Genomic DNA, 57,671 nt, shown 5'->3' with positions numbered 1-57,671 from the left:
TATAATCAGCGCTTAACAGGAAAAGGGATCAAAGTAGGCGTCATCGATACGGGTGTTGATTATTCTCATCCCGATTTAAAACAAACCTACAGGGGAGGGTATGATGTAATAGATAAAGACTATGAACCGATGGAAACCACTCGCGAGCAAGGAGAGCCTACTCTGCATGGCACTCATGTAGCTGGTATTATTGCAGCAAATGGAAATATTAAAGGTGTAGCACCTCAATCGGAGATCTACGCATACCGAGCTCTTGGACCAGGAGGAGCTGGAACGTCTGAAAGTGTTATTCTAGCTATCGAAAAAGCAATTCAAGATGATGTAGATATTATTAATTTATCATTAGGAAATGATGTGAATGGCCCGGATTTACCAACAAGCTTAGCGTTAGATCGAGCTGTTGAAAAAGGAATTGTAACGGTTACATCCAGCGGCAATTCAGGTCCAGGTTTATGGACGGTGGGCTCTCCGGGTACAGCGGGAAAAGCTATTTCCGTTGGCGCTTCTGTTTCCCCGACAACAGTTCAATTTCTAACAATTGGATTTAACAAAGAAAAAATTATGATGGCGCCAGTAGAAGGGTCTCATCCATGGAAGTTTAATCAAACGCTGCGTGTAATAAATGAACAATACTCCAAAGAGCAAAAGCATGCGTTGGGCAACGTCATTTTGCTAAAAGCAGAAGGAAATGCGGTTGAAAAAAAGATTAAACAAGCTGAACAGGCAGGAGCAAAAGCCGTTATTTTATATAGTCCGACTGAAAAAAGCATAATCGGTAAACTAAAAGAGTCAGTAAATATTCCAGTGATATGGGTAAGTAAAAAAAGCGGTGATACCATTAATCAACACATTCAGTCTCAACAGCCATACTTACGCACTGGCAAGCAAGTGGTTCAAGACTTGCTTACATCTTTCAGTTCAAGAGGGCCTGTAACGACTACTTGGGGAATCAAGCCGGACGTCGTCGCACCTGGTTACTTCATTAATAGTACAGTTCCCGGCGGATATGAACGCATGCATGGCACAAGTATGGCTGCGCCCCATGTAGCTGGAGCGTGCGCTCTTATTTTACAAGCTCACCCGAACTGGTCTCCTGAACAAGTCAAAGCTTCATTGATGAACACAAGTAAAGTAATGCACCAGCTAAACGGTCAAACGTATCGCGTATATGAACAAGGAGCCGGGAGAATTCAACTAGCAAAAGCTGTCACAGCAGACTCTTTATTTTATCCATCTTCTTTATCTTTCGGTATTTTTACGCGCCCATCAAAAAAAGTCTTATCATTTAAAATTGATAACCAGTCTGATAAAGCAAAAACGTATCGCTTAAACGTTCCGAAAAGGGATGAAGGAGTGAACTGGGATATTCCATTACCCGTCACGGTGCAGCCCCATCAGACAAAAGAAATAGCTGTCACTTTATCGGTGCAGCCCCGTTTTAAAAATAAAGGTATATATGACGGATATTTGGAAATAAATGATTCACGTGAAACATTTTCGCTTCCTTATATGTACATGGTTAGCATTCCAGATTATCCTCGTGTCATGGGATTGCAAGTAGCAGCGGAAAAAGAGAAAAATACGTATAGCTATGAACTGTTTTTGCCTGAAGGAGCAGATGAGTTAGGCGTTGCTCTTTTTGATAAGCAGTCTTTACAGTTTATATCGTATTTAGATGTTGACGTTGATGTAGAAAGAGGCATGAGAAAACGAGAAATAACGATTGATGAATCGCTTGTACCGGGGGCGTACCAAATATTTGCATTTGTGAAAAAGCATAGACAAGAGCAGGTTGTACACAGTACAATAACGATTGAATGAACCTCTTTAAATGTTTTCATTTGAAGAGGTTTTATGTGTGGCAGAAATGTGAACAATAAGAAGAGATTGTGAAGTTTTTAGCTTAAACACATTGACATTAAATATACGCTATTGTATGCTTACAGGGAATATAAATGATAAGGTTTTCAACCTGTGAAAACCGTTGATATTTCTGCGTATTTTATTAGCTGTTTTTACCTTTTTTAGCAATTTTTTTTGCCTTTCTATCATATATTGAGCTATAACAACGATAGAGAATTCGGAAAAAAGAAAATTTTGCAAAAGGGGTATGAGCTTATGAAAGATCGCAACCGTCATCCTTTGCAAGCGATGGCATTAGTGTCAATCATTCTATCACAGTTAGCAGGTTCAGTCTTAATTGGCTTATTCTCTGGGAGATGGGCTGATCAATGGCTTGATACCGAACCACTATTTTTGATTTTAGGCCTTCTTTCAGGGCTAGCAGCAGGTGTTTTTATGATGCTGCGGACAGTCCACCATTTTTTTTCAGGAGATTAATAATTCATGCAGGATTTGCAGCACGTTTTTCCAAGACTTCGTTCATACATATTGTATTTGTTAGCATTATACGTTCTCGGCTGGGGATTTACAAGTTATAAGGCTGTTTTTGCAGGTTTAATTTTAGGAACCGCCCTGAGTTTGTATAATTTGTGGAACTTGGTAAGAAAGTTTGAGCAGTTTGGACAGGCGTTGGATGAGGGGAAAAAGCCCCGTTCAATTGGGACTGTTGTAAGATTTGCAACAGCTGCTCTCGCAGTTGTGATTACCATCTCTTATCCAAAAACCTTTCATATTATTAGTGTAGTTGTGGGATTAATGACGTATTATGTTGTCATTATCATAGATTTAGTTGTTCAAAATATGCGTAGAAGATAGAAAGAGAGGTGAACACAGTTGGGTCATGAATCACCAACTATAGAGTTTCTAGGCCTTACTTTTAGTCAAAGTAACTTGCTTATGGTTACCGTAGCTTCTGTTATTGTATTCTTAATTGCAGTTTTATGTACTCGTACTCTTGCTATGAAGCCAAGCGGTGCACAAAACTTTATTGAATGGGTCTTAGATTTTGTTAAAGGACTCGTTAATAGCAATATGGATTGGAAAACAGGTGGCCGCTTTTTGACGCTAGGTGTAACTTTACTTATGTACATTTTTGTGTCAAATATGTTGGGTCTTCCATTTGCCATCGTGATTGACCATAACTTATGGTGGAAATCGCCAACCGCTGATCCAGCAATTACGCTGACGTTAGCCGTTATGGTAGTTGTACTATCACATTATTATGGTATTAAAATGCGAGGTTTCTCTGCATACACGAAAGATTACTTCAAGCCAATGGCATTTTTATTCCCGCTTAAGATTATCGAGGAGTTTGCCAATACGTTAACGCTTGGCCTTCGTCTTTACGGTAATATTTATGCTGGGGAAATTTTGTTAAGCTTGCTAGCTGGTTTAGCAACAACAGGCTTCTTAGGTACAATTGGAGCTGCTATTCCAATGCTTTTATGGCAAGGATTTAGTATTTTTGTAGGCGCAATTCAGGCCTTCATTTTCACAATGTTAACGATGGTTTATTTATCTCACAAAGTGAGTAGCGACCATTAATTTATAAAGCTTTGTTCAAGTAATACCCAATTTGGACAAAACAAAACTTAGTTAAACAAAATCATATATATTAAGGGAGGACTTTATAAAATGGGTTTAATAGCATCTGCAATTGCGATTGGTTTAGCGGCACTAGGTGCTGGTATTGGTAACGGTCTTATCGTTTCTAAGACGATTGAAGGCACAGCTCGCCAACCAGAAGCACGTGGTACATTAACTTCAATGATGTTCGTTGGGGTTGCCTTAGTTGAGGCGCTTCCAATTATCGCCGTAGTTATTGCATTCATGGTACAAGGTAAATAATAATGTGTTACATGTGGCGAAGATCATTCAAAAGAACCTTCGCCATTACTTTATGTCTTTAATAAGTAAATTATATATGTGGAGTCTCTGAAGGGAGTGAACATGGCCGTGTCGAACATGTTTGTGTTAGGAGCAGCAGGCATTAATGGTGGAGATATTCTTTTCCAATTAGTGATGTTCCTTATCCTACTTGCGTTACTTCAAAAATTCGCGTTTGGTCCTGTAATGGGAATCATGAAAAAACGTGAAGAGCATATTGCCGGTGAGATTGATGAAGCAGAAAAGCAAAATGAGGAAGCGAAGAAGCTTGTTGAAGAGCAGCGTGAAATCTTAAAGCAATCTCGTCAAGAAGTGCAAGTAATGATGGAAAACGCTAGAAAGTCTGCAGAAGATAAAAAAGAAGAAATCATTGCGGCAGCACGCGAAGAGTCTGAGCGTCTAAAAGCTGCAGCAAAACAAGAAATCGAACAGCAAAAAGATCAAGCAGTTGCTGCGTTACGTGAGCAAGTTGCTTCATTATCTGTTTTAATTGCGTCGAAAGTTATTGAAAAAGAACTTTCTGAACAAGATCAAGAGAAGTTAATTCATGAATATATCCAAGAAGTAGGGGATGTACGATGAGTCAACCAGCTGTAGCCAAACGCTATGCACTAGCTCTTTTTCAATTAGCAACAGAAAAACAGATGATCGATGAAATGCAAGACCAGCTACAAATCGTTGAAGAGGTGTTTGCTAAAACACCTGAATTAATGGATGTATTAACTCATCCAAAAATTACAATTGAGCGAAAAAAACAGTTTGTAAGTGAGGCATTTGCTGAACTTTCATCAACTGTTCAACATACGGTTCTTCTATTATTAGAGCGTCACCGCATTCAAATTGTTAGCGAAATGGTACAAGAGTATCGTTTCCTAGCGAACGAAGTACGTGGCGTGGCAGATGCAACTGTTTATTCTGTCAAACCTTTAAGTGCAGATGAGAAAAGAGCAATCTCGCAATCATTTGCTTCTAAAGTTGGAAAACATACGTTAAATATTTCAAATATAGTAGATAAAAGCCTAATCGGCGGCGTGAAGCTTCGCATTGGTAATCGTATCTATGATGGCAGCATTAGCAGCAAATTAGAAACGATCCAACGAGGACTTCTTGCACACAGATCGTAGATAGGGGTGAAATTCATGAGCATCAAAGCTGAAGAAATTAGTGCGCTGATCAAGCAGCAAATTGAAAACTATCAGTCTGAGATTAAAGTGAGTGATGTAGGTACTGTTATCCAAGTTGGGGACGGTATCGCACGTGCTCATGGCCTCGACAATGTCATGGCTGGAGAACTGGTTGAATTTTCAAATGGTGTCATGGGAATGGCACAAAACTTAGAAGAAAACAATGTAGGTATCATTATTTTAGGACCATATACGGAAATTCGTGAAGGTGACGAAGTTCGCCGTACAGGACGCATCATGGAAGTTCCAGTAGGGGAGCAGTTAATCGGTCGTGTTGTTAACTCATTAGGTCAGCCAGTAGACGGATTAGGCCCAGTAGAAACAACAAAAACACGTCCAATTGAAGGTGCTGCACCTGGCGTTATGGATCGTAAATCAGTACATGAGCCGCTTCAAACAGGTATCAAGGCGATTGACGCACTTGTGCCGATCGGTCGTGGACAGCGTGAGTTAATTATCGGTGACCGTCAAACGGGTAAAACATCGGTAGCAATCGATACAATCTTAAACCAAAAAGATCAAGATATGGTATGTATCTATGTAGCGATTGGCCAAAAAGAATCAACAGTTCGTAACGTAGTAGAGACATTACGTAAACACGGTGCTCTAGATTACACAATCGTTGTAACAGCATCAGCTTCACAACCAGCTCCACTATTATTCTTAGCGCCATACGCTGGGGTAACAATGGGTGAAGAGTTTATGTATAACGGTAAGCACGTACTTGTTATTTACGATGACTTAACAAAACAAGCATCAGCTTATCGTGAACTTTCATTACTATTACGCCGTCCTCCAGGTCGTGAAGCGTATCCAGGGGATGTATTCTACCTGCACTCTCGTTTATTAGAGCGTGCGGCAAAGTTATCGGACGCAAAAGGTGGAGGTTCATTAACAGCTCTTCCATTTATTGAAACGCAAGCAGGAGACGTATCTGCTTATATCCCAACGAACGTAATTTCGATTACAGACGGACAAATTTTCTTACAGTCAGATCTATTCTTCTCAGGCGTACGTCCTGCGATTAATGCTGGTCTTTCTGTATCACGTGTAGGGGGATCTGCACAAATTAAAGCGATGAAAAAGGTAGCAGGTACACTGCGTCTAGACCTTGCATCTTATCGTGAGCTTGAATCGTTTGCTCAGTTCGGTTCTGATCTTGACCAAGCAACTCAAGCAAAATTAAATCGAGGAGCGCGTACAGTTGAAATCTTAAAACAAGGTTTACACAAACCGCTTCGCGTAGAAAAGCAAGTAGCTGTGCTTTACGCATTAACAAAAGGTTTCTTAGATGATGTTCCAGTATCAGATATTACACGCTTTGAAGACGAGTACTTAACATGGTTAGAATCAAACCGTAAAGAAGTACTTGAATCAATCCGTACAACTGGTGGCCTTCCTGAAGCTGGCGTATTCGAATCAGCACTTGAAGAATTCAAGAAAACATTTATTGCATCTGAATAATATATTGTCAGCATGGTATGTTAAGACAATCTTTCAATAAGGTGAAGGTGAACATTTGTTCACCTTTCATACCACGTGATCTTCTAAAACAAGGTGGTGAAACCTTTGGCATCATTACGTGATATACAAACTCGAATCACATCGACGAAAAAAACGAGCCAGATTACGAAAGCAATGGAAATGGTTTCAGCTGCAAAGCTGAATAGAGCGGAACAAAATGCAAAATCGTTTGTTCCATACATGGAAAAAATTCAAGAGGTAGTCTCAAGCGTAGCCCTAGGCAGCAGAGGCGCTTCACATCCAATGTTAACTGCGCGCAGCGTGAAGAAGACTGGTTATATCGTAATCACTTCAGATCGCGGTCTAGCAGGAGCATATAACAGTAATATTTTGCGAAAAGTATCTCAAGCTATTGAAGAACGCCATCAATCACCTGATGAATACGGTGTGATTGCAATTGGACGAGTAGGGAGAGATTTCTTCGTAAAACGCGGTATTCCGGTTTTGCTTGAAATCACAGGCCTAGCAGATCAGCCAGCTTTTGCTGACATTCAAGGAATCGCTTCACAAACAGTTCAAATGTTTGCGGACGGTACGTTTGATGAACTTTACTTATACTACAATCACTTTATCAATACGATTTCACAAGAAGTGACGGAGAAGAAGCTATTGCCTCTAACAGATCTTCAACCTTCTGGTAAACTTGTTGGTTATGAATTTGAACCATCACAAGAAGAGATTTTAGAAGTATTACTTCCTCAGTATGCAGAGAGTTTAATTTACGGCGGCCTGCTTGATGGAAAAGCAAGTGAGCATGCTGCTCGTATGACAGCGATGAAAAGTGCAACAGACAACGCAAAAGATCTTATCAACAATCTTACATTGTCATATAACCGTGCACGTCAAGCGGCAATTACCCAGGAAATTACGGAAATTGTTGGCGGAGCGGCAGCGTTAGAATAGAAAGTTTAATGGAAAAGCAAGTTAGGAGGGAACACGATGACAAAAGGACGCGTTACTCAAATCATGGGTCCGGTTGTAGACGTAAAGTTTGACAACGGACACCTTCCGGCAATTTATAACGCCCTTAAAATTTCACATAAACCGAGCAGTGCAAGTGAAGTTGCAATCGAATTAACATTAGAAGTTGCGATTCACTTAGGTGATAACACAGTTCGTACAGTAGCAATGTCATCCACTGACGGCTTAGTTCGTGGATTAGAAGTAGAAGATACAGGTGCAGCAATCTCAGTACCAGTTGGTGACGTTACGTTAGGTCGTGTATTTAACGTATTAGGTGAAAAAATCGACTTAGACGCCCCAATCGATGCAGGTGCACGTCGTGATCCAATCCACCGTCAAGCACCAAAGTTCGAAAATCTATCTACACAAGCTGAAATTCTTGAAACAGGTATTAAAGTAGTAGACTTATTAGCTCCTTACATTAAAGGTGGAAAAATCGGTCTATTCGGTGGTGCCGGTGTAGGTAAAACAGTATTAATTCAAGAATTAATCAATAACATTGCTCAAGAGCACGGCGGTATTTCAGTATTCGCTGGTGTAGGTGAGCGTACGCGTGAAGGTAATGACTTATACCATGAAATGACAGATTCTGGTGTTATTAAGAAGACGGCTATGGTATTTGGACAAATGAATGAGCCACCTGGTGCACGTCAACGTGTTGCATTAACAGGATTAACAATGGCAGAATACTTCCGTGACGAACAAGGTCAAGACGTATTATTCTTTATTGATAATATCTTCCGTTTCACACAAGCGGGTTCAGAAGTATCAGCATTACTTGGCCGTATGCCATCAGCAGTAGGTTATCAGCCAACATTAGCGACAGAAATGGGTCAGCTTCAAGAGCGTATCACGTCAACAAGCGTAGGTTCTGTAACATCGATTCAAGCGATTTACGTACCAGCCGATGACTATACGGATCCAGCTCCAGCGACAACATTTGCTCACTTAGATGCAACAACAAACTTAGAGCGTAAATTATCAGAGATGGGTATTTACCCTGCGGTAGATCCATTAGCATCTACATCTCGCGCTTTATCTCCTGAAATTGTTGGAGAAGAGCACTATGCAATTGCGCGTCAAGTTCAACAAACGTTACAGCGTTATAAAGAGTTACAAGATATCATTGCAATCCTAGGTATGGATGAGTTATCTGATGAAGATAAACTTGTTGTACAACGTGCTCGTCGCGTTCAATTCTTCTTGTCTCAAAACTTCCACGTAGCAGAACAATTTACAGGTCAAAAAGGTTCTTATGTTCCTGTAAAAGAAACTGTTAAAGGATTTAAAGAGATCTTGGAAGGTAAATACGATCATTTACCTGAAGATGCTTTCCGTTTAGTTGGTCGCATTGAAGAAGTTATTGAAAATGCGAAACGTATGGGAGTAGAAGTTTAATTTAAGGGACATAGGAGGTTTTTTAAATGAAGACAATCCATGTCAGTGTAGTGACTCCTGATGGCCCAGTTTACGAATCAGAAGTGGAAATGGTAAGTACCCGAGCACAGAGCGGTGAGCTTGGTATTTTACATGGCCATATTCCGATGGTTGCTCCTTTACAAATTGGAGCCGTCCGCTTGAAGAAAGCAAGCAGTACAGAACTTGTGGCTGTTAGCGGAGGATTTCTTGAAGTAAGACCTGACAAAGTAACAATTCTTGCACAGGCTGCTGAAACAGCTGAAGCGATTGACGTAGCTCGTGCAGAAGAAGCGAAAAAGCGCGCTGAAATGCGCCTTGATAGCAAACAAGACGACGTTGATGTTAAGCGTGCTGAAATTGCCTTAAAACGGGCAGTCAATCGTTTAGATATTAGTCAACGTAAGTTCTAAAAAAAGCCCTCTCAAACGAATGAGAGGGCTTTTTTGCTCTATTATACAAAAGAGGAAGAGCAAATAGCAGTCATCTATGATTATATATTCCATTCAACTAAGCGCATCCATCTTCTTTATTTTGCTCAATAGTGGAAAAGGATCTTAAAATAGGGAATAAAATAAATGTTTTTCATGTTACCGTTTACGAATTTGCATAAGTGTGCTTTAATATGAAAAGAAGAGACGATGATCGTCTCTTCTTTTCATATGGTGTTTAAAAGGAGTGCTTTTATTGTTTGGAGGAATTGAACAGCAAACGTTACTAACCATGATTTCACATTTGATTTTTATTGTGATTACTTGGTATGCTTTGCAAGGCTTTCAAATTGAAAAGCTGATGAAACCTAATCATGTGTTTCAAGCAAAATTAATGCTTATTTTATTGACCATTACGATTTCATCAACAGTAAGTAATTTCTTTTTGGATTATTTATTTTGGTCACAGCGCATTCCCTCATTTTTTCAATGATTGGCCAGCTATGAGTCTATGATAAAATAGACGTTCATTCATTGAAGATATACGAATTTATACGCTAATGTATGTCGCTATGTCTAAATATGACGACCCTTTTCATGTATGTATCATCGCCTTCTGGAAAGACTGGTGAGTACGGAGAGGGAGTGGCGAAATGTTTAAAAAAATTAGTGTCTTTTTGGCTATTTTCATTACTGGCTTATTCGTATATCATGGAAGTTATGTGAGCAATGCCCAAAACAATGAAACTACTATTGAGAAGATTGTTCACACCTTAAATAAGCAGCATGTTTCGTTAACTGAAGTATCGTTGTATGCAAGAGAAGAAGTAAAAGCTGTCACTGACCAAAAAACCTTTGATTCGCAAGCTAAAATTATTAAAAGTAATTTTAGAGGTTTTAAATGGGAAGTGAAGAGGGAAAGAGACCTATGGAAAGCAATAGGTACACGCAAAAGTGAAGATGTGAACGAAGTCATTCTGTTAACTTATGCGATCGATGAACACAGCAATGCGTACATATCGTATCATGTAACGGGACAAGGTTTAAAAGAAAAAAATATGACCCATTTTCAAAATGTATTTCAGACAAATTATGAAAAAATTTTCCTATCAGAACCCATAATTTTCTCTTGTGCAACAGGGGAAATCAATGATAAGATGGAAAGTGTTTTGTCTGTTGAAATTCAAGACCTATTACGAGCTTTCAATGCTAAACCAGTGGAATCTCTAGTGGAAGAGTCATTTACCTCTGTTTCAGCATATACTGGACTGTGGAAAGAAGCTCTTCAAACGAAAAAGCAGGAAATGAACTTACAAATTGCATTACGCAAGACAAGAATGGGCGGTCAAACAACCATAGTTGTTGGCACACCTATCATTACGTCTGAATATTAATATAGAGAAAATGGACGCGGAGGGGAATACCTTGGAAAAAATCATCGTCCGCGGTGGAAATAGATTAAGCGGTACAGTTAAAGTTGAAGGAGCAAAAAACGCCGTTTTACCTATTATCACTGCAACCTTATTAGCTAGTGAAGGAAAAACAATTCTAAATGATGTACCAGCTCTCTCCGATGTATTTACGATTGGCGAAGTTTTAAGACATCTGAATGCAGAAGTAGATTTTGAAACAAATCGTGTAGTTGTAGATGCATCAAGAGAGTTAAAAACAGATGCACCTTTTGAATATGTAAGAAAAATGCGCGCTTCAGTACTTGTAATGGGTCCTTTATTAGCGCGTATGGGTGAGGCTCGTGTAGCTTTACCTGGTGGATGTGCGATTGGATCAAGACCGATTGATCAGCATCTTAAAGGCTTTGAAGCAATGGGTGCTAAAGTTCAAGTAGGAAATGGTTTTATTGATGCAAAAGTTGAAGGACGACTAAAAGGTGCTAAAATTTATTTAGACTTCCCAAGTGTAGGTGCCACAGAAAATATTATGATGGCAGCAGCATTAGCGGAAGGCACTACAATTATGGAAAACGTAGCAAAAGAACCTGAGATTGTCGACTTAGCAAACTTCTTAAACGCAATGGGCGCTAAAGTTCGCGGTGCAGGAACTGGTACGATCCGTATTGAAGGTGTTAATAAATTATATGGTGCAGAACATGCAATTATTCCAGATCGTATCGAAGCTGGAACATTCATGGTAGCAGCAGCTATTACAGGTGGAAACGTACTTGTACGCGGTGCAGTAGCAGAGCACATCAGTTCACTTGTTGCTAAAATGGAAGAAATGGGTGTTGAAATTACTGAAGAAGGCGACGGCTTACGCGTTGTAGGACCTGAAAAGCTAAAATCAGTAGATATTAAAACAATGCCTCATCCAGGTTTCCCTACGGATATGCAATCTCAAATGATGGCATTATTATTAGCAGCAGAAGGCACAAGTATGATTACAGAAACAGTTTTTGAAAACCGCTTTATGCACGTAGAAGAGTTTCGCCGCATGAACGCTGATATTAAAATTGAAGGGCGCTCTGTTATCATTAACGGACCTTCTCAACTACAAGGCGCTGAAGTAGCAGCAACAGATCTTCGTGCAGCAGCAGCGTTAACATTAGCAGGACTTGTAGCAGACGGCTATACGCGTGTAACGGAATTAAAACACCTTGATCGTGGTTATGTAAATTTCCACAATAAATTAGCCGCTTTAGGCGCTGATATTGAACGTGTAAATGACGAAACAAAGCAAGTAGAACAAACTCAACAGGCTTCAGACGTGAAGTAAATATGTCATAAAAAAGCATCTCATAGCGAGATGCTTTTTTTGTCGTTGGACGACCCTTATGGCCGGTTTGCTGTCATAAAAGGTTGTCCACCTCCATACATATGGAATATAGGGATATAGGTGTTCCTTGTCAAAATAATAGATATGGAGGCTAGGCGTTCATGAAACAAGCAAAGCCAATCGTCGTACTAGGAGTCATCTTTTTTTTCGTTGTGTTACTCATCCCAACACTTCTCGTTGTTCCTTTTACTGAAAAGACAGATGGAAAGCTACATGAAAATGTCAAACAGACCCCACAAACCGAAAAACTACAAAAAGTGACAGCGTCTCCTCTTGACGTCAGTGTTTATCGTACGGAAACGAAAAAAGTAGAAAAACTGCCGCTCGAAGACTATCTTATAGGGGTAGTAGCAGCTGAAATGCCTGCTACTTTTGAGCTTGAAGCACTTAAGGCTCAAAGTTTGGCAGCCAGAACCTATATTGTGCAAACTATGATGAATGGAAATAGTCATCTTCCCCAAGGAGCGGATGTAACTGATACTGTAGAGTACCAAGTATATTTAAATAAAGATGAGCTAAGAAGCAGATGGAACAAAGACTATGATTGGAAAATCAAAAAAATTCAAGAAGCAGTGAAGGACACCCAAGGTCAAATTCTTACGTACAAAAATAAGCCAATTAATGCTACGTTCTTTTCTACCAGCAATGGTTACACTGAAAATTCAGAAGCGTATTGGAAGAATTCCATTCCTTATCTAAAAAGTGTAGCTAGTCCATGGGATAAAAAGTCCCCTGAATTTACAAATCAGAAAGTAATGTCTGTTGCTAGCTTTGAACAGAGGCTTGGAGTGAAATTAACAAACAGTGGATCAGTAGGTGAAATCGTCTCTAGAACGCCGGGGCAGCGAGTAGATTACGTAAAGATAAACGGTAAAGAACTGTCGGGAAAAGATGTTCGGGAAAAATTGGGTTTATCGTCAGCCGACTTTCATTGGACAAAAAAAGGTAATGAAATTATCATCAACACAAAAGGATATGGACATGGTATTGGGATGAGTCAGTACGGAGCAAATGGTATGGCACTGGAAGGAAAAACGTATAAAGATATTGTTACTCATTATTATACAGGTGTTGCGATTACCCCTAACGATCAGTTTGTTGCACAATTGACAGCTAAACGCTAATTCAAAGACCCTTATATCAGGGTCTTTTTTTATGGTTTTCACTTTTTTTAAATAAAATGTATATTTTAGATTCATCTGTTGAAAAATAATCGAAAAAATTTTTTATCGCTGTGTATATATTCATTCAATTGTGTTCAGACTGATTGCTGAGGTGATGATATATGAGAGAGGAAGAAAAGAAACGTACTTCTCCAAAATCGAAAGTTCAAAAATTAGTTAGAAAGCGTTGGGTGTTCCCGGCTATCTATTTAGCGAGTGCAGCAATTATTCTTACAGCAGTCCTTTGGTTTCAAGCTAATGGAAACGATATTAGCAAAGAAGACAAAAGCGGCTATAGCCAAGACGGTACGGCTTATCGAGACGACGCTGTAGAGGTAAATGCTTCGCTTGAAAATTTAAAAATGCCAGTTGCTAGTGAAGCATCAGCTATCGTGAAAAAGCCTTTCTACGACGATCAAGCATCTGAAAAACAGCAAGAAGAAGCACTAGTTTTCTACAACAATACGTATCATCCAAACACAGGTGTTGACTTAGCTGTTAAGGGAGATAAATCATTTGATGTTGTAGCAGCAGCTAGCGGTACAGTAACAAAAGCAACAAAAGATCCTTTACTAGGTTATGTAGTAGAAATTGATCACAAAGATGGTTTAGTAACACAGTATCAATCTCTTGAGAAAGCTGATGTAGAAGTAGGAGATATTGTTAAGCAAGGCCAAACGATCGCAAAAGCTGGAAAAAGCTTATATAATCAAGAAGCAAAAACACATGTACATTTTGAAGTTCGTAAAGATGGTGTAGCAATTAATCCAAGCAGTTATTTTGGAAAATCTGTTAGTTCTATCAAAGAAGTCAAAGCAGCTGAAGTGACAGAACCAAAAGACGACTCTTCTTCTGAAGAATCAAAGGATAGCGAAAAATCATCTGATGAAAAGACTAAAGAAGATAAAGATTCAAAACAACCTTCAACAGATACGTCTAAACCAAATGCATAAGGCAAGACCATAAATATGAAAAGAAGCTGGATAAAATCGAGCTTCTTTTTTTATGAATTTTTCTAAAATGAGATGCATTATGTTAAAAAAGTAAATAAAAAACACTAAATTTTCAAAAAAATATAAGAAATCACTTGTCCTTACTGACTTTTCTAGCATATATCTGCACACAAGCTAATAAACTGTTACAAACCTATAAAGAGAATGTTAGAAAAGGGATAATATATACATTCCCTTGGATACTTCTCATATCCAATTTGGGGAGGGCGAGTAGTGTGCACGATTACATCAAAGAGAGAACTATCAAGATTGGAAAGTATATTGTAGAAACAAAGAAAACAGTTCGTGTAATTGCGAAAGAATTTGGCGTTTCGAAAAGTACTGTCCATAAAGATTTAACAGAGCGTCTACCAGAAATAAATCCTGAGTTAGCAAATGAAGTAAAAGAAATTCTTGATTACCATAAATCTATTCGGCATTTGCGTGGAGGAGAAGCAACAAAATTAAAGTACAAAAAGGAAGAAGAAACTGTAAAATGAAAAAATGCCCAATATTGCCTTTTTTATAGAGGTAGTATAGGGCATTTTATTTTTTGGATAAAATAGGTATATAATAAATATTTTTGCTAATAACAACATACATATACAAATTGTGATAAAATAGTAAATTAGGAAAAAAGAATGGTTATCATGCAAAGATATGTAAATAGAAGGAGGATTTAAGGTATGTTAGCAAAAGACATTGGTATCGATTTAGGTACAGCTAACGTCTTAATTCACGTTAAAGGCAAAGGAATTGTGTTAAATGAACCGTCTGTTGTGGCGATTGATAAAAATACAAATAGAGTGCTAGCAGTAGGGGAAGAAGCGAGACGTATGGTAGGAAGAACGCCCAGTAATATTATTGCCATTCGTCCCTTAAAAGATGGTGTTATCGCTGACTTCGAAATAACAGAGTCTATGCTCAAACACTTTATTAACAAATTAAATGTAAAAGGTTTTTTATCCAAGCCTCGCATTTTAATTTGTTGTCCAACAAATATTACTTCTGTTGAACAAAAAGCAATTCGCGAAGCTGCTGAAAAGAGCGGTGGGAAAACCATTTATTTGGAAGAAGAACCAAAAGTCGCGGCTATTGGCGCTGGAATGGATATCTTTCAGCCGAGCGGAAATATGGTCGTAGATATTGGTGGAGGTACAACCGATGTGGCCGTCCTTTCAATGGGCGATATCGTAACAGCAGCTTCTATTAAGATGGCTGGTGATCGTTTTGATGCCGAAATTTTGCAGTACATTAAGCAAAAATATAAGCTCTTAATTGGAGAGCGTACAGCAGAAGAAATTAAAGTGAAAATTGGTACGGTGTTTCCTAAAGCGCGTAATGAAGAGCTAGACATTCGAGGGCGAGACATGGTTTCAGGCCTACCACGTACGGTTACTGTTTATTCTGAAGAAGTAGAGGAGGCACTTAGAGAGTCTGTCAGCGTCATTGTACAAGCTTCGAAAAGTGTATTAGAGCGTACACCTCCCGAACTTTCTGCCGATATTATAGACAGAGGCGTTATTTTAACTGGCGGTGGAGCATTGCTTCACGGTATGGATCAGCTGTTAGCGGAAGAATTAAAGGTGCCTGTGCTAATTGCAGAAAATCCAATGGGTTGTGTAGCTGTTGGAACAGGTATTATGCTCGATAATATTGATAAACTATCTCGTCGCAATATTGTTTAAATAAATGAAGACTCCTCTATTGGCTCGTTTCATACAGAGGAGTCTCTTCTTTTATCTATTATACTCTGTGAACTAGCTCTAACGAACAACGTTTACTTGTAAGGAGGATGAAGTATGTTTAAAGGGTTTTACACGGCAGCAGCCGGTATGCTGTCTCAACAGCGTCAAACTGACTTATTAACGAATAACATAGCAAATGCTAATACGCCAGGATTTAAAGCAGATCAAGGTACGTTAAAGGCATTTCCTGATATGTTGCTGCAGCGAATGGAATCTGAAGATTTACCTACTGAACGTAGCATCTCTGTTCAGAACAAAAAAGACATAGGTGCGATTAATACAGGCGTGTATATGCAAGAAACAGTTCCAAATTTTACACAAGGTGATCTTCAGCAAACATCTCAATCAACTGATATTGCATTGATGGAGCAAAATATGCCTACAAAAGAGGGCGGACTATTTTTTGTGGTACAAAGCCCTGATAATACGCCTCAATACACAAGAAACAGTAATTTTACATTAGATCAGGAAGGTTTTTTAACTACGTCTACCGGAGCTTATGTATTAAATACAAATAATCAACCGATTCAACTAAAAAGTGAAAACTTTACAGTTGATTCACAAGGTAACGTAACAGAAAATAATCAGCAGGTTGCACAAATCGATATTGCTTATGCTAGTGATTTACAAACGATTAAAAAGACAGGGAATGGATTGTATGAAACGCTGAACAATCAGTCTTTGCCTTCAGCAAGGAATAACCCAGGCATTTCTTATCAGTTAAAGCAAGGATTTGTTGAACGTTCCAATGTAGATGCTGCTCAAAGTATGACTGATTTACTAACGGCTTACAGAGCTTTTGAGGCAAATCAAAAAATAATGCAAGCTTACGATAGGAGCATGGATAAAGCGGCAAATGAAATTGGGCGTGTGCGCTAAAAGCAACAGGGGAGATGAGAAGGATGAACCGTACAATGATAACAGCGGCCAATACGATGGGACAGCTGCAGCAGCAGCTTGATGTCATTGGTCATAATCTATCTAATACAAATACGACAGGATATAAAGCGAGAGATGCTTCATTTAATGATATGCTGTATCAACAAGTAAACAATCAAGAAGACAAGGGAACAGAAAAGCGGCTTACGCCAGCCGGAATTCGGCAAGGCACAGGAGCTTATTTAGATCAAACGAGCTTGAATATGACGCAGGGTGCTTTTCAGAATACAGATAAACTATTAGATGTAGCTGCATCTAATCCAAACGTTTATTTTCAAGTTGCCGTAAAAGATTCCCAACAGCCTGTACAATATACGCGAGATGGTTCTTTTCATCTTAGCCCCGAAGGCCCGAACAATGTTAAATTAGTAAACGGTTCTGGTCAGGATGTGCTGGGGGAAAATGGTCAAGCTGTTATTTTCAGTAACGTGTTCAAAGATATACAAATTGATGGAAGTGGAACGATAACGGTTACTACGAATACAGGCGTTGACCAGTTTACCCTTGGGTTAACAAATGTCCAAAAGCCGCAGGTGCTAGAAGCTAAAGGAGAAAATCTATTTGCCTTTCCAGCAGGGATGAACCAACCGAATATGTTTACAGATTTGACTGGAAAACCTCGAGAAACAGCAGGCGTAGAGCAAGGAAAACTGGAACAGTCAAATGTAGATTTGAGCAAAGAACTCACTGATATGTCCATTGCTCAACGTGCGTATCAATTTAATTCCCGCTCTATTTCAATTGCAGATCAAATGATGGGCTTGGTTAATGGAATCAGAGCTTAAGCAAGTAGTTGCTTCTCAATTGAGCATTCTGTATATTGATAATAGTATCGTATGTTACATGCGGTTTGAAAGGAGACTTATTTATGCTTGATATTGAACAAATTAAAGAAATTATTCCACACCGATATCCATTTTTATTGGTCGATCGTATTTTAGAAGTGGAAGAGGGAAAAAAAGCAGTTGGTTTAAAAAACGTATCTGCCAATGAAGAATTTTTTAACGGGCATTTCCCTGACTATCCTGTGATGCCAGGGGTTTTAATTGTAGAAGCTTTGGCTCAGGTAGGAGCAGTAGCTATGCTAAAAAAAGAAGAAAATCAAGGACGTTTAGCGTTTTTTGCAGGCATTGACAACTGCCGTTTTAAAAAGCAAGTAAGACCTGGTGATCAACTGCGTTTAGAGGTTGAAATTGTACGTGCGCGTGGATCTATTGGCAAAGGAAAAGGTATCGCAACTGTAGATGGAGAGTTAGTCTGCGAAACAGATATTATGTTTGCTTTAGGCGATAAAAAAGAATAGTACATAAGAGCTGCTGATGCAGCTTTTTTTATTGGCGCTGCAAAGCAGAAAAAAGTTTCCTTAATAAAGGTATAATATCCGTTAGCAACTCTTTTTGAAGTGTTGGTGACAGAGATGAAAATTGTAAGAGCACATGTTTCAATAAGGGCTGTTTATCTATGAGGGTTAAAATGGTATCGTCTTGTGAATCCGATTCACATTTTCTTGTTAAGTAAAGAAGTTGGAAGTCATGTAAATGATCTTGTTTATAAGAGGAAGGCTCAATAAGTTGGTCCAGCGTAATTTGAAAACAATTACATAGAGATAAAAAATCAAAAATGGAAGGCGTTTGTTTCGAACATTCCCATTTTGAAATAGTTGTACGAGAAACATTCAACTGATTTGCTAATTCTTCTTGTGAAAATCCTCCTTTTAGTCTGAACTGTTTAATTCTTTCTCCAAAATCCTTCATATGCATCACCTGATTTCGTAAAGATAAATATATGTCTTATTGTTCGAATGTAGTTCATATTCTTTATAACATGCTGAATTCGCACAATATGAAACATATACACTTTACCTTCTGCAATAAAGGGAATAAAACCTGTTTTTATTTCTTTTTTTTCTCTAAAAAGATTCATTTTTCTGCATGGATATAAAAAAAAGAACAAAAATAAAGGTTTTTATAGTAAAAAAATCCTATTTTTTGTTCGGTATATTGAAAAAAATGGTTGAATAACGGGGAAAAATGCATTAATATACGAATTACAAAGAAAAAGGAGTGAAAAAATGACAAATTTTTATTTGAAAAGGCAAGGCGCTCGCATAAGAGATAATCGTTTCAAACGTTCTAGTTGTGCTCATTTATTTTTAGGAAAAAAAGAAAGGTACCTCTCCAGTGAGTTCTCTTTTCTTTACCCTTCTCATGGACCAACGAAAAAGACCGCAAACAATAATCCTCTCTTTTAAACCCAGACACCTTGAGATGACTTGACTTATTTTTTAGATGTACTTTTTATCGGTCTGTTTCGAAGCTGCAGTTTGAACTGTTGAAGTAAATCTTGACCTGATAACCCTTGGTTAATTAAATCCTCTAAGAGCATTTCAGCATAATGAAGTCTCCGTTCTTTTAAAACACCTTTCATCAACAAACTAATACGATTTTCACCAATTGAAGTAATGGAAGCCACGGTAGCTATAAAGGTAGCCGGATCATTTGTTTCTTTCGTAATTTTAGCTTCTACCGTCATTTTTTGTTTATCTTTCAACAAAACATGAAATTCATCGTACCATTTCTTATCGATAACTGCTTCTAAAATCCAGTTATTTTCGCCGTCTTCTTTATTAATAATAAGGCCATTAGTGAGTGAGACAGACTGACGCTTTTCTTGATCATCAACCAATTGAAATGACACAAGTTTAAATGTTTTCATTGATGTTTCCTCCTTTACGTAAATAGTAGGTTATCCATATTATAACATGAATGAGCTTAAAGATTCCCATTATTCAATCAGTTGGAGTGGTAGACTATGATTAACCATATTGTTCTTGTAGGAAGACTGACAAAAAAGCCTGAGCTTAGATATACCCATGAAGGGATTGCAGTATCTACTATTACTTTAGCAATTAATCGAACGTTTCGAAATGTTGAAGGTGAATATGATGCTGATTTTGTCAACATTACTCTGTGGAGAAAAAATGCAGAAAATACGGCTGCTTACTGTGATAAAGGAGCGGTTGTAGGTGTAGTGGGGCGTGTACAAACGCGCACATTTGAAAATAATCTTCAGCAACGAGTATATATGACCGACGTTGTGGCTGATGCTGTTAAGTTTTTAAGTGGAAAGCCATCCGATTCTTCTTCATTTGATTCAAATCAGCAAGAAGAATGAAGTTATCTAGCATGAAAGGGGGTGATTAGTTCGGCTAAGGTTCTAAGTCCTCTTATCTATCATAATAGAAGATAGATCCTCTTTAAGAGCAACAAGGCTCTTTCTATATTCTCAAGAGAGAAAATTAAAGTATTTACTATCCCCGAACTATTCCTCTATTTCAGCCGTTAAATCATTTAACGGTTTTTTTCTGTATATAAGAGATTGAGACGTAACTGAATCAATGCAATCTAAAGACAAACAAATGGGGTGAGCTAGTATAGGTCACTTGTTACACCACTGTTGATTTCCGTGCAAGACTTCGCTTTTCGCAGACGGCCGATGAGCCTCCTCGTCACTTGCGCACGGTCTCAGCTATTCTGCTTTTCTCGCAGGAGTCTTCGCTTTGCCCTCCACTCAACAGCTAGAAAACCTACGTCCACCCTACCAATGAAAAGATCCGAACGAGTTTGATTCTCCATCAAGAATCAAACTCGTTCGGATCTTCCTTTAACTAACATAATTTTGTTTCAGCTTTTATCAATTATTTAGAAAATCTTTTTGCACCTAAGTAGCGCTTGCTCCAGTAGCTGTTATCTAGGCTTGCAATGGTTACACCCGTAGAAGATCCAGCATGAATAAATTGACGATTACCAAGGTAAATGCCCATATGCGTAGGACCGCTAGAATATGTATTAAAAAATACTAAGTCTCCAGGCTGTGGATTACTGACAGATGTTGATACACTCCAATAACCAGCCGTCGTATAGCGCGTTGTAGAAATTTGTTGTTTCGTTACGTAATAAATGAATCCGCTGCAGTCAAAACCAGAAGGAGTCGTGCCACCCCATTTGTAAGGAACACCTATATAACGTTTTGCATCTGAAATCATTTGCGATACATTTAATTTTCCGTTAGAAGTTGAAGGTGTGGATGTACTTGTTTTTGTTGTTGTTGGCGTAGTTGTTTGGCTACTTTTTGATATCTTTAATTGTTGATTTACATAAATCGTATTAGACGTTAATCCGTTTATTTGTTTTAGCTCACTGACGCTTATGTGAAATGTCGAAGCTATTTTAGATAAGCTATCTCCACGCTGAACTTTGTAAGTTCCGTTTGCATCCTTAGAAGGAGTTTCTGCTGGTTTACTCGTAGTTGGAGTCGGTGCGCTATTGCTTCCATTTACTTTTAACGTTTGGTTAATATAAATAATGTTAGAAGAAAGAGCGTTTAAACGTTTTAATTCTTCTACGCTCATATTAAAACGAGTAGCAACTTTCCAAAGGGTATCGCCGCTTTGAACTTTATAGGTCGAACCAGTAGCAGGAGCTGAAGGCTTTTCTTCCTTATTAGATGGTTGAGAGGTTGAAGCAGAAGGAATCGATAACGTTTGTCCTATGTGAATTGTATTTGAAGATAACTTATTTACGCTTTTTAAAGCGTCTACCGTTGTATGGTATTTGGTAGATAATGACCAAAGTGTATCTCCAGCTTTCACTTGAACAGTTGAAGCAGATGCTTCAGCTGAAGCTTGATATAAGAATGTCCCGCCAACAATGGCGCCTAGAGACAAAGCGAGCTGCCTTTTTTTCATTAATAAATCCCCCTAATTATGTAAATGTTTCGTGTTTATTTTTCCAATATGTCTATTAAATTACAAAAATATTATATGTATAAATATGCTGGAATTTAAAGAGAAAGTAAAGGGTCTTTTTCGCTATAAAAATACCTTTTTATTCAAAAAACGCTATTTATTGCGCTTTTTGTATCTTTATCAGTAGCTGTAGAATGATTTACACTTATTTGTTTGTGTCGAATGATCTAATAAAAAAAGAGGACAAGTAAAAAAGTCCTCTTTTTAGTAACGCTGTAACACATTTTATAATTTTTCTTATTCATTTCTGTATGCAAGAAGCTCTTGTAGTTCGTTATTAGAAAGTTCTGTTACCCATTGATCTCCTTGGATGAGTTCATTGTTTAGATGTTGTTTTTGATTGATCACTTCATCAATTTTTTCTTCAATCGTTCCTCTTGTAATAAACTTATGAACATGAACAAATTTATTCTGCCCAATTCGATGGGCGCGATCGGTTGCTTGGTTTTCAACGGCTGGGTTCCACCATCGGTCAAAATGAATAACGTGATTTGCAGCTGTTAAATTCAATCCAGTTCCACCTGCGCGAAGAGAAAGGATAAAGATGGCTTTTTTCCTTGCTTGAAATTGAGCAACCATTTCATCTCTTTGTTCTTTCGACAAACTTCCGTGGAGGAATAAAACCGGCTCGTTGATTTCTTTTTCTAAGGTTCTTTGCAGCATGAGTCCTGTTTCAATATATTGAGTAAAGATTAAACAGCTTTCTTGCTGTGTGCGAATGCTCTCTACGAGTTCAATAATTTTTTCACTCTTATGAGATCGCCTTACCGTTTGTTTAGCTGGACTTTCCTTTAAGTACAAAGCTGGATGATTGCATAATAATTTTAGCTTATTTAGTGTTTGCAAAATCATGCCTTTTCGTTCAAATCCTGTTTTTTCCTCTGTTTCTTGAAGCATTCCTTGAACTAGCTCCTGGTAAAGTGAAGCTTGTTCCGCTGTGAGCGGGATATATTCTTTTTGTTCTTGTTTATCAGGCAGCGAGCGGGCAATGTTTTTATCTTGTTTTGTTCTTCTCAATAAGAAAGGTTGAATGAGTGCTTTAAGCTCAACAGTTCGTTCAGGTTTCTCGCCTTTTTCAATGCCTGCTACAAATCGGTTTTTAAATGAATTGATTGTTCCTAAGTAACCAGGATTGATGAATTCAAATAATGACCATAGTTCCAGCAGACGGTTTTCAATTGGAGTTCCAGTAAGCGCAATTTTGTGTCTTCCTTGCAGCTGACGGATGGCTCTCGCCTGTTTAGTCTGCGGGTTTTTAACATGTTGTGCTTCGTCTAAGGAAATGCTGTTCCACATAAATCCTTTCAGCAATTCGACATCCAAAAGAGCAACTTGATAAGTCGTGATCACAACGTCAGTACTTTCACATATTTTCTCAAATGCGTATCCGTTGGTTCTTTTCGGCCCGTAATGAACATGAACACGAAGAGAAGGGGCAAATTTCTGTAATTCTTTTTCCCAGTTTCCAATTAAAGAAGTTGGGCAAACGATAAGAGAAGGAGAGCTGTGTAACGGATGAATATTTGTTAAATAACTAATTAATTGAATAGTTTTACCTAGCCCCATGTCATCTGCTAGACATCCTCCTAAGTTAAACTTTCTTAGAAACATGAGCCAATTCAAACCTTGCTGCTGATAAGGTCTTAATGCACCTTTGAATTCAGAGGAAGGCAGCACTTCCGGCAGCCGTTCTAAATCCGTTAAGGATGTAATAAATGATTGAAAGGAAGCGGGGAGTTGGAACTCAACTTTTACCTCTTCTTCATCAGTTTTACTGTCTGCCATGTAGGTTAGCTTCGTTTTTAAAATTTCATGAATGGAGACGCCTTTTTTACTAGCTTCTTTAACAATTTTCTGCGCTTGTTTAATTAATCTAGAATCCAGTTGAATCCACTGTCCGTTAATAGATAATAATCGGCGTTTTTGTTCGACTAATTTCCGAAACTCTTCTTCTGAGAAAGTTTGATCACCAATAGAAAATGACCAGCGGAAGCTGCTGATAGCTTGTTTACCAAACAATGCAGATGAAGTATTTTCTATAGCGCCAGATACTTTGATGGTGGCTTTTTTTAATGATTCCCACCAGCTTGGCAAATGGATAGAGACACCTTGTTTAATCAATGCTGCACTATCTTGAGTTAGAAATTCCCATACTTCCTCGTCTGTTAGAACAGACTGAATAAACGCTCCTTTTTGGTATAAAGTAGGAGCCAATGCTTTCCATCGTTCGTGTTCGTAAGCGATATATGATTCGTAGTGGTTCCACTCTTTAGGAAGCGTTCTTCCCAGTACAAAAGGTTCTTTGGCTTCATCGTGGGGAATCACGAATGTTTCAGCTGTCCATACATCTCCATCGGTCGCTGGCTCTACAATACGCAATGAAAGGTCAAAGGGAGGATTATAGCTCTCGCCTTCTATGCTTATTAAAAAGTCCTTTCCTTCTTTTTTTAGTAGGCTCTCTTTAATTTGTGCTCGCCACTCTTGCTCATCAGCTTGTGAAAGCGATCCAGTCATTTGTTTTTTAAAAGGAAGAGAATGAAATTTCCCTTGGATAATCCTCTTTGTCATATCGACTGCAATTTGCTGATAAGCTTCCGCTGAAGCGGACAAAGCCGGTTTCAACACATGCTGTTGAATAGGTGATTGTATGAAAGTGAACATTTGCCATGCAGAAAGAAGAATTCCTTTTTTTCCATTAATCTCAACCTGTGTAGCTTCGCTTCCGTAATAGGTCTGTTCATGCCATAGAAACAGCGCATCTTTCCATGTATCAGGGAGCAAAATTTGGCCGCTAGGTGATACACAGTAGAGAAAAAAGTCACCGTGTACAGGTTCGACTTCAAGTGTTAAATGAAACAAATCAAACATTCAGTAAATCTCCTTTTTCTAATAGTTGTTGAAACGCGCGCTGTTTCTTCGTTTTTATCGCTAATTCTTCTATATAATGTTCCCATAGTAGAGAGCGATTCATTTGTAGATAAAGTCTCTTTAATTCTTGTAAGTATATATAGGCTTCTTGATAACTGCTTTTCTTTTTTTCATAAATCAGCTTTGAAATCATTTGATGGTAAAGAGGAATAACCAGCTTTTCATCTTTTTGTTTTAAGGCTTCTATCGTTTGCTCATCATATTTGATACTGTCATATTGAAGAAGCACCTGTAATTCAACCCACTTTTTCAATTGGTCAGAAGCATATAGAAAATCACTGTATTCAATAAAACTATAGGGAAGTAACGTTTGCAATGCTTCAGTATACAAAGTTTGATCGTTCGTTAAGTCTTTATAGTGCTGAAATAAATTTACAATCATGGAGACCATGTTTCGGCTTCCTTGATAAGTAGTCGGAACGGTGCGTACGTAATCTCCTATATAGACCATTATATAAGAGCCCCACTGAGCAAAGCGGCCAGTTTCTTTTTCGTGCAATAAATCATTTAACCAAGGAATAAGATAGGGAATCATTTGTAAGGTTTCATCGCTCAAACGTTCTTTTGCTTCGTCATCTTTTTCTTGAAGGAATAAAAGATAGGAAAGAGCTGTATTGTTTATAAAAGAACCGTGCTTGACTTTTAATTCGCGTTCCTCAGTTTTTCGCCACTTTTCTAACGTGAAGACTTTTTGCCAAATAACGCGATAAATCTCAATACGTTCATATTGTAAAGGCATATCTTTATGCAATAATTCTCGGATGTATGGAATGCTGTCCTCCATAATAGATAATGCATCTCCATCGTATTTCGTTTGCTTTAATGAATCAGCGGTAGCATAAATTTCATTTGTTATTTTGTAGACGTGACTATATACAAATGATTCCTCGATGTTAGTAGAAAGCTGATGTGCCTGTAATTGAGCTGATAGTTTATAGAATGTATGAACCGCTCCATACATACAAAATAAAGCATAAAGCAATGGGTGCTCAGGAGCCTTTTTCACTAAAGCACGGTAATAGTACTGATAATATTCATGATAAATGGAACGGTCATTTTCGTTCCGCCCCTGCATAAAAAGCGTATACTGCTCCTCAAAAGTTTGTCTCCACTCTTGAAAAGTTGTCTTCGGCTTTTTTAACACTTGTTTGGCAGATAGCATAGTCAAAGCTGCTTTTTCATGGTTTCGCCATTCTTTGAATAGGGGCGCAAGCGGTTCTATTAATGAATACATATAAAAAAACGCTGCAAAGCAGTGTTCACAAAATCCGTTATGCTGACAAGAACAGGTACTTTCAGGGAGCAACTGCTTGTTTAGTTCAACATAAAACGAATCAATTTTAATGTTTAATATCTGTTCGTCATTGTGCAAAATGAAGAATGAATGGGTACGGTAAAGGTCTAGTCCTGCTTGTGCATTCGTACGATAGCGTGCATCACTGTACGGGAAATGATGTATAAATTGGTGCTGTAAGTGATCTGAAAACGAACTCATAATCCCATTCCTTTCTATATATAAGTGGAGCATAAAATTATATTTATAAGTGATTAATTTTCTTTTCATTATAAATGATAAAAATAGAATTATACAAAATCTTTTGTTATGATAAAGCAGAATCCAACATGACTCTTTATAAAAAGAAATGGATTCCACATGACTTTGTGTACATACTCAATCGCAGACTTACTATACTATAACCAATAAGCACGATTGACATTGACAGGAGGAAAAGTAAGTGAAAATTCGTAAAGCTATTATTCCAGCAGCTGGATTAGGGACACGCTTTTTGCCGGCTACAAAAGCGCAGCCTAAAGAAATGCTGCCAATTGTAGATAAACCAACGATTCAATACATTGTGGAAGAAGCAGTAGCATCAGGTATTGAAGATATTTTAATTGTAAGCGGTCGCGGAAAACGAGCAATCGAAGACCATTTTGATAAATCATATGAGTTAGAAGAAACATTAGCCGCAAAGGAAAAGTGGGACATGCTCGAGGAAGTGCAGGGGATTTCGAATTTGGCTAATGTTCACTACATTCGTCAAAAGGAACCTAAAGGATTAGGTCATGCCATTCACTGTGCAAGAAGTTTTATCGGAGATGAACCTTTTGCTGTTATGCTAGGCGACGATGTAGTTCAATCAGAAACCCCTTGTTTGAAACAGTTAATGGACGTATACGAAAAATATGAATGCGCTGTAGTTGGTGTACAAGAGGTGCCTAGAAAAGAAACTTCAAAGTACGGAATTGTAGGTCCTAAAGGAGAGCCTCTTGAAAAAGGATTATTAGACGTAGAAACGCTCGTTGAAAAACCGAATCCAGAAGAGGCCCCTTCAGGCTATGCAATTATGGGACGCTATATTTTAACACCGGAAATTTTTGATATCTTAAGCAGAGAAGAGATTGGTGCAGGAGGAGAAATTCAATTAACAGATGCTATTTTACGCCTGAATGAATTTCAACGTGTTCTTGCTTATTATTTCGAAGGAAAACGTTATGATGTTGGAGATAAATTTGGGTTCATTAAAGCAACGATTGATTTAGCTCTGCAAAGAGAACCGCTGCGAGAAGAGTTAGTGAGCTATTTTAGAGAAATTGTCGAAAAAGAAGGGCATATGTAAAATATATTTACTGGGGGAACTATTGGGAATCAAGGAGATTTTCAATAGTTCTTTTGGGTTAGAGCTCTTTGTACAAAAGATGGTTATATCGTTTATTGATGAATTATCATAAAATGTTACATAATAATAAGTAAAAGAAATTATTTCATGTTTTTATATAAATGCTATCATGAAATGACATTTTTCGATATAATATCAGATAGGTTTTATTTATTAAGCATGTCATATAAAGGAGATTTTCTGCAATGACAAAGAAATTGTGTGTAGTTGGTTTAGGATATATAGGTTTACCGACAGCTGTTATGTTTGCCAATCACGGCTTATATGTACATGGTGTCGACGTAAATGAAAAAGCAGTAGAATTAATTAAAAATAAGCAACTTCATATAGAAGAAAACGGCTTACAAGAACGTTTAGAATCAGCAGTTGACAACGGCCACTTTACGGTAGGCACAACAGCTGAAGAGGCGGATATTTTTATTATTGCTGTACCATCACCAATTAATGAAGATAAAACGGCAAACTTGAACTATGTTCGAGAAGCGACAAAATCGATTGTTCCTTACGTTCGTAAAGGAAATTTAGTAATTTTAGAATCCACAGTTCCTCCGCGTACAGTAGAAGACGTTATGCTACCTGTGCTAAAAGAAACTGGTTTAGAATTAGGCAGGGAGTTATTTGTTTCTCATTCACCTGAACGCGTTATTCCAGGAAAAGTATTTGAGGAACTAGTAAATAATGACCGTATTGTCGGTGGTATTAACGAAGAGTCTAGTCGTTTGACTGTTGAGCTTTATAAAACATTTGTAAAAGGAAATATTCACGTAACGGATGCTACTACAGCTGAAATGGTGAAAGTAATCGAAAACACATATCGTGATGTGAACATTGCGTTTGCAAATGAGCTGGCAAAAATCAGTGAAAAAATTGGTGTAAATGCGTGGGAAGCGATTAAGTTAGCGAACTATCATCCACGTGTAAACATTCATTTACCAGGTCCTGGTGTAGGCGGCCACTGTATTGCTGTTGACCCTTGGTTCTTAACGGAGCTTCAGCCAGAACTGGCAAAAATTATTTCTCTTTCTCGTCATACAAATGATTCAATGCCTGAATATACAGCATTGAAAACGAAAAGCCTACTAGATGAAAAGGGCATTCAGCATGGACGTGTAGCTGTTTTAGGTTTAGCTTTTAAAGGAAATATTGACGATATGCGTGAAAGTCCATCAACAGATGTACTTCATCATTTAGAAAAGCTGGGCGTCGATTACACAGCATTTGATCCTCATATCAAAGAGAATAAAATCGAACGTCAGACGCAAAGTTTGGATGAAGCTGTTGCACATGCGGATGTGATTCTTATTTTAACAGATCATAATGAGTTCAAAGAGCTTCTTCCATCAGCTGTTGAAAATCACATGCGTACAAAAGTTATTTTTGATACGAAAAACTGCATTCAGCGTGATCAATGGAAAGCAGCAGGCTTTGACGTAGTGTTACTTGGTGATTCAAAAGTTTCTACTTTATAAAAAGACGGGCTGAACAGCCTGTCTTTCGTTTGTAAAAAACTAAAAAATCAACATACGGGTGATTTAATGAAGGAAAACATCTTAGGAATAGACGTTTGTAGCGACACGTACGATGAGCTAGCGGTAAAGTTACTTCAGGATATAGATAAAGGCCGAAAATCATTTATTGTAGCAATCAACCCTGAAAAAATTATGAAAGCACAAGAAGACAGGGAATTAAAGTCACTATTAAATCAAGCGACTTATCAAATTCCAGATGGAATCGGTGTGATTTTAGCTTCAAAGCTCAAAAAGGGACGTATTCGTGAGCGTGTAACGGGTATTGATATGATGCTGAAGCTGTGTAAAGAAGCAACGAATAACGGTAAAAGAATTTTTTTATACGGAGCCAAGCCTGGAATTGCAGATGAAGCCAAAGCTAAGTTGGAAGAGATGTTTCCAGGGATTTTAATTGTTGGAACATTAAATGGCTATGAAAAAAATGAAGAAGTCATTGAACGTACGATTAATGATTCAGGAGCAGAAATTGTTTTTGTGGCTTTAGGCAGTCCAGCCCAAGAAAATTGGATTATTGCTCATAAAGAGAAACTTAATCCTTCTGTTTATCAAGGCGTAGGGGGCTCGTTCGATGTTATTTCAGGACGATTGAACCGAGCACCTGCTGTTTTTCAAAAGTTTGGTTTAGAGTGGCTTTATCGACTGTTAAAAGAACCATGGAGATGGAAGCGTCAGTTAGAATTACCTAGGTTTCTTCTTCGAGTGTTAAGAGGTTAAAAAAGCATGCGGATATAATCCGCATGCTTTTTATTTTTAGATATCTTCTTTCTTGTTTTGCTGCTTGATTTCATCCGTTAGTTCGTGCAAGCTTTGTCTCACATTTCCTTTTCCGGAAAAATTTTCAATCAATTCCTTCACATCTATACCTGAGGATGCTTTCAGCGATTCTTGAAGAGAAGACATTAAGTTTGTTGCATAGCCAGTCACTTTATTAGCTCCGCTGTTTTCACCGTTGCTTCCTGTATCCACAACCGTAATTTTGTCGATATTTGCTAAAGGACTTGCAACTTGTTTTGCATATTCAGGAAGCATCTTGATAATCATATCTAAAATAGCCGCTTGACCGAACTGCTCGAATGCTTCAGCTACTTTTTGTTTAGCTTCAGCTTCAGCTAAACCTTTTAAGCGGATAATCTCAGCTTCAGATTCACCTTGGGCACGCTGAGCTTCAGCCTTTGCTAAACCATCAATTCGAACGCGTTCAGCTTCAGCTTTAGCCATTGCTTCAATTCGATATTTGTTGGCGTCTGCTTCAGCAAGCTGTTTGGCTTTTTCAGCTTCTGCGGATTGCTCAACAGAGTAACGATCTGCATCTGCTTTCTTTTTTACTTCAGAATCGTATTGACGCTCACGACGAAGAATTTCTTTTTCTTCTAATTCAATTTGTTTCTGACGTTCAATGATGCGGATTTGCATTTCTTGTTCTGTTACATCTTGTTTCGCGCGAGCTGTTTCTAGATCATATGCTTGGTCAGCACGAGCTTTGGCAATATCTTGTTCGCGACGATATTCAGCGGTTTTTAACTGATTCATTTTTTCAGCTTCCGCGATTTCTGTATTTCGCTCAAGCTCCGCTTTTTGGGCATCTTTATGAGCCTCAGCACGCTTGATTCTTGTTTCTTTTTCAGCTTCCGCTGTTGCAATGTCAGCATCTCGCTTAACTTGAGCAATACGAGGTTTCCCTAGAGATTCTAGATAGCCGTTCTTATCCCGAACGTCTTTAATTGTAAACGATACAATAATTAATCCCATTTTAGCCAGATCTTGTGAAGCTACGCGCTGTACTTCTTGAGAGAATTTTTCACGATTTTTATAAATTTCTTCTACCGTCATAGAACCAAGAATCGAGCGAAGGTGACCTTCTAAGACTTCTCTAGCTTCGGTTTCGCGATCTTCTTTTGCTTTGCCTAAAAACTGCTCAGCGGCCGTTGCAATTTCTGAAATAGAACCTCCAATTTTGATGATTGATACCCCATCAGCCATAACAGGAACACCTTGTTCTGTATATACTTCAGGTGTAGATACTTCCAGTTTGCTTGACAGCAAGCTCAGAGGCTCAGCCTGCTGAAAAACTGGCAGCACAAACGTACCGCCTCCGCGAACAATTTTAATGCGGTTTCCGGATTCATCGACGTGCACGTTTTTATTTCCCAGATAGCTTCCTGTTACAATTAATGCTTCATCTGGACCTGCTGTACGGTATTTTGTAATAAATACGGCAATCAGCGCAATTAATAAAAAAACAACAATTCCAACGACAACTAATATAGGTGTTGAAAACATAAAACTCCCCCTAATACTATTTATAATGAGTGATTGGTCATAACTTCTTCATAAATCACAACGAGTGCGTTGCCCCTTTGTATATCTACAACAAGCACTTTGCTGCCTAAAGGTATAGCAGTGTTTTTAAAGCTGGCAGCGGGTTTGGAAATAGTGCCGCTAACCCCTTCGATAAATACTTCTCCATAACCATCTGCAGGAACGGAAGTAATAATGGTACCAAGTCTTCCTTTTAACGAATCTTCAGTAAAAGCAAGAGACTCTTCAGCCGATGATAAAGGAATCAATACAAAAACGTTGAGCAAAATAACGAGTAGAAGGGCAATAAGAGCGGAAATCGAAATAATCCAATAATTTTGCAATGACGTATAGGCGAACAAATATCCACTGGCACTAAAGAATGTTAAAAAAGAAAAAAGAAGAGTGGGGTTAAAAAAAGGTATCGCTTCAGATAATCCATCTAACAAATCGCTAAATAAAATGTATAAGAAGGTGAGACTTCCGCAGATAATTAATCCATACAAATACACTGTTTGAACAGATAGACCGAACATAGTTCATTCAACACCCCCCTTATGTAAAATGATTAATGCTGTTTCTACTATGTATTACGAACCGTATCGAAAAAAGTTTCATTTTTTTGATAAAATTCCTTTTTTTATTTAATTTTATCTCTATCCATTTCACTATTTTTTAACTTTTAAATGATATAAGATAAGGACAACGATTCAGTCGATGTGGTTTGAAGTAGTGGACATGCATAGGTCAAAAGTTTGTTCATATAATGAGTGGGGCCATGTGAAATAAAAATAAAGGTTTAAATATGCTTAATAAAAAGGAAAAAGAGTTAGAGATGACGAATAAATTAGACGAAAAGGGGGGAGTTCGTTTATATTTTAATAAAGTATAGTAAAGAAAATGTTCTACATAAAATAACCACATAAGAATAAAGTAAATCAGCTGTTTATACACCAAAAAATACAGTTCTTTTCTATTGATAGTTTGTAAATGTGCTAATTTTTGAGAATAAATTTCTATTTAAGTAGTAGAATCATTGTGATATAATCCATTTTGGGAATAAGTAAGTAATTATTGTGATACGCAATTTGAAATACTATCCAATTATATAAAGTTGGATACATTTTTTATGGTTTTGGTTAACATAAACCTGAGGAGGGTCTCCATGCTATATTTGACCTTGTTTATTTGTTTTATTACATCTATTCTGATCACTCCGCTGGTTAAGAAGCTGGCGTTTAAAATAGGTGCAACGGATAAACCAAATCAACGAAAAGTTCATCAAAAAATTATGCCTCGCCTTGGAGGTTTGGCGATATTTTTTAGTTTTCTTATTGGATACCTCGTTTTACAGCCTGACAGTAAATATGCGCTGCCGATTTTAATCGGAAGCATCATTATCATCATTACCGGTGTCTTAGATGATATGATTGAGCTATCCGCTAAAATCAAATTAGGCGGTCAGCTAGTAGCGACATTAATTGTTGTTGTATACGGTGGAGTCCAAATTGACTTCATTAACTTGCCGTTTGGCGGAAAATTAGAATTCGGAATGTTAAGTATTCCAATTACGGTATTATGGATTGTAGGAATTACCAATGCTATTAATTTAATTGATGGATTGGATGGATTAGCTGCCGGCGTTTCCTCTATTGTATTGATTACCATCTCGGGTATGGCTATTATGATGGGCAATGTGTTTGTGACAAGCATGGGTTTCATCGTATTGGGAAGTACGCTCGGATTTTTGTTTTACAACTTTCACCCCGCTAAGATTTTTATGGGGGATACAGGAGCATTATTTTTAGGCTATATGATTTCTGTATTGTCTCTGTTAGGATTTAAAAATGTAGCGGTTATTTCCTTCATTGTTCCAGTTATTATTTTAGGGGTACCAATTTCAGATACGTTCTTTGCTATTATTCGCCGAATCGTAAAAAATCAACCGCTATCGGCTCCTGATAAATCTCATTTGCATCATTGCTTGTTGCGCTTAGGGTACAGCCATAGACAAACGGTTTTAATTATTTACGGAATGAGTGCGATATTTGGTTTAGCGGCAGTTATCTTCTCAAAGGTACAAACAATGTGGGGGTCTTTTCTTGTACTAGCTATCCTCCTTGTAGCGATTGAAATTATCGTTGAAAAGATAGGACTAGTTGATAAGACATATAGGCCAATTCTCAACATGGTTCGTGGACTTCGTTTAAAAAATTAATTAAAAAGACCTCTTGGATATCCAAGAGGTCTCTTTAATTATTCTGTTGTATCTGAAGTTGATTCAATGCCTAAATGCTTGCGGAGCTTTTCACTTACTTTTTCTACTGAATCATTGTCTAGTTTGAAGTAGTAAACGCCGTTAATTTTTTCATCGCTGCCGTCTAAGTTAATGGTTTCGATGTCTACTTTTTTCGAAGCATAATCATAAAACGAAAGCATTTCACCGAACATTAAATTCGTTTTCATATTATCGCCAACAGCTTCGATAAGATTGCCATATTTATTTAGTGATCCAATGGAAGCAGCTTTTTTAATCATGGCTTCAATCAACTGCTGTTGTCTTTTTCCTCGCTCAATATCGTTGTCTTGTTTTCGTGTTCGAGCAACAGCTAACGCTTCTTCGCCATTTAAATGTTGATTTCCTGGTTTTAAGACAATAGCATTATGACGATCTTTTGAGTCCTTTTCACTCATCGCATAAGGTACATCAAAATCGATTCCCCCAAGTGAGTCTACAATGTCTGTGAAAGCTTTAAAATTCACTTTAACATAGTAATCAACAGGGACATTAAACAGCTGTTCTACCGTTTCTACCGTTGCTTTTGGACCTCCGTACGCATGCGCATGAGTAATTTTATCTTTTTTGTTCACTTCAGGTATATAAACCCGCGAATCTCGAGGTATGCTTACAAGCTTTACGGTTTTATTTGTTTCGTTAAAGGTCGCCAAAATCAAAGCATCTGTACGGGCTGATTTTCCGAACTTCCTGGTTTCACTATCATCTACGCCCATAAATAAAATGGATATATCATCTTTTTTGGGATCGATTTTACGATCACGCATAGGAGAGTTATCCCGTTCTCCGAGTCCTTCATAAGAATCAGAAGCTACTGTTTTAGCTTTAACAAATAAATAAGAGCCATAAGCGGTTGCAGAAAGCCCTAAAATAAGGATAGGTAACAGAAAAAATGTAAAAAGCCTTCGTTTTCTTTTCCGTTTGTTTACTCTTTTTTGAAAACGTCTATATTGAGCCATACGGTTTCTCCTTTTATTCGTATATTCGAACACTTATTGTGACACTTAGTATGTGTTATAAATTGGAATGTATGAATCAAACTCGTTAAAGCTATACGTCTTTACGAGGTTTTTACTCATTGACAAGTAGCGCAACCATCAGAATAGTTGCGCTATTTATCAATTGTACAATGTTTTTTAATAAGAGTAAATAATTCATTCTACATCTTCTTCTAAATAGGTCGTCTCACCTGCTCGGATATCTGCTTGGCCGTTTGTTAGCTCAGTCATCCATTCAGTAAATGCTTCTGTTTGAGCTTCTTCTACAAATGTTTCAATCTCTACCATGTCTGCGTAGTGGATTTCTTTTAATAGATAAACGGAACTGCGAAGCTCATTTTCTAATTTTCCAAGCCATGTATAGTCAACGGTTGTATGCATAACCGCCATGAGAGTTCGTTTGACTGTACCTAATTCATTTAACGCTTCGGAAACGGATTTTCCATACGCGCGCACCAAGCCACCTGCGCCCAATTTAATGCCTCCGAAATAGCGCGTAACGACGACCACCGTATCTTTTAAGCCTCTCTTTTTAAGCACTTCTAACATCGGTACGCCTGCTGTTCCACTTGGTTCTCCATCATCGTTTGCTTTTTGAAATTGATCTCGTTCTCCTATTAGGTAAGCTGAACAGTTATGAGTAGCATTCCAGTGCTGTTTTTTAATGTCTTGAATAAATTGCTGAGCTTCTTCCTCAGTTGTTACACGTTTCATATGACAAATGAATCTAGATTTTTGAATAGTGATTTCATGTGAACCTTCTTGTTTTACGGTATAATATTGTGATAACAATCAAAAAATCCTCCTTAGCGTTATAAATAGAAGAAAAACGGGTATTTACGTACTGTTTACTTGCTATTAGTATAAAATGTTTATGAAAAGACATCAATTAATCAAATTCAATATCACTTGAACAAGCTATACAGAATATACGTTATAATAAAAGAGTGTGCAGACTTGTATAGCTAAATAATGAAATGATTTAAACAGGCAGTTAGTCACTGTTGAAGAGTGAGCGTAAATGGTAATCTATTCAAATAACGCGAGTCAAGCGTCGATTGATGTCGAGTTTGAGGGTACTAAAAACAACCGTTACTTTTTGGATATAAAAAGTCAGATAGGGAGAAAATATGGATCTTATCCTCACAATTCAGATAGGTCATACGAATACTATATATAGCATGAACGTATAGACATTTCTCCGAATGTGAGTATAGTTTGGGGTGAGTAAATGTCGAAACATAAATTAACAAGCAAGGCACTTGATGAAATTTTTGAGAAGATTATTGGCACAGTGGGAGATAGTAAAAATGAAGTCTATCGCCTTTCTGAAGATGCCAGACAAGAATATCAGCAAATTAAAGAAGAGTTAGAAGTGTTAAAAGGAAAAGTTCTTGAGACGATAGAGCAAGGCGATAAATTAGAAACTCAGGCAAGGTTGGCTCGAAAGCGTTTGTCTGATGTGAGCCGACATTTTCAAATTTATTCAGAGCCTGAAGTAAAAGACGCTTATGAAAAAGCACACGAATTACAAACCAAGCTGCTGATGAATCAGCAAAGCGAATATCAGCTGCGTAATCGTCGAGATGAACTAGAAAGACGCTTGCTTACATTGGAAGAAACGATTAAACGTGCAGATCACCTAGTAGGTCAAATTTCCGTTGTGTTAAATTATTTAACAAGTGATTTAAAACAAGTAGGGGAAATAGTAGAAGATGCTATTCAAAAAGAGTATTTTGGCTTTCGGATTATTGAAGCTCAGGAAGAGGAACGAAAACGTTTGTCAAGAGAGATCCATGACGGCCCAGCTCAAATGCTTGCAAATGTTATGATGAGATCGGAATTAATTGACCGAATTTACCGGGAACGTAGTGCAAAAGAAGCGATGGAAGAAATTCGAGATTTACGAAAAATGGTTCGTTCTGCCCTATACGAAGTGCGTCGAATTATATATGATTTAAGACCGATGGCACTTGACGACTTAGGTCTAATTCCGACGCTGCGTAAATATCTTGATACAATCGAAGATTATAACGAAGGCAAGCCTCGGATTACGTTTATTTCCATTGGACAAGAGAAGCGAACTGCTTCAAAATTAGAAGTAGCGCTGTTTCGTCTAGTGCAAGAAGCTGTAACGAACGCATTAAAACATGCAGACGCGACGGAAATCCAAGTGAAGATAGAGTTCAACAATGAACACGCTATTTTGCTTGTCAAAGATGACGGCTGCGGTTTTAATCAAGAAGAGAAAAAAGAGAATTCGTTCGGCTTAATAGGAATGAAAGAGCGTGTTGATTTGTTAGATGGGACTATTTCTGTTCATTCGAAAATTAACCAAGGCACGCTTGTTATGATTAAAGTACCGATTATAGCCGCTTAAAAAGGCAGAGATATGTATATAAATAGGGGTCAGTATAGAGTAAAACATTTGTTGTTCGATTTGGGGAGGAATCAAACATGCAGACAAGAATTATCATAATCGACGATCACCAATTATTCCGTGAAGGAGTAAAAAGAATTTTAGATTTCGAAAAAGATTTTGAAGTAGTTGCAGAAGGTGACGACGGTAGCGAAGTTATTGACCTTGTAGAAGAACATCAACCTGATGTTGTAATCATGGATATTAACATGCCGGCTGTAAATGGTGTAGAAGCTACGAAAAAGCTTGTAGAAGTAAATCCGGACGCTAAAGTTATTATCTTATCTATCCATGATGATGAGACATATGTAACTCATGCCTTACAAACAGGTGCACGAGGCTATCTGCTAAAAGAAATGGATGCGGATGCGTTAATTGAGGCGGTGAAAGTAGTTGCAGAAGGTGGTTCATATTTACACCCTAAAGTAACACATAGTTTAGTAAAAGAGTACCGTCGACTAGCAGCTCAAGGACAATCGTCTTCTTATCCGCACGAACCAATTGAGATTCGCCGTCCACTACATTTGTTAACACGTCGTGAGTGCGAAGTGCTACAACTGTTAGCTGATGGTAAAAGTAACCGAGGAATCGGAGAAGCATTATATATTAGTGAAAAAACCGTTAAAAACCATGTAAGTAATATTTTACAAAAAATGAATGTAAATGATCGTACTCAAGCTGTTGTTGTGGCAATTAAAAACGGCTGGGTAGAAGTAAGGTAAGTCCAAAAGTCTGATATACCGCTAGGTATATCGGACTTTTTTTTTCTTTTTATAACTTTTTTTGAAATTGTGGGTAAAAAGTCATGTTTAATGAGAGAGGAAAACAACCGATAAGTTAAAGGTAGAAAATATCTTTTAGGAAGGCGAAGGGTGATACCTTTGTGCATTTACTTGTCCTTCAACTTCACTTAAGCAGAAAGGAAATCTTAAGGATCCTACAACCTTCGAAGAAAGCATCCATACCTCCAACCAACGTTCATCAAGTTGATGCATGCTCTTGTAAAAGAAGGTCTTTAATACATTCAGATACATATGAGGCCGTAGAAGAATTTATTCGAACCTCAACTGGTGTCCTTTAAAAATTTAAAAGCTAGCTTTTAGTGAAATAAATAGAAAACGGATTTAAAGAAGACAAGAAGGTGATGAAGCTGAATTTTATAACGGAAGAATTAATCTATCATAAATCTCCGCAAGAGCTAACAGCTATGATGTATGAAAAATTTATTCAAAATATTGATGAAGCTGTTATAGCAATTCAACACAGCGATTATTTTATAGCGAATGAAAAAATTAAACAGTGCAACGATATTTTATATCGGCTAGGAATTGGCTTAACATATCAAGCAGGTATCATTGCAGAGCAGTTAGCTACTCTTTACAACTATATGTCTGAGCGATTAATTATGGCTAATTTAAAAAAAGATACGTTTATTTTATGTGAAGTTCAACAAATGATGAAGAAGCTTTCTAACGTTTGGAATGAAGTATTAAAAGCAACGCCTAAAGTTACCTCTACGCCCCGAAAAATATGAACAGCATATAAGTATCACTCTTAGCTAGAGGATAATCATTATATCCACGCATCGGATGCCTCTCGAAACTTTCACCTAATCAAGCTGGCGCATCTAAAAGTCTAAATTAAATGAAGTGTATGCTAACAGAGAAAGGAGAGATACATAGTGAAGGTACAGCGAATTAACGGTCTTTCTTCTTCAGTGAATCTCATTAGAGAAAAAGAAGTAAGTGGTTCGGGTTCATTTACAGGAGTAATGGCCAAGAAACAAAAAGAACTAACCAATGAACATTTAACTCAAGTGATAAATAAAATTGAAGAACAGGGAAAGCAGTTAGTGAAAAATCAAACTATTGATTCTTTGCGGAAATACAAGACGCTTGTGAAGCAGTTTATGAACGAAGTCGTTAAAAATGGTTTTGAACTGCATGAAGAAAGAGGGTTTAATCATAGAGGAACGACTAAAGTATATAAATTAGTGAAAGAAGTGGATACAAAACTAGTTGACTTGACAAATGATATCCTTCAAAAAGAAAAAAACAGTTTAAATTTACTCAAGCGGGTTGGAGAAATTCAAGGTTTGTTAATTAATATGTATACGTGAGGGAACCTTTACTAAGAGGTAAACCTCTCGTTACATGCATTTTAATCCTAAATGTTGTAGAATAGAGTGAAATTATTTTATATAACAAAGGATGGATCCCTATCTTATGAAAACAGCAATTATTACAGATAGTACCGCCTATATATCAGAGGAAATTCGATCAAACTATCATATACATATGGTACCGCTAAGCGTTATTTTTGGTGAAGAAACATATCGTGAAGAAGTAGATATGACTGCCGATCAATATTTTGAAAAAATTAAAGAAGCAAAAAATCTTCCAACTACTTCTCAGCCTGCTATCGGAGAATTTGTAGAGTTGTTTGAACAGTTAAAACGAGATCAATTCGATGCTGCTATCGTTATTACGTTATCTAGTGGAATTAGCGGAACGTATCAGGGTGCTTTGACAGCAGGTAGCATGGTAGAAGACTTTGATGTGCACGTATTTGATTCAGAAATCAGCTGTATGGTTCAAGGCTTTTATGCGATTGAAGGAGCCGAGATGGTCCGATTAAATAAACATCCTGACGAAATCATTGCGCGTTTTGAAGAGATGAAACTATCAATGCGTGCGTATTTTATGGTAGATGATTTATCTCACTTGCAGCGTGGAGGTCGCCTAAATGCTGCTCAGGCTATTATCGGAAGTCTGCTTCAAGTAAAGCCCGTGCTCCATTTTGAATCTAAAAAAATTGTTCCGTTTGAAAAAATTCGTACGCGTAAGCGAGCGTTAAAACGAATCACGGAGCTTCTTGATGAGGATGCAAAAGAAAACGTACCTATGAAGGCTGTAGTTATTCATTCTAATCGTGAAAATGAAGCAAAAGAAATTCAACGAGAGTTAGAACAAGAATATCCTTATATTGAATGGAGCCTTTCTTATTTTGGCGCTGTCATTGGCACACATTTAGGTGAAGGTGCCATCGGTATAGGCTGGTATAAAAAGTAACCGAAAACCAAATCATTTGATTTGGTTTTTTTGCAGGAAAAAACACCTTTTTTTGCGTATATAGATGTGTACGATAAACATGGAAAGGAATGAAGATATGCTTTTTACTGTTAAACAAGAATTGCTAGATCCTGTTCAAGTACCTAGCCCAGCTGCTTTTCCTCTCTCAAAAATCAATACGTGGAGAACTCCACCTTTAAATCCTTCATACCCTTACTCTTTAGGTCTTCAGCGCTCTCTAAGCGGAAAGCAGCTTCTACTAACTCAGACTCCCTATCCTTTATCTCTCATTCATGAACATTATCTAAACGGATATATTTCCTATCAAAAAGCACTTACTCAGAAAGAAAACGGATATAAATGCAACCGGTGTGGAAGTGATAGCCCCTTTTATTTTGCTTCATTTCCATGCAGTAGATGTCACCAGGAGTGCTACTATTGCCGAGCATGTATTGTAATGGGCAAAGTAAGTGAGTGCACACCCTTTATAAACTGGGAAGGCCCAGCAAGCAATGTCCTGCCAAAAAGCAGCGTGATGAATTGGAAAGGAACGCTGTCTAAAGCTCAAGAACGTGCTTCAAATGAACTCATTCAAGCTATAAAAAAGGATGAAGAGCTGTTAATTTGGGCTGTTTGCGGAGCAGGAAAAACGGAAATTTTATTTAAAGGTATTGAATCAGCGTTGAACAGCGGAAAGAAAGTCTGCATTGCTACTCCAAGAACAGATGTGGTTATTGAGTTAAAGCCAAGAATTCAATCGGCATTTCCGGATATATCTGTGCTGGCTATGTATGGAGGCAGCGAAGACCGTTTTCATGAATCCTCTCTTATTATTTCCACGACTCATCAACTTCTGCATTATTATCAAGCATTCGATGTGCTGATTATTGACGAAGTAGATGCATTCCCGTATTCGACAGAGCCTATGCTGCACTATGCTGTTGCAAAAGCAGCTAAACACGCTGCATCAAAGATTTATTTAACAGCGACTCCAAGTGAATCATTAAAAAAAGAAGTTGAGCAAGGAAAAAAACAAGTAGTTAAAATTCCAGCCCGCTATCACCGAATGCTTATTCCTGTTCCTCGGTTTGAATGGTGTGGCAATTGGAAGAAAAAAATGAAAACAGATACTTTGCCTGCTAATGTTGAGAAATGGCTGAAAAAAAGAATAAATGAAGGGAAACAATGCTTTATCTTCGTCCCGCAAATTAAGTGGATTACTCCGATCACAGACATGATTCGAAAGCTGACCGAAAAGGTAGACGGTGTCCATGCTGAAGATTCCCAGCGAAAAGAAAAAGTAATGAAATTTAGAGAAGGACAGCTAGTTATTTTAGTAACGACAACAATATTAGAGCGAGGCGTAACGGTTCCCAACATAGATGTTGCAGTATTGGGAGCAGAAGAAACGATTTTTACTGAAAGTGCTCTGGTCCAAATTTCAGGAAGAGTAGGGAGGAGCGCTCAATTTCCAACAGGAGACGTGGTCTTTTTTCATTATGGGCAGTCTTTGTCTATGCGAAAAGCAAAAGAACATATTGAATATATGAATGCTCTAGCTTATAAGGAAGGGCTGATTGATCAATGACAATATGTCTGATTTGTTTTGAACCTCTTGTCTTTTCTTTCGATTGGAGGTCATTGTTAAAACCTTCTTCAACGGACAGGATTTGCGCTGTTTGCTTGCAAAGATGTCCCATCATCACCAGCAGCATTTGCAGGGGATGCGGCCGTTCTCTTGCAGACCTGGCTCCTTCTCATTATGAGCTAGACACATGTATGGACTGTCAGAAATGGAATGATGCTTCTTTTTTTAACCGTTCTCTTTATACGTACAATGATTTTATGCAAAGCATAATAGAACGTTTTAAATTTCAAGGAGATTATGAAATTATCCAAGCATTCAAAGAGCAGTGGTATAAGTTCTATAAAAAAGAATGTAATCCAAAAGCTATACTAGTTCCTATACCTTTAACGGACGAGAGATTATATGAGAGAGGGTTTAACCAATCTTTAGCGCTAGCTGAACTGATCAGTGACAACATAGAAATGCCTCTTGTTCGCTGTTCAGGAACAAAGCAATCAAAAAAAAATAGGCGAAGTCGGCTGGCAGAAAGGCTGGAATTTAAAGTAGTCGATTCCTCAATGGTTACGAATCAAGAATTTCTCTTGATTGATGACATTTATACAACAGGAGCAACCGTGCGCCAAGCGGCAAATTGCTTGCAGGAAGCTGGTGCACGTTCAGTTCGTTCGCTCACTTTAATTCGTGCATGAAGATGTATAATTTAAAACTTTGACCGATAGTAAAATAAAAAACAAATGAGGAGTTTCGAATATGGGAACGTTAGATAATTGCAGGGAATGCGGTCATTTATTTGTAAAAAATGGATCAATAAACATATGTAAATCGTGTTTTGATAAAGAAGAAGCTCTGTTTCAACGTGTTTCTTCATTCTTGAAGAAAAGAGCAAATCGTACAGCAACGACTCACGAAGTGATGAAAGAAACGGGCGTTTCAGATTCGTTAATTCATCAATTTATTCGACAAGGTCGCTTAGTGCTAACTAATTTTCCAAACATAAGCTATCCATGCATGCAATGCAATGCTCAGATTCGAGAAGGGAAACTTTGCTATTCATGCTCTCAAGAAATTAAACATGGGTTAGAAAAGCATAACCGTGAGATGATTCGTTCAAATGAAGAGCCGACGCGTCCCACCTATCGTTCTAACGAAAGGAAAAAAGAGTAAAAGTATGCTGAGTGTTTGCAGGTTCTCTATCTATAGACCTATGTTTAAGGAGGACTGTGAAAATGGTCTCAACTTCCTTGCCGATGCTAAAGGTTTAGATGGAAATTCCGATATAATGAATAGAGATAACGGATACAAATATAAAAAGAGGTGAGAGAGATGAAGATTAACCCATCGAACTTATTTGGAATAAATCCGTACAAAAAACAATCAGAAAAAACAGAACAGGTCTCTAAAAAGAATCCACAAGATCAGATTCATATTTCATCTGAGGCGAAGAAACTTCAGGGAAATGAACCATCTCCAGAAAGACTTGAAAAATTAGAGAAACTAAAACAGCAAATTAACAGCGGAACGTACGAAATTAACGGAAAAGAAATTGCTAAAAGTATTGTAGATTTCTATAAAAAATAAAAGGACTGACATTGATTGAACGTGCAAGAAATTCAAACGATACTAGAAAAACAAGTAACGCTTCACAAAAGTTTGTCTGTCATTGTTAAAGAGAAAACGAATTTCATTATTAACCAGGATGTAAAGGCATTGACGGCTTCTTTGCAAAAAGAGCAATCTCATATAGCTGCTATTTCTGCACTGGAAACAAAACGTATAGAAGTGATGGAAAAAAGAGGAAATGCTGCTCGCTCCATTGAAGAAATAGCAGGCTCATTCTCTGAATACTCCATCTTGATACCCTTTCAAAAACAACTAATAGATATAATTCAAGATATAAAGTATGCAAATGACTTGAACAATCAGCTGCTTACACAGTCTTTGCAGCTGATTCATACCGAACTAGACCTTCTTGTTCCATCGAAACGAGAGGATTCGTTCAATTACACAAAAACAAATAATAGATCGTTTCAGTCCAACTCTATTTTTAATTCGAAGGCATAAAGAACGGAGGAAAGCAGAATGAGTTCAACATTTCATGGTTTGCAGGTGGCTAAACGAGGAATGGATGCCCAACAAGCGGCTCTTTACACGATTGGCCATAACGTATCTAATGCAAATACGCCGGGCTATACGCGTCAGCGAGTAAGTTTAGAAACGTTCCCAGCTTATCCAGCCCCAGGGATGAATCAGACTGGAACTGCGGGTCAAATAGGAATGGGAGTAGAAGCCAGCACGGTAGAGCGAATACGGGATACATTTTTAGATACTCAGTATCGAGATGAAACCATTAAAGTGGGGTATTGGGATGCACGCGCTGGTGCTCTTGAAAAAATGGAGGAAATTATGAATGAACCTACTGAAGATGGACTTTCAGCTGTTTTTAATCAATTTTTTGAGTCCATTCAAGATGTAGCTTCACACCCTTCTGAAGCAGGAGCCAGGTCTGTTATGATTGAACGAGCTGAAGCAGTAGGCGATACCTTCTCTTATTTATCTACTTCTCTAAAAACGATTCAAGGTGATTTACAAAACGAGCGTGACGTAGCCGTAACACAAGTGAATTCTTTGCTAGAGCAAATAAATAACGTGAACCAACAAATACAAAAGGTAGAACCGAATGGCTATTTGCCTAATGATTTGTATGATGAAAGAGATCGGTTGCTAGATGAGATCTCTAAATTTATGCCGGTTTCTTTAGAGTATACAAAAAGCAGCGGGAACGCTTCTGCAACGTCAGAAGGAGTGGTAACAGTTCAGCTTCAAGCGTCTCAAGGGCCTATTACTCTTTTAGATGGGAAAACTCATCAAGTAAATGCCATCAGTTTGGCAACAAATCAAGATTCCTATGTGACGGAAATTCATATAGGGGATGAGATACGGAACCCTGAGTCATTTCCTCAAGGAAAACTTAAAGGGTTAATTGAGGCTTCTGGATATATAGATAATAGTGGTAATAAAACAGGTGTTTACGCTTCAATGATTGATGATTTAGATGAAATGGCATATGAGTTTGTGAACTGGTTTAATGATAAGCACCAACAAGGTGTCACGCTAGATGGTGAAACTGGTATGTCCTTTTTTAATGAGATTTCTCAGAGAGAAGGGGCTGCAACTGAAATTGTTATTGCTGATAAAATTAAACAAAACACAAACAATATTGCTGCTGCTTCGGCCTCCTCTGGAGATGATGGAACTGGCCGCAAAGGAGATGGACAAAATGCTCAGCTATTGTCTCAATTTCGTCAAAAGGTGCTTATTAATTCCGGGAATCAAGCTGTTTCCCTAGATGGCTTTTATCAATCTGTTATTGGCCAAATGTCAGTAGATGCCCAACAAGCCACCCGCTTAAAAAGTAATTCAGAAACCCTTCAGGGAGCTGTAGAGCAAAGGCGACAGTCTATCAGTGCAGTTTCATTAGATGAAGAGATGACCAATATGATTCAGTTTCAGCATGCTTATAACGCTAGTGCCCGTATGGTGACTATGATTGATGAAATGCTTGATAAAATTGTAAACGGTCTTGGAACTGGAGGAAGGTAAAGATGCGCGTCACACAAGGAATGTTAGCGGCTAATTCGTTAAAACAGATTAGCAATAGCTATAATAAGCTGGAAACACTTCAAAACCAATTATCAACGGGAAAGAAAATTACTCGTCCTTCCGATGACCCGGTAGTGGCTACTAAAGGAATGGCTTATCGTTCGAATCTTTCTGAAGTAAATCAATATAAACGTAATTTAACAGAGGCACAGTCTTGGTTTGATAGTTCAGAATCAGGACTTGAACAAGTCAACTCCATTCTTCAGCGCACTAAAGAGCTGGTCGTGCAAGGGTTAAACGGTACGAATGAAAGTGATGACCGCCAAGCGATTGCACGTGAAATTGAACAGTTAAAGCTGGATTATATGCAAGTAGGCAATACGCAGGTGGCAGGAAACTATATCTTTAACGGTGTAAATGTAGGAGCAGCGCCTATAAGTGAGAGTGCAAGCGGTATAATAGAATCGAACATTAACCTGGATCCTTTTTCAGTTGAAGTATCAAAAGGTATCCAGCTGAGAGTCAATATTCATCCTGAAAACATTTTTGGACAAGGTGCATTCGACTTAATGAACAATGTTCAAACAGCCTTTGAACAAAACGATGTCAACTCACTAAAAGATCTCTCTACACAGGTAGATACGCAGCTGTCTACGCTATTAGCAGAGCGATCTGAATTGGGAGCAAGGAGCAATCGGCTTGAGCTGATCGAAAACCGCCTTGATTCACAGGAAATTACAGCTACTAAGATGCTTTCAAATAATGAAGATGCAGATATTGAAAAAGTCATTACGGATTTAACCGTACAAGAAAGCGTGCATCGTGCTGCTTTAGGAGTAGGGGCTCAAATTATTCAGCCTACGCTGCTAGATTTCTTGCGTTAAAAAGTTCCTTCTAAACAGAAGGAGCTTTTTTACAATGAAAAAAGATAACAAGAAAAAATCAATTAGCAAAGGTGTGATGAGATGAAAATTTCAACAAGCTACCATGGAGATATAGAAATAGATAATCAGCAAACACTGACATTCAATCAAGGGATTCCAGGTTTTTTGGAAGAAACTGAATTCGTTATTTTACCACTTCCCGAAGCCGAAGCTTTCCAAGTTCTGCAGTCTATTCAAACCAAAGAATTAGCTTTTATTATCACGGATCCATTTCAGTTTTTTTTAGATTATGATTTTCAACTAGAACCTCAGGAAATCGAAAAGCTTCAATTACAACAAGCGGAAGATGCAGCTGTTTACGTATTGCTTACGATGTCAGATTCTGTGGAAAATATAACGGCTAATTTGCAGGCTCCTGTTATTATTAATACAAAGCAACAGCTTGCTAAGCAAGTGATTTTAATGAATACAGCTTACGAAACGAAGCACAGGTTATTTGAGTAAGAGGAATAGATAAGGAGTGAGTCCATGCTTGTTTTAACACGAAAGTTAAATGAAACAATCAAAATAGGTGATGAAATTGAAGTGACCGTCCTTGCAGTTAATGGTGATCAAGTAAAGTTAGGAATTCAAGCTCCAAAGTCTGTAGATATTCATAGACAAGAGATTTATGAAGAAATACGTAACGAAAATAAAAGTGCTTCTCAAATTACATTACATGCTATTGATATGCTAAAACAATTACCAAAAAAGAAATAAAACGATCAGTTAGAAAATAATCAAAAATATACGGTATAAATAATATCTAAATCGGGAAAGATAAACATATAGTATTCCCCACTATGTCTTAAGCCTTTCTCTTCAAGAGAAAGGCTTCTTTTTTATCAAAAAAATTAAACTGAATTTCTGTTTTTTTCCTTTTTATCGTGTATCATTAAATTTATTAAGTATAATTCAAATAAATTTAACAAAAGAGGAGAAGAGTAAATGAGTGATGTTCAAGAGTATCATGATTTATTAAAAGAAGCAGAAGATGTGGTTGTCAGCGCTTTAGCTGATACGATGGATTTATATGGGGTCACACCTTCAGTAGGAAGGCTGTATGGCATGCTTTATTTTATGGATGAGCCGGTTACGTTAGATCAAATGAGTGAAGAATTGGGTATGAGTAAACCAACGATGAGTACATCCATTCGTTCACTGCAAAATATTGATATGGTCCACAAAGTGTGGAAAAAAGGTGTTCGAAAAGACTTATATGAAGCAGAAAAAGATTTTTCTAAGTCCTTTTTTTCATTTTTCTGTAAGAAGTGGCAAAGAGAAATTTCAGTTAATTTAGAGGCAATCGAAGAAGCGGAAAACAAGCTGCAGCTTCTCTTAAATGATGAAGATGTGCCTGAGGAGATCACAGTAAAAGCAAAGCGTAATTTAGCGCAGATTATAGAGTCCAAACATTATTATCATTTCTTGAAAAAAGTAGTGAAAGTTTTTGACGACCGAAGAATCATCGATATTTTAAATGAAGAATTAGCGAAAGAGTAAATAAAAAAGGCTGTTGAAAAATCAACAGCCTTTTTATCATTTTTATACGGTTAATGGTGTAGCTTCAAAACAGCGGTTATAAATCCATTCGTAACTTTTTACAGTTAAATCACGAGGGTTACCAACCGTTTGTGGATCATTAAATGCTTCTTGAGCTAAGCGAGAAACTGCTTCTTTTGGAACACCTTGTTCTTCTAAAGAAGGGATTTGTACATCTTTAACTAGTTGATATACTTCACGAACAGCTGCTTGAGCTGCTTCTTCAAGCGTTAATTCATGTGTATTAACTCCTAAAGCTTGAGCTATGCGCGCAAATTTTTCAGGCTCGCCCATCCAGTTATATTCCATTACAGGACCTAGCATAGCTGCTACGCAAGGGCCATGGGCAATTGGATAAATGCCTCCTAATGTTTGTGCCATCGCGTGAGCTGCTCCTGCAGATTCACTTCCATATGAAAGGCCAGCAAGCATAGCTGCATGCGCCATTCCATAGCGTGCTTCGATGTCCTGTCCATTTGCAACTGCACGTCGTAAGTATTTTCCAACGTACTCAATAGCCAATAAAGCAACAGAGTCTGTCATTGGTTGTGCAAAGTGACATGTATAACATTCAATTGCATGAGCTAATGCGTCAATTCCTGTACCGGCCGTAATATGTGAAGGCATAGATACGTGCAGTTCTGGATCAATAATTGTTAAGTGAGCAGCAATTAAAGGTCCACCTGTATTAAACTTAAACTCACGAACAGGATCTGTAATGACAGCCCATTGTGTGACTTCACTTCCTGTACCCGCAGTTGTAGGAATAGTTGTTAAAGGAGGGATACGTTTTGTTAAAGGTTTTTTTCCTTCAGCTGCTTCATAATCTAAGACGGGAGCATTATGAGCTACTTCTACACCAATAGCTTTTGCCGTATCCATTGAGCTTCCGCCTCCAACAGCTACTAGTCCGTTGCATTCATTTTCTTTGTACATTTTTGTGCCGTCTGCTACTACGTGAATAGAAGGGTTGGCTTCTACTTGGTCAAATAAAACAACGTCTACGTCCGCTTCTTTTAAACTAGCGATTACAGGGTCTGCTAAACCTACTTTTTTTACACCAGGATCTGTTACTAGTAAAACCTTAGATACACCTAGGTTTTTTACTTCTTCTCCAGTATGCTTAACAGCACCAATTCCATGTTTTACAACCGTTGGCATCTCAAAACTTTTTAAACGTTCCATTCTTTCAAATCGCATAAACATCTTTACATTCCCCCTTGAATTTTATTGAAACCAGCGCATTGGCTGTGGATTTGTATTCGTATAAATATGTTTAATTTCCGTATATTCTTCTAGCCCAATGTGGCTAAGCTCTCTTCCAATCCCAGATTGCTTATATCCTCCCCAAGGAGCCTGCGGGAAGTAGGGATGATAATCGTTAATCCAAGTTGTTCCCATACGGAGGGCTTTCACTACACGTTCAGCTCGATTCATATCGCTTGTCCAAACAGCTCCAGCTAATCCATAGATTGTATCGTTAGCAAGTGCGACTGCTTCTTCTTCAGTGCTGAAGCGCTCAATTGTCATAATCGGACCGAATGACTCTTCTTGGACAACTTTCATATCTCCATGACAGTCTGTAAAAATAGTTGGTTCAATGAATAAACCTTTTTGTAAAGACTCTTGAGTTGGACGCTTGCCTCCTAAAACAAGAGAAGCACCTTCTTGTTTGCCAAGCTCAATATAATGTTCCACTTTAGCTAGATGTTCTTTTGAGATAACGGGTCCCATTTGAGTGGCTTCGTGCATGCCGTCCCCTAGCTTAATTTTTTTTGCTTGTTCAATAACCGCTGCAACAAATTTATCGTGAATATCATCTTGAACGAGTAATCTCGCACCAGCTGAACAAACTTGACCAGCATGAAAGAAGACCGCATTTAATGCATAGTCAACCGCAGTGTCAAAGTCAGCGTCAGCAAAGACGATATTCGGATTTTTCCCACCGAGTTCAAGAGCGATTTTTTTGAAGTTGCCTGCGGCAGCCTGCATGACTTTACGTCCAGATACACCGCCACCTGTAAAGGAAACTAAATCTACTAAGTGACTTTCTGCCATTTCTTGTCCAACCGTCGCACCCGGGCCGAGTACAATGTTAATGACGCCTGCTGGAAAGCCAACTCTTTCAAAAATTTTCATCATATGAATAGTTGTTAAAGGGGTGATTTCGCTTGGTTTAATAACAATTGTATTCCCAGCAGCAAGTGCCGGAGCCAATTTCCAAGAGGCTTGCAATAAAGGGTAATTCCAAGGAGTAATTTGGCTGCATACACCTACAGGTTCGCGGACAACGCGGCTAACAGAATCGGGATTAGGTGACTCAATCATTTGTCCACCATCTTTATCTGCTAAGCCAGCATAGTATTGAAAGACATCAGCAATCCCATCCATGTCTGCCAGGCTTTCAACGAGGGTTTTTCCAGTATTTAAGGTTTCAAGTTTAGCGAGTTCTTCACGATCATTACGAATTTCTTCCGCTACTTTAAATAGTAAAGAACCTCTTTGGGCCGCTGTAAATTTAGACCATTCACCTGCATCAAAAGCTTTTCTAGCTGCTTCAATAGCTTCTACAGTATCAGCACGATTTCCTTCTGTAACGACAGCGATAACCTCTTGATTAAAGGGGTTTATAATCTCTCTTTTTTCGCCGCTGCGTGCTTCAACCCATTGGCCGTTTATGTGCATTTTCTCAAGCGTAAGTGTTTGTTCCAATAGCATCGACCTCCAAATAATAGAATTTGTTAAATTTATATTTAACGTTCTTAACAATTCGAATTATAGCATCGGCTATTTAATTTAGTCAAATACAAAAACTTTAAATGTTCTGAATTTAAATTGATTTTCTTCTCTATTAAGAACTTATTATTCGGATATTAAGAAAAAATTTAACAAAAAGTAATTAAAAAATACTGATTGCTATGCCCCTTGATACAAAAGGTTTTTTTATGTATGAGCTATGAGAATATTATTCTTTTTTATATGAAAACACTTAAACTTTTTTGACAATATCCTAAACATTCAGATATATTAACCATAGTACGATATCTGCTTGCATACAAACCTTGAGAAACAAAGGATTTTGAATGTAGAAATTAAGAAAGGAGTTTAGAGAGAGGATGAAAACAATTATGAGTTTTTAGCGAAATAATAAAATAAGTCAATTTAAATTATTTTAATATAATTATATAAACGTAATTTCTCCCCTTCGTATTGGTATTTATAATCCAACTATTTATATTTTATTCTAAAAAAATCTATTTTTAGGTTTAATTGTATGCTGGTAGGAAAAAGGAATAGAGGACAATTATGTCTTTAGATTTCTTTATCAATTTAAAGGATGTGAGACGATGCAAAATGCTAAAAAGCCATTTCGTTCAGACACACAACAAGCCAGGCCTGAAAAGTCGAATGAGACTTCTGACTTTTCAGGGAAATCAAACAGGAACAACCGTCTACTAACCCCCTTATGGACAACTATTATAGGATTTTCCATCTTTATGGTTGTCGCATTTATCTATTCTCTCTATAATCCAGATCTCTATTGGCCAGGCCTCATTTTAATGTTCATTATGTATGGTGTTATTTATTTTATTGGTGCTCGAGCCGCTGCAAGTAAAAAAGGAAAATCAGATGATATGCTTGTTGCAGGAAGATCTATGCCGCTATGGATTTCAATGTTCACAATGACCGCTACTTGGGTAGGTGGAGGGTATATTGCTGGAACGGCCGAAACCGTTTATTCCTCAGGGCTGACTTGGACCCAAGCACCATGGTGTTATTCAATCAGCTTAATTTTAGGCGGTATCTTTTTTGCTAGAAAGATGAGAAGGTTTGAGTTTATGACAATGCTCGATCCTCTAGAATCTCGTTTCGGTAAGAAAATGGCTACGGTTCTTTATTTTCCAGCTATACTAGGAGAGCTGTTTTGGAGCGCAGCTATCTTAACTGCTTTAGGAACAACATTCGGTGTGATTTTAGGCCTCAGTTTTTCAATTTCCATCATTCTTTCCGCACTTATTGCCATTGCATACACCGTGATCGGCGGCTTGTGGGCAGTAGCACATACCGATATCTTACAGCTTTCTATTATGTTTTTAGGATTATTTCTGGTGCTTCCCTTTGCATTTTCGAATACGGGAGGGGTGGGAGCCGTTTTTTCTACTTATTCAGAAGGTATGACTGGTTCTCTTCATTTATTTCCTCCACTAAAAGGCTGGGAAGATCCAAAATGGGGAAATACATATTGGCAATGGTGGGATAGCACATTTTTACTTATTTTTGGTGGCATTCCATGGCAAATTTATTTTCAGCGCGTGTTATCTGCTAAAAATGAAAAAGCAGCAATGTGGCTATCTATTACAGCCGGCATCTTTTGCGCGTTAGCGGCCTTACCTCCAACTTTAATAGGGATGATAGGTTATAGTGCAGACTGGGCTTCATTTGGAGCGTCAAGCCCTGAGAGCGCGTCTATGATTTTAACATACGTATTTAAATATCTAACGCCTGATTTAGTAGGAGCGATTGCGCTTGGAGGACTAGCTGCTGCCGTCATGGCTGCAGTAGCGGCTTCGTTACTTTCAGCTTCGGGGATGGCAGCCTGGAACGTGTATCGTCCGATTGTAAAACCAAATGCGACACAGGCGCAGTTAGATAAAGTTATTAAACGTTCTATCATTATCATTGGCACGGGAGCAACTCTAATTGCTTTAAACTCTGAGAGTGTCTACTCTTTATGGTATTTATCAGGGGACCTCGTGTATTGCATACTTTTTCCGCAGTTGGTTTGTGCTTTATTCTTTAAAGGAGCTAACTGGTACGGATCTTTGGCTGGGTTTATTGTGTCTCTTGTTCTTCGAATCGGTGGAGGAGAACCGCTGCTTCATTTAAAAGCGCTGCTTCCATATCCGATGATTGAAGACGGAGTGGTCATGTTTCCGTTTCGTACATTTGCGATGATAGGCGGGTTGTTAACTATTTTTATCGTTTCTTACGCGACGCGACGTATTTGCCCTCCTCAGCCGCTTCGAAATCTTCATCGTGACATATCGGTTGAGAAATAATCAAAAGAGGCTGGGACAAAAGTATTTTCGTTATAAAAAGATCCGAACGATGAATCGAGATTCTTAATAGAGAATCCAAATCGTTCGGATTTTTTCATATTTATAGTGAATATAAGTTTCATGTATGTAGATGCTTCTAGCTGTTGATTGGAGGGCAAGGCGAAAACTTTTGCAGAAAGCGAGCCTTGCACAAAAATCGACAGCGGTGTAACAAGCAGTCCAGCTCATTGATCCCATTTGTTCGTCTTTAGAGTAGATTAATTTAGTTATGTCTTAATCTCTGTGTTATAAAAAACAAAATAAAAAAAGCCGCAGATGCGGCTTTTTTATTTTGCAATATTTTCTGACTCGGAAAATTGATCGTCAGGTCGCTTGTTGTTTGTTTTTTTGATGAACGAGTATGAAAGAAGAACCACAGCGGTTAATCCAAGGGTTAAGAAAAACTGTGAGCGCATCGAATCAATAAATGCCATTGATAAGAAGATCACGGTAATAACAGCAATTGTTACGTATGTTAAATACGGGAACAACCACATTTTCATCCCTTTAATTGGCTGGTTGGCTCGATTCATTTTCTTACGCAGGCGTAAGTGAGAAATAGCGATAGCTAAATATACAATAAGAGCAATGGCTCCTGATGCATTAACTAAGAATAAAAAGAGTTTATCCGGCGAAACGAAGCTAAAGATAGCACATACATATGCGGCAGCTGTGCTAATCCATACAGCTCTTGCCGGCACGCCTGATTTGCTTACTTTTGCTAAAGCGCGAGGAGCTTGTCCTTTTTCAGCTAATGATAAAATCATTCGTGAGTTCGTATACAAAGCAGAGTTCAAGCAAGACAAAACGGATACTAATACGACTAAATTCATAATTTGTGCAGCAGCTGGAATATTGACCATTTCTAACATTGTTACATATGGACTTTTTAGTAAATCAGCTGAGTTCCAAGGTAAAAGAGTTACTAAAATAGCAACTGAACCAATATAGAAAATTAAAATTCGCCATACGACACTGCGAATAGCAGTTGTGATAGCTTTTGCTGGATTTTCTGATTCACTAGCTGCAATAGCCGCAATTTCAGCTCCAAAATAAGAGAAAATAACGGTAATAACTCCTAAAAAGATAGAGTTCGTACCTTTTGGCATAAAGCCTCCGTGGCCCGTTAAATTAGCTAGGCCAGGTGAAGATGTACCTGGGATCAATCCGAAAATAATAGCTAAACCGATTCCCATAAAAGCAACGATTGCCACAATTTTAATCATAGCAAACCAATATTCAAATTCTCCAAATGATTTGACAGAGAACAAGTTTGTTAAAGTTAATGCAAAGGTTAAGATTAAGCTTAAAAGCCAAATTGGTACGGAAGGGAGCCATTCATGAACAATTGCTCCTCCTGCAGTGGCTTCAATCGCAATTACAATTAGCCAGAAAAACCAGTAAAGCCATCCAACAGCATAACCTGCCCACGCGCCAATTCCTTGCTGAGCATATGTTGCGAATGAGCCTTTATCTGGGTTTACCATAGCCATTTCACCGAGCATACGCATCAATAGAACGACTAGCAGTCCGGCTGCTGCATATGAAACTACTGCTGCTGGGCCTGTTGCGTTAATAACGGATCCGCTTCCTACAAACAAGCCGGCTCCGATAATACCTGCAATGGAAATCATGGAAACGTGACGTTGCTTTAACTTTCCGTGTGATTCTGTTTTGTTTCCCATCGTATTCACTCCTTTAAAATTATCGAAAGACTATTAGAAAATAAAGTAAATTCTGAAAATATAAATAGAAATTCCTCCCCTTACCTTTATAATAAGCAAGAAGTGTGCCAATTATCAAATTCCTATAAAAATCGACTTTAAGTTACTAAAATTGACGTATTTTAAGTCAAAAAAGACTTGATTTATTCACGATAGACTTATTTCCCGTTTGGGATGTCGGGTATATACGTACATTTTATACAAGTTTTCGACATACATCTTATTTATCTTGTATGATAAAAGAGAAATCGGTATTATATTCCAAGAAGAATGTTTGAGAGGGTGCGTGTGTTTGAGAAAATTTATAGCTGTTATTTTTCTATTTATTATCCTTTTAGTTGGGGTGTATTTTTTCATTAGTCCAGTCAGAAATATTGAAAAACTTGATCAGACTGCTTCATTATCTTCACTGGCACAAGAAAAGTCCGCTCATGCGACGTCGCTAGAACTGAACGGAGGCTCTCCTGTTTTAGGATACCGATTAAGCGAGAGCGATGTTAATGATTATTTGCGCAGCTACCTTTACGAAAATGATAAAACGGTTGACGGAGCAGAAGCCGAGTTGCTTCCAGAACATATAAAATTTTATATTAATAAACATGTAGTATCTTTTATGGAATCACAGTTTGTAGTTGACGTAACACCAAATGCCGAAAATGGAAAGCTTGTTTTAAAGGTGAATAGCGTGCATCTAGGAAGAATGCCGCTTCCGATGTCTCTTGTATGGGATCGCTTAAATATTGATAAGGCTTCTGATGTCACGGTCGATAAAGAAATGAATGAAATTACTCTGCTCAATAATTTGCCAGATTCCATTTCGTTTGAGCAAGCAGATACAACGGATGAATATATAAATTTATCTGCCTCTGTAACCATTGATTCGTTACGAGATATTATAAATCTAGCGCCGTACCTTATTCCTAAGGATATTCAAAGAAATTTATCCCAGAAACTGAACTTGTTTGGCCAATAATAAAAAGCTCACTTATTATAGAAAAATAAGTGAGCTTTTTCTATCTTGCACCATTTGACCTATGAAAAAAATGTTTGTTTTACCGATACAAAATAAAGAAGTGTTGAACCTATGAACGAATAAGAAAATCCGAAAAAATGTACTCATATTTTATGGCTAACAGTTGATGAATAGATGAATAAAAAACGGTGGTGATGCTAAGTGGTAAGAGTAAGTGGGTTAGTAAGCGGAATGGATATTGATCAAATCGTTAGTGATTTAATGAAGGCTGAACGAATGCCTATCGATAAAATGAAAAAACAAAAGCAAACGTTAGAGTGGCAGCGAGATGATTATCGCTCAATGAACTTGCTGTTATCAGACTTTAATAATCTCGCTTTTAATATGACCTTGCAGTCTTCTTATTCGTCTAAAACGGTATCTTCAGCAGATGAAACGAAAGTAAAAGCAGCAGCTACTTCCTCAGCAGCAAATGCTTCTTATACTCTTTCAAACGTGACAATGGCGACTGCTGCGCAGAGTATTAGCGTTAACAGTATTGCTTCTAGTATTGATCCGACGAAAAGCTTGTGGTCTCAACGGGATTCGATGGGAACAGGAGTGTGGACTAAAAAAACAATTGATCAAGCTGCTATAGCGTTAAGTGCTAATACTAGTACAGTAAAACTAGCCAAAGGGTCTCTTTCTGAAGGGAATACTCTGCAGTCTATCTCTGTTACCACCGGAGGTGTGACTAACAGTTATAGCGTGAGAATAGGAACTGAGGCAGGAACAGTAGATCCTAATGAAGTATTTATTAACGCAGACACAGGGGAAATGACGTTTGGTACCACGTTAACAAGCGGAAGCACAATTGAAGCGTTCTCGTATCAGCAAAATGTATTGAACTTTTCTATTACAACTTATGACAGCAATGGAAAAGCCACAGGAGACGGTCCAAACGGCAGCAGTGAATTTGAATTTGATGGTTCTACATCCTTAAACACGATTCTTACACAAATCAGCAATTCAAAAGTAGGCATTTCAGCCTTTTTCGATGAAGGAACGAATAAAGTTGTCATGACTCGTAAAGATACGGGAGATTTATCTTCGGCTGATAGTTTGGATGGTTCAAGTGGTTCAAACATGGTTTTTTCAGGAGGATTTTTGACGGGCTTTTTACAGCTCGCTGGTGATGCCAAAGGAACAGACGCAAAATTTACGCTGAACGGTCTAGAAACAACTCGTAAGTCCAATACATTTACAACGGGAGGCGTTACCTATACCCTTCAAAACAATTTCACAGGAGATGTGCGCGTTAACGTAAGCAATGATACGCAAAAAGTATTTGATACAATTAAAGATTTCGTGACCAAATACAATGAACTGATTGAGAAAATTAATGGAAAGATTACGGAAGAAAGAGACCGGAACTATCAGCCTTTGACTGATGAAGAAAGAGAAAAACTAACGGATAAACAAGCTGAGCAGTGGGATGATAAGGCGAAAAGCGGTTTGTTAAAAGGAGACTCAATTCTATCAAGCGGCCTAAACCAAATGCGTTCCAACTGGTATGCCTCTGTATCAGGAGTGAGCGGAGCATTTTCGCAGCTAACCGACATCGGTATTTCAACTAGTGCAAACTATAGCGATCGAGGCAAGCTAGTCATAGAAGGTGACGGAACTAAATTAAAAGAAGCAATTGAAAAAGATCCGCAGTCTGTCATGGATTTATTTATGAAAAGTGGAAGTACAACAAGTGAAAAAGGGATTGTACGACGTTTACGGGATACGATTACTCAAACCGTATCCAAAGTTGAGCAGCGCGCTGGCCGTTCAACATGGACAAGTGAACAATTTTTGCTTGGGCGGAATTTAAAAAGCGTAAACAGCCAAATTACTAGTTTTGAAAGCAGGCTCACACAGGTAGAGGACCGGTATTATCGGCAGTTTACAGCAATGGAAAAAGCCATTCAAAATGCAAATGCTCAAAGCGCGCAGTTATCGCAATATTTTAGTTAAGAAGGAGTGAACGTTTATGGCAGCAAATAATCCATATCAAGCGTATCAGCAAGGAGCTGTTCAGACTGCTTCTCCAGGAGAGTTAACGCTTATGCTGTATAACGGGTGTTTAAAATTTATCAAACTTGCACGAACAGGCATACAGGAAAAAAATATTGAGCTGAAAAATACGAATCTGTTAAAAGCACAAAATATTATTCAAGAATTAATGATTACCCTTGATACAAACGTGCAAGTTGCTAAGTCTATGATGGC

Annotated in this window: 57 protein-coding genes (2 of these 57 running past the window's edge); 45 read left to right on the top strand and 12 right to left on the bottom strand. The window is 37.9% G+C overall.

Annotation, left to right across the window (positions count from 1 at the left end; translation table 11 throughout):
• From LJC66_RS26075 to fabZ, 21 genes are all read left to right on the top strand, one after another.
• Positions 1–1,821, top strand: the 3' portion of a protein-coding gene (locus LJC66_RS26075) for a S8 family serine peptidase (RefSeq protein WP_230933804.1). The gene continues 372 nt to the left of window position 1, outside the view; the window shows 1,821 of its 2,193 coding nt (coding positions 373–2,193); its start codon lies beyond the left edge, outside the window; its stop codon occupies positions 1,819–1,821.
• Between the two features lie 297 nt (positions 1,822–2,118).
• On the top strand, positions 2,119–2,340 hold the full coding sequence (locus LJC66_RS26070; protein ID WP_013085464.1) for an AtpZ/AtpI family protein: 222 nt from the start codon (positions 2,119–2,121) through the stop codon (positions 2,338–2,340).
• Between the two features lie 6 nt (positions 2,341–2,346).
• Positions 2,347–2,718, top strand: coding sequence for an ATP synthase subunit I (locus tag LJC66_RS26065; RefSeq protein ID WP_013059806.1), 372 nt, complete (start codon positions 2,347–2,349; stop codon positions 2,716–2,718).
• 18 nt (positions 2,719–2,736) lie between these two features.
• Positions 2,737–3,447, top strand: coding sequence for a F0F1 ATP synthase subunit A (gene atpB / locus LJC66_RS26060; protein WP_013059805.1), 711 nt, complete (start codon positions 2,737–2,739; stop codon positions 3,445–3,447).
• 90 nt (positions 3,448–3,537) lie between these two features.
• On the top strand, positions 3,538–3,750 hold the full coding sequence (gene atpE / locus LJC66_RS26055; protein ID WP_013059804.1) for a F0F1 ATP synthase subunit C: 213 nt from the start codon (positions 3,538–3,540) through the stop codon (positions 3,748–3,750).
• Positions 3,751–3,852: 102 nt separating this feature from the next.
• Entirely contained in the window at positions 3,853–4,371 is a 519-nt protein-coding gene (locus tag LJC66_RS26050; RefSeq protein WP_013085463.1) for a F0F1 ATP synthase subunit B, read from the top strand.
• On the top strand, positions 4,368–4,913 hold the full coding sequence (locus LJC66_RS26045) for a F0F1 ATP synthase subunit delta (protein WP_230933803.1): 546 nt from the start codon (positions 4,368–4,370) through the stop codon (positions 4,911–4,913). The genes LJC66_RS26050 and LJC66_RS26045 overlap by 4 nt, the downstream gene beginning before the upstream one ends.
• Before the next feature lie 15 nt (positions 4,914–4,928).
• Positions 4,929–6,437 (top strand): F0F1 ATP synthase subunit alpha, encoded by a 1,509-nt coding sequence (gene atpA / locus LJC66_RS26040; RefSeq protein ID WP_013085461.1) that lies wholly within the window; start codon positions 4,929–4,931, stop codon positions 6,435–6,437.
• Between the two features lie 105 nt (positions 6,438–6,542).
• Positions 6,543–7,400 (top strand): F0F1 ATP synthase subunit gamma, encoded by an 858-nt coding sequence (locus LJC66_RS26035; RefSeq protein ID WP_013059800.1) that lies wholly within the window; start codon positions 6,543–6,545, stop codon positions 7,398–7,400.
• Between the two features lie 36 nt (positions 7,401–7,436).
• Positions 7,437–8,858, top strand: coding sequence for a F0F1 ATP synthase subunit beta (atpD, locus tag LJC66_RS26030; RefSeq protein WP_013059799.1), 1,422 nt, complete (start codon positions 7,437–7,439; stop codon positions 8,856–8,858).
• A 26-nt stretch (positions 8,859–8,884) separates the two neighbouring features.
• Positions 8,885–9,289 carry a F0F1 ATP synthase subunit epsilon gene (locus tag LJC66_RS26025; RefSeq protein WP_028411988.1) on the top strand — a complete coding sequence of 135 codons (405 nt, stop codon included), beginning with the start codon at positions 8,885–8,887 and terminating at the stop codon, positions 9,287–9,289.
• A gap of 274 nt (positions 9,290–9,563) precedes the next feature.
• A complete protein-coding gene (locus tag LJC66_RS26020) occupies positions 9,564–9,800 on the top strand; it encodes a DUF1146 family protein (protein WP_013059797.1) in 237 nt (78 codons plus the stop codon).
• Between the two features lie 160 nt (positions 9,801–9,960).
• Positions 9,961–10,701 (top strand): YwmB family TATA-box binding protein, encoded by a 741-nt coding sequence (locus tag LJC66_RS26015; protein ID WP_230933802.1) that lies wholly within the window; start codon positions 9,961–9,963, stop codon positions 10,699–10,701.
• A 31-nt stretch (positions 10,702–10,732) separates the two neighbouring features.
• Positions 10,733–12,037 carry a UDP-N-acetylglucosamine 1-carboxyvinyltransferase gene (gene murA, locus LJC66_RS26010; RefSeq protein ID WP_028411990.1) on the top strand — a complete coding sequence of 435 codons (1,305 nt, stop codon included), beginning with the start codon at positions 10,733–10,735 and terminating at the stop codon, positions 12,035–12,037.
• A 161-nt stretch (positions 12,038–12,198) separates the two neighbouring features.
• Positions 12,199–13,221, top strand: a complete 1,023-nt coding sequence (gene spoIID, locus LJC66_RS26005; RefSeq protein WP_050690857.1) for a stage II sporulation protein D — start codon at positions 12,199–12,201, stop codon at positions 13,219–13,221.
• A gap of 161 nt (positions 13,222–13,382) precedes the next feature.
• Positions 13,383–14,213, top strand: coding sequence for a stage II sporulation protein SpoIIQ (gene spoIIQ / locus LJC66_RS26000; RefSeq protein WP_028409695.1), 831 nt, complete (start codon positions 13,383–13,385; stop codon positions 14,211–14,213).
• A gap of 275 nt (positions 14,214–14,488) precedes the next feature.
• A complete protein-coding gene (gene spoIIID, locus LJC66_RS25995) occupies positions 14,489–14,752 on the top strand; it encodes a sporulation transcriptional regulator SpoIIID (RefSeq protein ID WP_013059792.1) in 264 nt (87 codons plus the stop codon).
• Between the two features lie 186 nt (positions 14,753–14,938).
• Positions 14,939–15,940 (top strand): rod shape-determining protein, encoded by a 1,002-nt coding sequence (mreB, locus tag LJC66_RS25990; protein ID WP_013059791.1) that lies wholly within the window; start codon positions 14,939–14,941, stop codon positions 15,938–15,940.
• A 114-nt stretch (positions 15,941–16,054) separates the two neighbouring features.
• Positions 16,055–16,879 (top strand): flagellar hook-basal body protein, encoded by an 825-nt coding sequence (locus LJC66_RS25985; RefSeq protein ID WP_028409694.1) that lies wholly within the window; start codon positions 16,055–16,057, stop codon positions 16,877–16,879.
• A gap of 23 nt (positions 16,880–16,902) precedes the next feature.
• Positions 16,903–17,724 (top strand): flagellar hook-basal body protein, encoded by an 822-nt coding sequence (locus LJC66_RS25980; RefSeq protein WP_230933801.1) that lies wholly within the window; start codon positions 16,903–16,905, stop codon positions 17,722–17,724.
• Between the two features lie 83 nt (positions 17,725–17,807).
• On the top strand, positions 17,808–18,242 hold the full coding sequence (gene fabZ, locus LJC66_RS25975) for a 3-hydroxyacyl-ACP dehydratase FabZ (RefSeq protein ID WP_013059788.1): 435 nt from the start codon (positions 17,808–17,810) through the stop codon (positions 18,240–18,242).
• A gap of 28 nt (positions 18,243–18,270) precedes the next feature.
• Here the strand turns inward: fabZ and LJC66_RS25970 are convergent, their stop codons facing one another.
• Together LJC66_RS25970 and LJC66_RS25965 are read right to left on the bottom strand one after the other, a co-directional pair.
• Positions 18,271–18,693, bottom strand: coding sequence for a helix-turn-helix domain-containing protein (locus tag LJC66_RS25970; RefSeq protein WP_195695687.1), 423 nt, complete (start codon positions 18,691–18,693; stop codon positions 18,271–18,273).
• Positions 18,694–19,216: 523 nt separating this feature from the next.
• A complete protein-coding gene (locus tag LJC66_RS25965; protein ID WP_014457773.1) occupies positions 19,217–19,654 on the bottom strand; it encodes a YwpF-like family protein in 438 nt (145 codons plus the stop codon).
• Between the two features lie 96 nt (positions 19,655–19,750).
• Here LJC66_RS25965 and ssb point away from each other — a divergent pair, with 96 nt between their 5' ends.
• Entirely contained in the window at positions 19,751–20,113 is a 363-nt protein-coding gene (ssb, locus tag LJC66_RS25960) for a single-stranded DNA-binding protein (protein WP_136790294.1), read from the top strand.
• Positions 20,114–20,636: 523 nt separating this feature from the next.
• Here ssb and LJC66_RS25955 read toward each other — a convergent pair.
• The 3 genes from LJC66_RS25955 to LJC66_RS25945 form a co-directional block, all read right to left on the bottom strand.
• Positions 20,637–21,686, bottom strand: coding sequence for a C40 family peptidase (locus LJC66_RS25955; protein ID WP_195695688.1), 1,050 nt, complete (start codon positions 21,684–21,686; stop codon positions 20,637–20,639).
• 297 nt (positions 21,687–21,983) lie between these two features.
• Positions 21,984–24,614 carry a DEAD/DEAH box helicase gene (locus tag LJC66_RS25950; RefSeq protein WP_195695689.1) on the bottom strand — a complete coding sequence of 877 codons (2,631 nt, stop codon included), beginning with the start codon at positions 24,612–24,614 and terminating at the stop codon, positions 21,984–21,986.
• Entirely contained in the window at positions 24,607–26,169 is a 1,563-nt protein-coding gene (locus LJC66_RS25945; RefSeq protein WP_230933800.1) for a replication initiation protein, read from the bottom strand. The genes LJC66_RS25950 and LJC66_RS25945 overlap by 8 nt, the downstream gene beginning before the upstream one ends.
• A gap of 241 nt (positions 26,170–26,410) precedes the next feature.
• On the opposite strand from LJC66_RS25945, the gene galU reads away from it, so the two are divergent.
• The 3 genes from galU to LJC66_RS25930 all read left to right on the top strand — a co-directional run bounded on the left by galU (position 26,411) and on the right by LJC66_RS25930 (position 29,598).
• Entirely contained in the window at positions 26,411–27,295 is an 885-nt protein-coding gene (gene galU / locus LJC66_RS25940; protein WP_029319374.1) for a UTP--glucose-1-phosphate uridylyltransferase GalU, read from the top strand.
• A 245-nt stretch (positions 27,296–27,540) separates the two neighbouring features.
• Positions 27,541–28,824 (top strand): nucleotide sugar dehydrogenase, encoded by a 1,284-nt coding sequence (locus tag LJC66_RS25935; RefSeq protein WP_195695691.1) that lies wholly within the window; start codon positions 27,541–27,543, stop codon positions 28,822–28,824.
• A gap of 66 nt (positions 28,825–28,890) precedes the next feature.
• A complete protein-coding gene (locus LJC66_RS25930) occupies positions 28,891–29,598 on the top strand; it encodes a WecB/TagA/CpsF family glycosyltransferase (protein WP_013059779.1) in 708 nt (235 codons plus the stop codon).
• A gap of 36 nt (positions 29,599–29,634) precedes the next feature.
• Here the strand turns inward: LJC66_RS25930 and LJC66_RS25925 are convergent, their stop codons facing one another.
• The gene (locus tag LJC66_RS25925) at positions 29,635–31,164 is read right to left on the bottom strand and encodes a flotillin lipid rafts scaffold protein FloT (protein ID WP_013085445.1); all 1,530 of its coding nucleotides are present in this window, start codon (positions 31,162–31,164) and stop codon (positions 29,635–29,637) included.
• Positions 31,165–31,184: 20 nt separating this feature from the next.
• On the bottom strand, positions 31,185–31,718 hold the full coding sequence (locus LJC66_RS25920) for an NfeD family membrane protein (RefSeq protein WP_013085444.1): 534 nt from the start codon (positions 31,716–31,718) through the stop codon (positions 31,185–31,187).
• Positions 31,719–32,347: 629 nt separating this feature from the next.
• On the opposite strand from LJC66_RS25920, the gene LJC66_RS25915 reads away from it, so the two are divergent.
• Positions 32,348–33,400 carry a glycosyltransferase family 4 protein gene (locus tag LJC66_RS25915; protein WP_013059776.1) on the top strand — a complete coding sequence of 351 codons (1,053 nt, stop codon included), beginning with the start codon at positions 32,348–32,350 and terminating at the stop codon, positions 33,398–33,400.
• Between the two features lie 38 nt (positions 33,401–33,438).
• On the opposite strand, the gene LJC66_RS25910 is transcribed toward LJC66_RS25915, so the two are convergent.
• Together LJC66_RS25910 and LJC66_RS25905 are read right to left on the bottom strand one after the other, a co-directional pair.
• Positions 33,439–34,437, bottom strand: a complete 999-nt coding sequence (locus LJC66_RS25910) for an LCP family protein (protein WP_045293761.1) — start codon at positions 34,435–34,437, stop codon at positions 33,439–33,441.
• Between the two features lie 195 nt (positions 34,438–34,632).
• Positions 34,633–35,268, bottom strand: a complete 636-nt coding sequence (locus LJC66_RS25905; protein WP_013085443.1) for a YigZ family protein — start codon at positions 35,266–35,268, stop codon at positions 34,633–34,635.
• Positions 35,269–35,707: 439 nt separating this feature from the next.
• On the opposite strand from LJC66_RS25905, the gene LJC66_RS25900 reads away from it, so the two are divergent.
• The 15 genes from LJC66_RS25900 (at position 35,708) to cudC (ending at position 47,580) form a co-directional block, all read left to right on the top strand.
• Positions 35,708–36,856, top strand: a complete 1,149-nt coding sequence (locus tag LJC66_RS25900; protein WP_013059773.1) for a sensor histidine kinase — start codon at positions 35,708–35,710, stop codon at positions 36,854–36,856.
• Between the two features lie 77 nt (positions 36,857–36,933).
• On the top strand, positions 36,934–37,617 hold the full coding sequence (locus LJC66_RS25895) for a response regulator (RefSeq protein WP_013059772.1): 684 nt from the start codon (positions 36,934–36,936) through the stop codon (positions 37,615–37,617).
• A 422-nt stretch (positions 37,618–38,039) separates the two neighbouring features.
• On the top strand, positions 38,040–38,429 hold the full coding sequence (fliS, locus tag LJC66_RS25890; RefSeq protein WP_195696993.1) for a flagellar export chaperone FliS: 390 nt from the start codon (positions 38,040–38,042) through the stop codon (positions 38,427–38,429).
• Positions 38,430–38,576: 147 nt separating this feature from the next.
• Positions 38,577–39,014, top strand: a complete 438-nt coding sequence (locus LJC66_RS25885; protein ID WP_230933799.1) for a YaaR family protein — start codon at positions 38,577–38,579, stop codon at positions 39,012–39,014.
• 106 nt (positions 39,015–39,120) lie between these two features.
• The gene (locus LJC66_RS25880; protein ID WP_050690870.1) at positions 39,121–39,966 is read left to right on the top strand and encodes a DegV family protein; all 846 of its coding nucleotides are present in this window, start codon (positions 39,121–39,123) and stop codon (positions 39,964–39,966) included.
• 79 nt (positions 39,967–40,045) lie between these two features.
• Positions 40,046–41,554: an ATP-dependent helicase ComFA gene (locus tag LJC66_RS25875; RefSeq protein ID WP_230933798.1), complete on the top strand. Its 1,509-nt coding sequence runs from the start codon at positions 40,046–40,048 to the stop codon at positions 41,552–41,554.
• Positions 41,555–41,607: 53 nt separating this feature from the next.
• Positions 41,608–42,243 carry a ComF family protein gene (locus tag LJC66_RS25870; RefSeq protein ID WP_230933797.1) on the top strand — a complete coding sequence of 212 codons (636 nt, stop codon included), beginning with the start codon at positions 41,608–41,610 and terminating at the stop codon, positions 42,241–42,243.
• Between the two features lie 61 nt (positions 42,244–42,304).
• Positions 42,305–42,718, top strand: coding sequence for a TIGR03826 family flagellar region protein (locus LJC66_RS25865; protein ID WP_050690872.1), 414 nt, complete (start codon positions 42,305–42,307; stop codon positions 42,716–42,718).
• A 159-nt stretch (positions 42,719–42,877) separates the two neighbouring features.
• Entirely contained in the window at positions 42,878–43,132 is a 255-nt protein-coding gene (flgM, locus tag LJC66_RS25860) for a flagellar biosynthesis anti-sigma factor FlgM (protein WP_014457790.1), read from the top strand.
• Between the two features lie 21 nt (positions 43,133–43,153).
• Positions 43,154–43,615, top strand: a complete 462-nt coding sequence (locus tag LJC66_RS25855) for a flagellar protein FlgN (RefSeq protein WP_230933848.1) — start codon at positions 43,154–43,156, stop codon at positions 43,613–43,615.
• An 18-nt stretch (positions 43,616–43,633) separates the two neighbouring features.
• Positions 43,634–45,154: a flagellar hook-associated protein FlgK gene (gene flgK, locus LJC66_RS25850; protein WP_230933796.1), complete on the top strand. Its 1,521-nt coding sequence runs from the start codon at positions 43,634–43,636 to the stop codon at positions 45,152–45,154.
• 2 nt (positions 45,155–45,156) lie between these two features.
• The gene (flgL, locus tag LJC66_RS25845; protein ID WP_195695696.1) at positions 45,157–46,038 is read left to right on the top strand and encodes a flagellar hook-associated protein FlgL; all 882 of its coding nucleotides are present in this window, start codon (positions 45,157–45,159) and stop codon (positions 46,036–46,038) included.
• A gap of 81 nt (positions 46,039–46,119) precedes the next feature.
• Positions 46,120–46,542 (top strand): flagellar assembly protein FliW, encoded by a 423-nt coding sequence (fliW, locus tag LJC66_RS25840; RefSeq protein WP_050690875.1) that lies wholly within the window; start codon positions 46,120–46,122, stop codon positions 46,540–46,542.
• Between the two features lie 24 nt (positions 46,543–46,566).
• A complete protein-coding gene (csrA, locus tag LJC66_RS25835) occupies positions 46,567–46,797 on the top strand; it encodes a carbon storage regulator CsrA (RefSeq protein WP_013085431.1) in 231 nt (76 codons plus the stop codon).
• 228 nt (positions 46,798–47,025) lie between these two features.
• Positions 47,026–47,580 (top strand): choline uptake/conversion transcriptional regulator CudC, encoded by a 555-nt coding sequence (cudC, locus tag LJC66_RS25830; RefSeq protein ID WP_195695697.1) that lies wholly within the window; start codon positions 47,026–47,028, stop codon positions 47,578–47,580.
• Positions 47,581–47,622: 42 nt separating this feature from the next.
• Here the strand turns inward: cudC and gbsB are convergent, their stop codons facing one another.
• Positions 47,623–48,825: a choline dehydrogenase gene (gene gbsB, locus LJC66_RS25825; RefSeq protein WP_195695698.1), complete on the bottom strand. Its 1,203-nt coding sequence runs from the start codon at positions 48,823–48,825 to the stop codon at positions 47,623–47,625.
• 21 nt (positions 48,826–48,846) lie between these two features.
• Positions 48,847–50,337 carry a betaine-aldehyde dehydrogenase gene (gene betB, locus LJC66_RS25820; RefSeq protein WP_230933795.1) on the bottom strand — a complete coding sequence of 497 codons (1,491 nt, stop codon included), beginning with the start codon at positions 50,335–50,337 and terminating at the stop codon, positions 48,847–48,849.
• A gap of 629 nt (positions 50,338–50,966) precedes the next feature.
• Here betB and LJC66_RS25815 point away from each other — a divergent pair.
• Entirely contained in the window at positions 50,967–52,679 is a 1,713-nt protein-coding gene (locus LJC66_RS25815; RefSeq protein WP_230933794.1) for a high affinity choline transporter 1, read from the top strand.
• A 326-nt stretch (positions 52,680–53,005) separates the two neighbouring features.
• On the opposite strand, the gene LJC66_RS25810 is transcribed toward LJC66_RS25815, so the two are convergent.
• Entirely contained in the window at positions 53,006–54,403 is a 1,398-nt protein-coding gene (locus LJC66_RS25810) for an amino acid permease (RefSeq protein ID WP_195695701.1), read from the bottom strand.
• Positions 54,404–54,734: 331 nt separating this feature from the next.
• On the opposite strand from LJC66_RS25810, the gene LJC66_RS25805 reads away from it, so the two are divergent.
• The 3 genes from LJC66_RS25805 to fliS (LJC66_RS25795) form a co-directional block, all read left to right on the top strand.
• Complete coding sequence (locus LJC66_RS25805; RefSeq protein ID WP_195695702.1) at positions 54,735–55,415, top strand: hypothetical protein; 681 nt, start codon at positions 54,735–54,737, stop codon at positions 55,413–55,415.
• A gap of 201 nt (positions 55,416–55,616) precedes the next feature.
• On the top strand, positions 55,617–57,416 hold the full coding sequence (gene fliD, locus LJC66_RS25800; RefSeq protein WP_230933793.1) for a flagellar filament capping protein FliD: 1,800 nt from the start codon (positions 55,617–55,619) through the stop codon (positions 57,414–57,416).
• A gap of 16 nt (positions 57,417–57,432) precedes the next feature.
• Positions 57,433–57,671, top strand: partial view of a flagellar export chaperone FliS gene (gene fliS, locus LJC66_RS25795; RefSeq protein ID WP_025752547.1) — the 5' portion only. 163 nt of this gene lie beyond the right edge of the window; the window shows 239 of its 402 coding nt (coding positions 1–239); the start codon lies at positions 57,433–57,435; the stop codon falls past the right edge of the window.

It is taken from the genome of Priestia sp. TSO9, assembly GCF_021029645.1.
In the GTDB taxonomy this organism is placed as follows: domain Bacteria; phylum Bacillota; class Bacilli; order Bacillales; family Bacillaceae_H; genus Priestia; species Priestia megaterium_E.
This window is presented reverse-complemented; position numbering and strand designations above follow the sequence as displayed.

Bases quoted from the DNA above. Each gene is read 5' to 3' on its own strand.
- LJC66_RS25895 (WP_013059772.1), top strand. From the start codon at position 36,934: ATGCAGACAAGAATTATCATAATCGACGATCACCAATTATTCCGTGAA.
- LJC66_RS26015 (WP_230933802.1), top strand. From the start codon at position 9,961: ATGTTTAAAAAAATTAGTGTCTTTTTGGCTATTTTCATTACTGGCTTA.
- spoIIQ (WP_028409695.1), top strand. From the start codon at position 13,383: ATGAGAGAGGAAGAAAAGAAACGTACTTCTCCAAAATCGAAAGTTCAA.
- LJC66_RS25950 (WP_195695689.1), bottom strand. From the start codon at position 24,614: ATGTTTGATTTGTTTCATTTAACACTTGAAGTCGAACCTGTACACGGT.
- LJC66_RS25930 (WP_013059779.1), top strand. From the start codon at position 28,891: ATGAAGGAAAACATCTTAGGAATAGACGTTTGTAGCGACACGTACGAT.
- LJC66_RS25880 (WP_050690870.1), top strand. From the start codon at position 39,121: ATGAAAACAGCAATTATTACAGATAGTACCGCCTATATATCAGAGGAA.
- LJC66_RS25935 (WP_195695691.1), top strand. From the start codon at position 27,541: ATGACAAAGAAATTGTGTGTAGTTGGTTTAGGATATATAGGTTTACCG.
- atpE (WP_013059804.1), top strand. From the start codon at position 3,538: ATGGGTTTAATAGCATCTGCAATTGCGATTGGTTTAGCGGCACTAGGT.
- LJC66_RS25980 (WP_230933801.1), top strand. From the start codon at position 16,903: ATGAACCGTACAATGATAACAGCGGCCAATACGATGGGACAGCTGCAG.
- flgL (WP_195695696.1), top strand. From the start codon at position 45,157: ATGCGCGTCACACAAGGAATGTTAGCGGCTAATTCGTTAAAACAGATT.
- LJC66_RS25970 (WP_195695687.1), bottom strand. From the start codon at position 18,693: ATGAAGGATTTTGGAGAAAGAATTAAACAGTTCAGACTAAAAGGAGGA.
- flgM (WP_014457790.1), top strand. From the start codon at position 42,878: ATGAAGATTAACCCATCGAACTTATTTGGAATAAATCCGTACAAAAAA.
- LJC66_RS25810 (WP_195695701.1), bottom strand. From the start codon at position 54,403: ATGGGAAACAAAACAGAATCACACGGAAAGTTAAAGCAACGTCACGTT.
- atpD (WP_013059799.1), top strand. From the start codon at position 7,437: ATGACAAAAGGACGCGTTACTCAAATCATGGGTCCGGTTGTAGACGTA.
- LJC66_RS25945 (WP_230933800.1), bottom strand. From the start codon at position 26,169: ATGAGTTCGTTTTCAGATCACTTACAGCACCAATTTATACATCATTTC.
- spoIID (WP_050690857.1), top strand. From the start codon at position 12,199: ATGAAACAAGCAAAGCCAATCGTCGTACTAGGAGTCATCTTTTTTTTC.
- LJC66_RS25910 (WP_045293761.1), bottom strand. From the start codon at position 34,437: ATGGCTCAATATAGACGTTTTCAAAAAAGAGTAAACAAACGGAAAAGA.
- fliS (WP_195696993.1), top strand. From the start codon at position 38,040: ATGAAGCTGAATTTTATAACGGAAGAATTAATCTATCATAAATCTCCG.
- LJC66_RS25925 (WP_013085445.1), bottom strand. From the start codon at position 31,164: ATGTTTTCAACACCTATATTAGTTGTCGTTGGAATTGTTGTTTTTTTA.
- fliW (WP_050690875.1), top strand. From the start codon at position 46,120: ATGAAAATTTCAACAAGCTACCATGGAGATATAGAAATAGATAATCAG.
- ssb (WP_136790294.1), top strand. From the start codon at position 19,751: ATGATTAACCATATTGTTCTTGTAGGAAGACTGACAAAAAAGCCTGAG.
- LJC66_RS25985 (WP_028409694.1), top strand. From the start codon at position 16,055: ATGTTTAAAGGGTTTTACACGGCAGCAGCCGGTATGCTGTCTCAACAG.
- LJC66_RS25920 (WP_013085444.1), bottom strand. From the start codon at position 31,718: ATGTTCGGTCTATCTGTTCAAACAGTGTATTTGTATGGATTAATTATC.
- LJC66_RS25915 (WP_013059776.1), top strand. From the start codon at position 32,348: ATGCTATATTTGACCTTGTTTATTTGTTTTATTACATCTATTCTGATC.
- LJC66_RS25815 (WP_230933794.1), top strand. From the start codon at position 50,967: ATGCAAAATGCTAAAAAGCCATTTCGTTCAGACACACAACAAGCCAGG.
- LJC66_RS26050 (WP_013085463.1), top strand. From the start codon at position 3,853: ATGGCCGTGTCGAACATGTTTGTGTTAGGAGCAGCAGGCATTAATGGT.
- mreB (WP_013059791.1), top strand. From the start codon at position 14,939: ATGTTAGCAAAAGACATTGGTATCGATTTAGGTACAGCTAACGTCTTA.
- LJC66_RS26045 (WP_230933803.1), top strand. From the start codon at position 4,368: ATGAGTCAACCAGCTGTAGCCAAACGCTATGCACTAGCTCTTTTTCAA.
- LJC66_RS25965 (WP_014457773.1), bottom strand. From the start codon at position 19,654: ATGAAAACATTTAAACTTGTGTCATTTCAATTGGTTGATGATCAAGAA.
- cudC (WP_195695697.1), top strand. From the start codon at position 47,026: ATGAGTGATGTTCAAGAGTATCATGATTTATTAAAAGAAGCAGAAGAT.
- betB (WP_230933795.1), bottom strand. From the start codon at position 50,337: ATGCTATTGGAACAAACACTTACGCTTGAGAAAATGCACATAAACGGC.
- LJC66_RS26065 (WP_013059806.1), top strand. From the start codon at position 2,347: ATGCAGGATTTGCAGCACGTTTTTCCAAGACTTCGTTCATACATATTG.
- LJC66_RS25865 (WP_050690872.1), top strand. From the start codon at position 42,305: ATGGGAACGTTAGATAATTGCAGGGAATGCGGTCATTTATTTGTAAAA.
- fabZ (WP_013059788.1), top strand. From the start codon at position 17,808: ATGCTTGATATTGAACAAATTAAAGAAATTATTCCACACCGATATCCA.
- LJC66_RS25875 (WP_230933798.1), top strand. From the start codon at position 40,046: ATGGAAAGGAATGAAGATATGCTTTTTACTGTTAAACAAGAATTGCTA.
- csrA (WP_013085431.1), top strand. From the start codon at position 46,567: ATGCTTGTTTTAACACGAAAGTTAAATGAAACAATCAAAATAGGTGAT.
- gbsB (WP_195695698.1), bottom strand. From the start codon at position 48,825: ATGTTTATGCGATTTGAAAGAATGGAACGTTTAAAAAGTTTTGAGATG.
- LJC66_RS26025 (WP_028411988.1), top strand. From the start codon at position 8,885: ATGAAGACAATCCATGTCAGTGTAGTGACTCCTGATGGCCCAGTTTAC.
- LJC66_RS25900 (WP_013059773.1), top strand. From the start codon at position 35,708: ATGTCGAAACATAAATTAACAAGCAAGGCACTTGATGAAATTTTTGAG.
- LJC66_RS26070 (WP_013085464.1), top strand. From the start codon at position 2,119: ATGAAAGATCGCAACCGTCATCCTTTGCAAGCGATGGCATTAGTGTCA.
- LJC66_RS25955 (WP_195695688.1), bottom strand. From the start codon at position 21,686: ATGAAAAAAAGGCAGCTCGCTTTGTCTCTAGGCGCCATTGTTGGCGGG.
- flgK (WP_230933796.1), top strand. From the start codon at position 43,634: ATGAGTTCAACATTTCATGGTTTGCAGGTGGCTAAACGAGGAATGGAT.
- atpA (WP_013085461.1), top strand. From the start codon at position 4,929: ATGAGCATCAAAGCTGAAGAAATTAGTGCGCTGATCAAGCAGCAAATT.